This window comes from Pseudomonas sp. P7759, from assembly GCF_013386445.1.
Lineage (GTDB): Bacteria > Pseudomonadota > Gammaproteobacteria > Pseudomonadales > Pseudomonadaceae > Aquipseudomonas > Aquipseudomonas azotoformans_A.
In genome coordinates this window covers 244,646-300,078 of the sequence record NZ_JACART010000004.1, presented here as the reverse complement: position 1 = coordinate 300,078, position 55,433 = coordinate 244,646, and the positions used below count along the sequence as shown (strand labels likewise).

The 55,433-nt window shown below is 61.6% G+C and carries 55 protein-coding genes (2 of these 55 running past the window's edge); 32 read left to right on the top strand and 23 right to left on the bottom strand.

All coding sequences use genetic code 11. The annotated features are described in order from the left end of the window. The 3 genes from HX823_RS05420 to HX823_RS05410 all read left to right on the top strand — a co-directional run. Positions 1-521: the 3' portion of a fumarylacetoacetate hydrolase family protein gene (locus HX823_RS05420; RefSeq protein WP_038850681.1), read on the top strand. It extends 145 nt beyond the left edge of the window; only the last 521 of its 666 coding nucleotides appear in the window; the start codon falls outside the window, past its left edge; the stop codon is at positions 519-521. A 240-nt stretch (positions 522-761) separates the two neighbouring features. Next, positions 762-1,688, top strand: coding sequence for an SdiA-regulated domain-containing protein (locus HX823_RS05415; RefSeq protein WP_177074317.1), 927 nt, complete (start codon positions 762-764; stop codon positions 1,686-1,688). 120 nt (positions 1,689-1,808) lie between these two features. After that, entirely contained in the window at positions 1,809-2,717 is a 909-nt protein-coding gene (locus tag HX823_RS05410; RefSeq protein WP_177074316.1) for an SdiA-regulated domain-containing protein, read from the top strand. Here HX823_RS05410 and rpiA read toward each other — a convergent pair. Further along, entirely contained in the window at positions 2,704-3,378 is a 675-nt protein-coding gene (gene rpiA / locus HX823_RS05405) for a ribose-5-phosphate isomerase RpiA (protein ID WP_016979019.1), read from the bottom strand. The genes HX823_RS05410 and rpiA overlap by 14 nt on opposite strands. Before the next feature lie 138 nt (positions 3,379-3,516). Here rpiA and ilvA point away from each other — a divergent pair, with 138 nt between their 5' ends. The 3 genes from ilvA to HX823_RS05390 are packed head-to-tail and all read left to right on the top strand — an operon-like array spanning position 3,517 to position 5,954. Beyond that, positions 3,517-5,031 (top strand): threonine ammonia-lyase, biosynthetic, encoded by a 1,515-nt coding sequence (gene ilvA / locus HX823_RS05400; RefSeq protein WP_038850677.1) that lies wholly within the window; start codon positions 3,517-3,519, stop codon positions 5,029-5,031. Between the two features lie 41 nt (positions 5,032-5,072). After that, positions 5,073-5,486 (top strand): DUF2269 family protein, encoded by a 414-nt coding sequence (locus HX823_RS05395; RefSeq protein WP_028618349.1) that lies wholly within the window; start codon positions 5,073-5,075, stop codon positions 5,484-5,486. Then, positions 5,487-5,954: a DUF2269 domain-containing protein gene (locus HX823_RS05390; protein ID WP_177074315.1), complete on the top strand. Its 468-nt coding sequence runs from the start codon at positions 5,487-5,489 to the stop codon at positions 5,952-5,954. It abuts the gene before it with no gap. A gap of 144 nt (positions 5,955-6,098) precedes the next feature. Here the strand turns inward: HX823_RS05390 and HX823_RS05385 are convergent, their stop codons facing one another. Further along, entirely contained in the window at positions 6,099-6,755 is a 657-nt protein-coding gene (locus HX823_RS05385; RefSeq protein WP_177074314.1) for an HAD family phosphatase, read from the bottom strand. Positions 6,756-6,898: 143 nt separating this feature from the next. On the opposite strand from HX823_RS05385, the gene HX823_RS05380 reads away from it, so the two are divergent. After that, the gene (locus tag HX823_RS05380) at positions 6,899-7,378 is read left to right on the top strand and encodes an RNA pyrophosphohydrolase (RefSeq protein ID WP_003176750.1); all 480 of its coding nucleotides are present in this window, start codon (positions 6,899-6,901) and stop codon (positions 7,376-7,378) included. A 22-nt stretch (positions 7,379-7,400) separates the two neighbouring features. Beyond that, complete coding sequence (gene ptsP, locus HX823_RS05375; protein WP_177074313.1) at positions 7,401-9,680, top strand: phosphoenolpyruvate--protein phosphotransferase; 2,280 nt, start codon at positions 7,401-7,403, stop codon at positions 9,678-9,680. Between the two features lie 121 nt (positions 9,681-9,801). Here the strand turns inward: ptsP and HX823_RS05370 are convergent, their stop codons facing one another. After that, positions 9,802-10,548: an NRDE family protein gene (locus tag HX823_RS05370; protein WP_177074312.1), complete on the bottom strand. Its 747-nt coding sequence runs from the start codon at positions 10,546-10,548 to the stop codon at positions 9,802-9,804. A gap of 120 nt (positions 10,549-10,668) precedes the next feature. Here HX823_RS05370 and HX823_RS05365 point away from each other — a divergent pair, with 120 nt between their 5' ends. The 3 genes from HX823_RS05365 to HX823_RS05355 all read left to right on the top strand — a co-directional run bounded on the left by HX823_RS05365 (position 10,669) and on the right by HX823_RS05355 (position 13,230). After that, positions 10,669-11,451 (top strand): sulfite exporter TauE/SafE family protein, encoded by a 783-nt coding sequence (locus HX823_RS05365; protein ID WP_038850667.1) that lies wholly within the window; start codon positions 10,669-10,671, stop codon positions 11,449-11,451. A 78-nt stretch (positions 11,452-11,529) separates the two neighbouring features. Next, positions 11,530-12,342 carry a prolipoprotein diacylglyceryl transferase gene (lgt, locus tag HX823_RS05360; RefSeq protein WP_010207296.1) on the top strand — a complete coding sequence of 271 codons (813 nt, stop codon included), beginning with the start codon at positions 11,530-11,532 and terminating at the stop codon, positions 12,340-12,342. A gap of 54 nt (positions 12,343-12,396) precedes the next feature. Next, positions 12,397-13,230: a thymidylate synthase gene (locus HX823_RS05355; RefSeq protein WP_025999960.1), complete on the top strand. Its 834-nt coding sequence runs from the start codon at positions 12,397-12,399 to the stop codon at positions 13,228-13,230. Here the strand turns inward: HX823_RS05355 and cadR are convergent, their stop codons facing one another. Further along, positions 13,231-13,671: a Cd(II)/Pb(II)-responsive transcriptional regulator gene (gene cadR / locus HX823_RS05350; RefSeq protein WP_016979028.1), complete on the bottom strand. Its 441-nt coding sequence runs from the start codon at positions 13,669-13,671 to the stop codon at positions 13,231-13,233. Between the two features lie 85 nt (positions 13,672-13,756). On the opposite strand from cadR, the gene HX823_RS05345 reads away from it, so the two are divergent. The 7 genes from HX823_RS05345 (at position 13,757) to HX823_RS05315 (ending at position 22,630) form a co-directional block, all read left to right on the top strand. Then, a complete protein-coding gene (locus HX823_RS05345; protein ID WP_177074311.1) occupies positions 13,757-16,015 on the top strand; it encodes a heavy metal translocating P-type ATPase in 2,259 nt (752 codons plus the stop codon). 16 nt (positions 16,016-16,031) lie between these two features. Further along, positions 16,032-16,895 (top strand): LysR family transcriptional regulator, encoded by an 864-nt coding sequence (locus HX823_RS05340; RefSeq protein ID WP_016979030.1) that lies wholly within the window; start codon positions 16,032-16,034, stop codon positions 16,893-16,895. A gap of 104 nt (positions 16,896-16,999) precedes the next feature. After that, positions 17,000-18,064, top strand: coding sequence for a putative 2-aminoethylphosphonate ABC transporter ATP-binding protein (locus tag HX823_RS05335; RefSeq protein WP_033897017.1), 1,065 nt, complete (start codon positions 17,000-17,002; stop codon positions 18,062-18,064). A gap of 1 nt (position 18,065) precedes the next feature. Beyond that, positions 18,066-19,772, top strand: coding sequence for a putative 2-aminoethylphosphonate ABC transporter permease subunit (locus HX823_RS05330; RefSeq protein WP_177074310.1), 1,707 nt, complete (start codon positions 18,066-18,068; stop codon positions 19,770-19,772). A gap of 22 nt (positions 19,773-19,794) precedes the next feature. Beyond that, a complete protein-coding gene (locus HX823_RS05325) occupies positions 19,795-20,817 on the top strand; it encodes a putative 2-aminoethylphosphonate ABC transporter substrate-binding protein (protein ID WP_177074309.1) in 1,023 nt (340 codons plus the stop codon). A 125-nt stretch (positions 20,818-20,942) separates the two neighbouring features. Then, on the top strand, positions 20,943-22,076 hold the full coding sequence (locus HX823_RS05320) for a TIGR03364 family FAD-dependent oxidoreductase (protein WP_177074308.1): 1,134 nt from the start codon (positions 20,943-20,945) through the stop codon (positions 22,074-22,076). After that, positions 22,076-22,630, top strand: a complete 555-nt coding sequence (locus HX823_RS05315) for a phosphonate degradation HD-domain oxygenase (RefSeq protein ID WP_177074307.1) — start codon at positions 22,076-22,078, stop codon at positions 22,628-22,630. The genes HX823_RS05320 and HX823_RS05315 overlap by 1 nt, the downstream gene beginning before the upstream one ends. On the opposite strand, the gene HX823_RS05310 is transcribed toward HX823_RS05315, so the two are convergent. Beyond that, a complete protein-coding gene (locus tag HX823_RS05310; RefSeq protein ID WP_177052666.1) occupies positions 22,627-23,994 on the bottom strand; it encodes a DUF3482 domain-containing protein in 1,368 nt (455 codons plus the stop codon). The genes HX823_RS05315 and HX823_RS05310 overlap by 4 nt on opposite strands. Then, positions 23,987-25,357 (bottom strand): DUF2868 domain-containing protein, encoded by a 1,371-nt coding sequence (locus HX823_RS05305; protein WP_177074306.1) that lies wholly within the window; start codon positions 25,355-25,357, stop codon positions 23,987-23,989. The genes HX823_RS05310 and HX823_RS05305 overlap by 8 nt, the downstream gene beginning before the upstream one ends. A 69-nt stretch (positions 25,358-25,426) precedes the next feature. On the opposite strand from HX823_RS05305, the gene HX823_RS05300 reads away from it, so the two are divergent. Further along, complete coding sequence (locus HX823_RS05300; protein WP_038850651.1) at positions 25,427-25,939, top strand: dihydrofolate reductase; 513 nt, start codon at positions 25,427-25,429, stop codon at positions 25,937-25,939. A 154-nt stretch (positions 25,940-26,093) separates the two neighbouring features. On the opposite strand, the gene HX823_RS05295 is transcribed toward HX823_RS05300, so the two are convergent. Further along, entirely contained in the window at positions 26,094-27,485 is a 1,392-nt protein-coding gene (locus HX823_RS05295) for an L-cystine transporter (protein WP_177074305.1), read from the bottom strand. 240 nt (positions 27,486-27,725) lie between these two features. Between HX823_RS05295 and HX823_RS05290 the strand changes: the two genes are divergently transcribed. Next, complete coding sequence (locus HX823_RS05290; RefSeq protein WP_038850646.1) at positions 27,726-28,784, top strand: hypothetical protein; 1,059 nt, start codon at positions 27,726-27,728, stop codon at positions 28,782-28,784. Positions 28,785-28,970: 186 nt separating this feature from the next. On the opposite strand, the gene ilvD is transcribed toward HX823_RS05290, so the two are convergent. From ilvD to HX823_RS05275, 3 genes are all read right to left on the bottom strand, one after another. Then, a complete protein-coding gene (ilvD, locus tag HX823_RS05285; RefSeq protein WP_016976011.1) occupies positions 28,971-30,812 on the bottom strand; it encodes a dihydroxy-acid dehydratase in 1,842 nt (613 codons plus the stop codon). Between the two features lie 226 nt (positions 30,813-31,038). Beyond that, complete coding sequence (locus HX823_RS05280; protein WP_177074304.1) at positions 31,039-32,229, bottom strand: MFS transporter; 1,191 nt, start codon at positions 32,227-32,229, stop codon at positions 31,039-31,041. 125 nt (positions 32,230-32,354) lie between these two features. Next, on the bottom strand, positions 32,355-33,551 hold the full coding sequence (locus tag HX823_RS05275; protein WP_033897037.1) for a class I SAM-dependent rRNA methyltransferase: 1,197 nt from the start codon (positions 33,549-33,551) through the stop codon (positions 32,355-32,357). 187 nt (positions 33,552-33,738) lie between these two features. Here HX823_RS05275 and HX823_RS05270 point away from each other — a divergent pair, with 187 nt between their 5' ends. Together HX823_RS05270 and mutM are read left to right on the top strand one after the other, a co-directional pair. Continuing rightward, a complete protein-coding gene (locus HX823_RS05270; RefSeq protein ID WP_177002757.1) occupies positions 33,739-34,551 on the top strand; it encodes an HDOD domain-containing protein in 813 nt (270 codons plus the stop codon). 21 nt (positions 34,552-34,572) lie between these two features. Further along, entirely contained in the window at positions 34,573-35,385 is an 813-nt protein-coding gene (mutM, locus tag HX823_RS05265) for a bifunctional DNA-formamidopyrimidine glycosylase/DNA-(apurinic or apyrimidinic site) lyase (protein ID WP_177074303.1), read from the top strand. On the opposite strand, the gene HX823_RS05260 is transcribed toward mutM, so the two are convergent. From HX823_RS05260 to HX823_RS05240, 5 genes are all read right to left on the bottom strand, one after another. Next, entirely contained in the window at positions 35,382-35,633 is a 252-nt protein-coding gene (locus HX823_RS05260) for a YfhL family 4Fe-4S dicluster ferredoxin (protein ID WP_017139475.1), read from the bottom strand. The genes mutM and HX823_RS05260 overlap by 4 nt on opposite strands. 102 nt (positions 35,634-35,735) lie before the next feature. Further along, the gene (gene coaD, locus HX823_RS05255) at positions 35,736-36,215 is read right to left on the bottom strand and encodes a pantetheine-phosphate adenylyltransferase (protein WP_003176711.1); all 480 of its coding nucleotides are present in this window, start codon (positions 36,213-36,215) and stop codon (positions 35,736-35,738) included. Positions 36,216-36,318: 103 nt separating this feature from the next. Beyond that, a complete protein-coding gene (locus HX823_RS05250; protein ID WP_177074302.1) occupies positions 36,319-37,914 on the bottom strand; it encodes a GMC family oxidoreductase in 1,596 nt (531 codons plus the stop codon). A gap of 38 nt (positions 37,915-37,952) precedes the next feature. Beyond that, a complete protein-coding gene (locus HX823_RS05245; RefSeq protein ID WP_177074301.1) occupies positions 37,953-38,498 on the bottom strand; it encodes a twin-arginine translocation pathway signal protein in 546 nt (181 codons plus the stop codon). Positions 38,499-38,526: 28 nt separating this feature from the next. Continuing rightward, a complete protein-coding gene (locus HX823_RS05240) occupies positions 38,527-39,954 on the bottom strand; it encodes a coniferyl aldehyde dehydrogenase (protein WP_177074300.1) in 1,428 nt (475 codons plus the stop codon). Between the two features lie 144 nt (positions 39,955-40,098). Here HX823_RS05240 and HX823_RS05235 point away from each other — a divergent pair, with 144 nt between their 5' ends. Both HX823_RS05235 and HX823_RS05230 read left to right on the top strand, forming a co-directional pair. Next, entirely contained in the window at positions 40,099-40,770 is a 672-nt protein-coding gene (locus HX823_RS05235) for a TetR/AcrR family transcriptional regulator (RefSeq protein ID WP_010207263.1), read from the top strand. Positions 40,771-40,804: 34 nt separating this feature from the next. Next, a complete protein-coding gene (locus HX823_RS05230; RefSeq protein ID WP_177074299.1) occupies positions 40,805-41,659 on the top strand; it encodes a sulfurtransferase in 855 nt (284 codons plus the stop codon). On the opposite strand, the gene HX823_RS05225 is transcribed toward HX823_RS05230, so the two are convergent. The 4 genes from HX823_RS05225 to HX823_RS05210 all read right to left on the bottom strand — a co-directional run bounded on the left by HX823_RS05225 (position 41,646) and on the right by HX823_RS05210 (position 46,274). After that, positions 41,646-42,638 carry a hydrolase gene (locus tag HX823_RS05225; RefSeq protein WP_177074298.1) on the bottom strand — a complete coding sequence of 331 codons (993 nt, stop codon included), beginning with the start codon at positions 42,636-42,638 and terminating at the stop codon, positions 41,646-41,648. The two genes, HX823_RS05230 and HX823_RS05225, sit on opposite strands and share 14 nt — an antisense overlap. Before the next feature lie 180 nt (positions 42,639-42,818). After that, positions 42,819-43,436, bottom strand: coding sequence for a 16S rRNA (guanine(966)-N(2))-methyltransferase RsmD (gene rsmD / locus HX823_RS05220; protein WP_177074297.1), 618 nt, complete (start codon positions 43,434-43,436; stop codon positions 42,819-42,821). Then, positions 43,436-44,926: a pitrilysin family protein gene (locus HX823_RS05215; protein WP_038850625.1), complete on the bottom strand. Its 1,491-nt coding sequence runs from the start codon at positions 44,924-44,926 to the stop codon at positions 43,436-43,438. The genes rsmD and HX823_RS05215 overlap by 1 nt, the downstream gene beginning before the upstream one ends. After that, the gene (locus HX823_RS05210) at positions 44,919-46,274 is read right to left on the bottom strand and encodes a pitrilysin family protein (protein ID WP_177074296.1); all 1,356 of its coding nucleotides are present in this window, start codon (positions 46,272-46,274) and stop codon (positions 44,919-44,921) included. The genes HX823_RS05215 and HX823_RS05210 overlap by 8 nt, the downstream gene beginning before the upstream one ends. Positions 46,275-46,505: 231 nt before the next feature. On the opposite strand from HX823_RS05210, the gene ftsY reads away from it, so the two are divergent. From ftsY to rpoH, 4 genes are all read left to right on the top strand, one after another. Beyond that, the gene (gene ftsY / locus HX823_RS05205; RefSeq protein WP_177074295.1) at positions 46,506-47,846 is read left to right on the top strand and encodes a signal recognition particle-docking protein FtsY; all 1,341 of its coding nucleotides are present in this window, start codon (positions 46,506-46,508) and stop codon (positions 47,844-47,846) included. After that, positions 47,843-48,514 (top strand): cell division ATP-binding protein FtsE, encoded by a 672-nt coding sequence (ftsE, locus tag HX823_RS05200; protein ID WP_003234627.1) that lies wholly within the window; start codon positions 47,843-47,845, stop codon positions 48,512-48,514. The genes ftsY and ftsE overlap by 4 nt, the downstream gene beginning before the upstream one ends. After that, positions 48,511-49,536, top strand: a complete 1,026-nt coding sequence (ftsX, locus tag HX823_RS05195; protein WP_177074294.1) for a permease-like cell division protein FtsX — start codon at positions 48,511-48,513, stop codon at positions 49,534-49,536. The genes ftsE and ftsX overlap by 4 nt, the downstream gene beginning before the upstream one ends. 126 nt (positions 49,537-49,662) lie before the next feature. Continuing rightward, the gene (gene rpoH / locus HX823_RS05190) at positions 49,663-50,517 is read left to right on the top strand and encodes an RNA polymerase sigma factor RpoH (RefSeq protein ID WP_016972967.1); all 855 of its coding nucleotides are present in this window, start codon (positions 49,663-49,665) and stop codon (positions 50,515-50,517) included. A 125-nt stretch (positions 50,518-50,642) separates the two neighbouring features. On the opposite strand, the gene mtgA is transcribed toward rpoH, so the two are convergent. Next, positions 50,643-51,365, bottom strand: a complete 723-nt coding sequence (gene mtgA / locus HX823_RS05185) for a monofunctional biosynthetic peptidoglycan transglycosylase (RefSeq protein WP_177074293.1) — start codon at positions 51,363-51,365, stop codon at positions 50,643-50,645. 74 nt (positions 51,366-51,439) lie between these two features. Between mtgA and HX823_RS05180 the strand changes: the two genes are divergently transcribed. From HX823_RS05180 to trmB, 4 genes are all read left to right on the top strand, one after another. Beyond that, positions 51,440-51,817 (top strand): DUF423 domain-containing protein, encoded by a 378-nt coding sequence (locus tag HX823_RS05180; RefSeq protein WP_105697151.1) that lies wholly within the window; start codon positions 51,440-51,442, stop codon positions 51,815-51,817. A 71-nt stretch (positions 51,818-51,888) separates the two neighbouring features. After that, entirely contained in the window at positions 51,889-52,089 is a 201-nt protein-coding gene (gene thiS / locus HX823_RS05175) for a sulfur carrier protein ThiS (RefSeq protein ID WP_015886354.1), read from the top strand. Positions 52,090-52,141: 52 nt separating this feature from the next. After that, complete coding sequence (locus HX823_RS05170; RefSeq protein WP_016976029.1) at positions 52,142-52,936, top strand: thiazole synthase; 795 nt, start codon at positions 52,142-52,144, stop codon at positions 52,934-52,936. A gap of 9 nt (positions 52,937-52,945) precedes the next feature. After that, on the top strand, positions 52,946-53,671 hold the full coding sequence (gene trmB / locus HX823_RS05165) for a tRNA (guanosine(46)-N7)-methyltransferase TrmB (RefSeq protein WP_177074292.1): 726 nt from the start codon (positions 52,946-52,948) through the stop codon (positions 53,669-53,671). Positions 53,672-53,815: 144 nt separating this feature from the next. Here the strand turns inward: trmB and HX823_RS05160 are convergent, their stop codons facing one another. The 3 genes in view from HX823_RS05160 to rdgB are tightly spaced (at most 19 nt apart) and all read right to left on the bottom strand, a layout consistent with a single transcriptional unit that may run on beyond the window. Continuing rightward, the gene (locus HX823_RS05160; RefSeq protein WP_016972961.1) at positions 53,816-54,139 is read right to left on the bottom strand and encodes a DUF3392 domain-containing protein; all 324 of its coding nucleotides are present in this window, start codon (positions 54,137-54,139) and stop codon (positions 53,816-53,818) included. Positions 54,140-54,158: 19 nt separating this feature from the next. Continuing rightward, complete coding sequence (hemW, locus tag HX823_RS05155; protein WP_256349964.1) at positions 54,159-55,361, bottom strand: radical SAM family heme chaperone HemW; 1,203 nt, start codon at positions 55,359-55,361, stop codon at positions 54,159-54,161. Further along, positions 55,358-55,433, bottom strand: the 3' portion of a protein-coding gene (gene rdgB, locus HX823_RS05150) for an RdgB/HAM1 family non-canonical purine NTP pyrophosphatase (RefSeq protein ID WP_177074291.1). The gene runs 521 nt beyond the window's last position; 76 of the gene's 597 nt are visible here — the last part of the coding sequence; the start codon falls outside the window, past its right edge — the gene reads right to left on this strand; its stop codon occupies positions 55,358-55,360. Before rdgB ends, hemW begins: the two co-directional genes overlap by 4 nt.

Sequence of the window (55,433 nt, the reverse complement as noted above, 5' to 3'; positions counted from 1 at the left end):
GCAGCTGCGTGGTGCCATTGGAAGGTGGTTTCAGCATCCCAACCGAGCGCGGTTCGGTGCACTACGAGGCGGAAATCGCGGTATTGATCGGCAAGCCGTTGTCGACCAAGCCCAGCCGTGAAGAAGTGCTCGACGCCATTTCCGGCTTCGCCCCGGCCCTGGACCTGACGCTGCGCGACAAACAGGCTGAGCTGAAAGCCAAGGGCCTGCCGTGGGAAATCGCCAAGTCCTTCGATGGTGCGGCGGTGATCGCGCCGTTCGTGGTGGGCAGCACCTTCCCGGACGTGGCTGATATCGGCATCCGCCTGAGCATCAATGGCGAAGTGCGCCAGGATGGCAACAGCGCGCAGATGCTCAACCCGATCATCCCGATGATCCAGCACATGGCCGGCTGCTTCTCGCTGCAAGCGGGCGATGTGATCCTCACCGGCACCCCGGCTGGCGTGGGCCCGCTGAATGTGGGCGATGAGCTGGTGTTGGAACTGTCGGGCCAGAATCGCTTCGAAAGCAGCGTTCGCTGACGAAACGCAGTAAAAATGTGGGAGCGGGCTTGCTCGCGAATGCGGTGGATCAGTCGCCTAATACATTGACTGACACTCCGCCTTCGCGAGCAAGCCCGCTCCCACATTGGATTGCATGCATCCAGCTACCCGGCTTTTGCATTTTTTTCACACGCCATCCGGATAATCCCCAGCCTCTTGCGCGCAGGCCTGTCATTCCTGTGCTATCACCTAACGCTGACTTTCCGGAAAAAGCGCCCAATGGCCGTGTCCTTGCCCTCCGCTACACCCAAGCCGCGTTCTCGCTTTGCCTTGCGCTGGTATTCCTGGCTGTTGCTGGTGGGGGTGATCTCCTATGGCGTTGCCTGGGCCATGCACTGGGATGATCGCGGTGTGCTGTGGGTGCTGGAGCGTTTCGAAACGCCGGCCGAACGCCAGGAAAGCGTCTGGCTGCCGGACTACCAGGCGGTGATCGACGGTAAGCCTTTACCGGGCATGGAGAAGGACGAAGCTTCCGACGTCTCCTACAACCCTCAGACCAAAACCCTGTTTTCCGTGATGGGCAAGAACCCGTTCCTCGCTGAGTTGAGCCTGCAAGGCGACGTGCTGCGCAAGATGCCGCTCAACGGTTGGGATAACCCGGAAGGCGTGACGGTGATGGAAAACGGCTTGATCGCCGTGGTCGATGAGCGCCAGCACACACTGACCATCGTCAAGGTCGATGCCACCACCGTGGCGTTGAATAAGGCCGATTTCCCGAGTTATGACCTGGGCCCGTCCAAGGACCAGAACAAAGCCTTTGAAGCTATTACCTGGGACAAGCGCAACCAACAACTGGTGCTGGGCGAGGAGCGCCCGCCGGCGTTGTTCACCTGGAAAAGCGACGGCGGTGCGACCCTGTCTGGCGATAAGCAGAAGCTGGCCAGCAAGGAATTGGACATGCGTAACCTCTCGGCCCTGGCCGTCGACCCGCGCACCGGGCATTTGCTGGTGCTGTCGGCCGACTCGCACCTGCTGCTGGAGCTGGACGAGAAGGGCGAGCAAGTCAGCTTCATGACCCTGCTCGGTGGTTTCAATGGTCTCAAACACACCATTCCTCGAGCGGAAGGCGTGACCATGGACGAGAACGGCACGCTGTACATCGTCAGTGAACCCAACCTGTTCTATCGTTTTGAAAAACAGAAATAACGGACAGTTTACGTCGGATAGTTCTCTATCAGCGGCATTCGCCAGACACCGGGGCGCGTTTAAGTTTAAATTCAGACAGGCGTGATATTCATTCGCCACTTTTGAATTTGAGCCCCCCTGATGCGACGACTAGCCCGCCCCAAACCGATGCTCTTTATGCTTGCGCTGATCGTCCTGATCGGCGCCGGGGTCGTTGCGCAGCACTTTCGGCTGTTCGAGCGCGCCTGGTTCAACTGGCAAGTGTGGCGCCAGCCAGCGAATGAGCGCTCCATCGGCCTGGCGGATTATCAGGTCGCCGTGGAAGCCCGGGTGATCGAAGGGCTTAATGACGATGTGTCGGCCCTCACCTACGACCCTATCCGTAAAAGCCTGTTTACCGTCACCAATCAAAACGCCGAACTGATCGAGCTGTCCCTGGAGGGCAAGATCCTGCGGCGCATTCCTTTGGTCGGGTTTGGCGACGCCGAGGCCGTGGAGTACATCAGCGAGAACATCTACGTCATCAGCGATGAGCGTCAGCAGCGCTTGATCAAGGTGCATGTGGACGACGACACCCAATTCCTCGACGCCGCGGATGCGGAGCAGATGACCCTGGGCCTGCATGTTGGCGGCAACAAGGGCTTTGAGGGCCTGGCCTATGACTCGGTGGGCAAGCGCCTGTTCGTGGCCAAGGAGCGCGACCCGATGTTGATCTACGAGATCCACGGCTTCCCCCACTTCAAACCGGAAAAAACCTACTCGGTACACGTGGTCAACAACCCCAAGCGTGATGCCGGATTGTTTGTGCGTGACCTGTCGAGCCTGCAATACGACGAGCGCAGCGGCCATCTGCTGGCGCTGTCGGATGAATCGTTCCTGGTGCTGGAACTGGATATCGACGGTCGCCCGTTGAGCAGTCTGTCACTGCTGAACGGGCGCCATGGCCTGAAAAAGCGGCTGCCTCAGGCGGAAGGGATCGCGATGGACGATGACGGTAACCTCTACCTCACCAGCGAGCCGAACCTGTTTTACGTATTCAGGAAGCCTTGAGGGTTTTCACGCCTTCAGCGGTGCCCAGCAACAGCACATCCGCTGGGCGCGCTGCGAACAGGCCGTTGGTGACCACACCGACGATCGCGTTGATCTGAGTTTCCAGCTCAACCGGATTAGTGATCTGCATGTTGAACACGTCGAGGATGATGTTGCCGTTGTCGGTCAACACGCCTTCGCGGTACACCGGGTCGCCGCCCAGTTTCACCAGCTCGCGGGCCACGTGGCTGCGGGCCATCGGGATCACTTCCACCGGCAGCGGGAACGCGCCGAGTACCGGCACCAGCTTGCTGGCGTCGGCGATGCAGATAAAAGTCTTGGCCACAGCCGCGACGATTTTCTCGCGGGTCAGGGCTGCGCCGCCGCCTTTGATCAGGTTCAGGTGTTCGTCGCTTTCATCGGCGCCGTCGATGTAGAACTCCAGGTCGCTCACGGTGTTGAGCTCGTACACCGGGATGCCATGGCCTTTCAGGCGCGCGGCGGTGGCTTCGGAGCTGGCCACGGCGCCGTCGAACGCGCCTTTATGCTGGGCCAGTGCGTCGATGAAGCAGTTGGCAGTGGAGCCGGTGCCGACACCGACGATGCTCTTGTCGTCGAGTTTAGGAAGGATTAAATCGACAGCGGCCTGGGCCACTGCCTGTTTGAGTTGATCCTGGGTCATGCGGGCTCCGGAACGGGCGGGGAGTTAACGAGGGGCGCGAGTATAACCCAACAAAACCTCTGGATTCGTGTGGTCGCCCGGCCAAAAGCCGGGTTAGACTCCTTGGCCCTGCCAAACCGTGAAAGTAGATGCCCGCCAATGCTTGAACAGTACGTCAAAAAGATCCTCACCTCGCGCGTTTACGACGTTGCCGTAGAAACCCCGTTGCAGACCGCCCGCCAGCTCTCCGAGCGGCTGGGCAACCAGGTCTGGCTCAAGCGTGAAGACTTGCAGCCGGTGTTCTCGTTCAAGATTCGCGGCGCCTATAACAAGTTGACCCAGCTGACGGCTGAGGAGCGCGCACGCGGCGTGGTCACGGCGTCGGCGGGCAACCATGCCCAGGGCCTGGCCCTGGCGGCCAAGGTGCTGGGGGTCAAGGCCACTATCGTGATGCCCAAGACCACTCCCGAGATCAAGGTCGAAGGTGTGCGCTCGCGTGGCGGCAAAGTGGTGTTGCATGGTGATTCCTTCCCGGAAGCCCTGGCCTACTCGCTGAAACTGGTCGACGAAAAAGGCTACGTCTACATTCACCCCTACGATGATCCACACACCATTGCCGGGCAGGGCACCGTGGCGATGGAAATCCTGCGCCAGCACCCGGGGCCGCTGGACGCGATTTTCGTTCCGGTGGGCGGCGGCGGGCTGATTGCCGGGATTGCGGCGTACGTGAAGTACCTGCGTCCGGACATCAAGATCATCGGCGTCGAGCCGGACGACTCCAATTGCCTGCAAGCCGCGCTGGCGGCAGGCGAGCGCGTGGTGTTGCCGACTGTTGGTATCTTTGCCGATGGCGTGGCAGTGGCGCAGATCGGCCAGCACACGTTTGATATCTGCAAAGACTATGTCGACGAAGTGATCACCGTGAGCACCGATGAGATCTGTGCGGCGATCAAGGACATCTACGACGACACCCGTTCCATCACCGAGCCGGCAGGGGCATTGGGTGTGGCGGGGATCAAGAAGTACGTCGAGACCCGTGGCGTGACCGGGCAGACCCTGGTGGCCATCGACTCCGGCGCCAACGTCAACTTCGATCGCTTGCGCCATGTGGCCGAGCGCGCCGAGTTGGGTGAGGGCCGCGAAGCCATCATCGCCGTGACCATCCCCGAGAAACCCGGCAGCTTCAAGGCGTTTTGCGAGGCCGTGGGCAAGCGCCAGATCACCGAATTCAACTACCGCTTCCACTCCGGCAGCGAGGCGCACATCTTTGTCGGCGTGCAGACCCACCCGGAAAATGACCCGCGCAGCGCACTGATCGCCAGCCTGACAGGCCAGGGTTTCCCGGTGCTGGACCTGACCGAGAACGAACTGGCCAAGTTGCACATCCGCCATATGGTCGGCGGCCATGCGGCCCACGTCAGCAATGAAGTGGTGTTTCGCTTCGAATTCCCGGAGCGTCCGGGGGCCTTGTTCAACTTTCTTAACAAATTGGGCGGGCGCTGGAACATCTCGATGTTCCACTATCGCAACCACGGCGCAGCCGATGGCCGTGTGGTCGCCGGCCTGCAAGTACCGGCGGACGAGCGTCATCTGGTACCGGCGGCCCTGGAAGCCATTGGCTACCCGTACTGGGATGAAAGCGATAACCCGGCCTACAAACTGTTCCTCGGTTGAGCGACTACGCTGATTGGGGCGGCCTTTAAGGAAGACGAGACATGGAAACCCTGATCACCCTGAAAGTTATCCACATCGCGGCCACGGTATTGCTGCTGCTTAGCGGCCTGGGCCTGGCGATACTGGCCTGGCGCAAACGCAGCGCGGGTCCGGCGGTGACCGTGCAGCGCCCGTGGGCGTTCGTCTGGTTGTTGATGGGCGTGTGTGTGGTGAGCATGCCGTTTACCGGTTGGTGGCTGGTGCACCTGGTCGGCTGGCCGCTGGGGCAGACCTGGATTCTGGGTTCCAGCCTCCTCTATACCGTGGCGGCGCTGGCCTGGTTCTGGCTGGTGGCGCGCCTCAATCGCCTGCGCAAGGGCGAGGGCGGTAGCCTGAACTTCACGCTGGTGCTGGCGGTGGTCAGCCTGGTGGGGTTCGTCGCGATTGCCGGGTTGATGGGTGCCAAGCCCGTCTAGATGAGCGCTTACCTGCTGCTGAAAACCCTGCATATCCTGTCGTCGACCGTCCTGTTCGGGCTGGGCGCGGGCTCGGCTTACTACGCGATGCGCGCCTGGCGCACGGGCAATGTGGAAGTGATCGCCGCAACCTTCAAGCACCTGGTGTTCGCCGACTGGGCGTTTACCGCGACCACGGCGGTGTTCCAGCCACTGAGCGGGATCGGCTTGATGCACCTGGCAGGGTGGTCGTTGCAGCAGAGCTGGCTGCAGTGGACGTTCGGCTTGTATGTATTGGCGGGGATCTGCTGGCTGCCGGTGGTGTGGCTGCAGATTCGGGTGCACAGGATGGCGGAGCAGACACTGCGGGACGGCACGGCGATGCCGATCAAGGCCGCGACCTATATGCGCTGGTGGTTTGGCCTGGGGTGGCCGGCGTTTTTGGCGTTCATGGTGATTTTCTATCTGATGGTGGCCAAGCCGATGTAAGGCTTTTGTGGTGAGCGGGCTTGCCCCGCGCTGGGGCGCGAAGCGGCCCCAATGAGGACGCCGCATTTTTCCAGATAGAACCGACCAGCAGGTTTTGGGGCTGCTGCGCAGCCCGGCGCGGGGCAAGCCTGCTCACCACGGTCATCAGCTTCGCAGTGTGATCACCGGCCAGCCACGCTTCTCGGCTTCAGCCCGTAGATTCGGATCCGGATCCACCGCCACCGGATGAGTCACCTGCTCCAGCAGCGGCAGGTCATTCATCGAGTCACTGTAGAAGTAGCTGTCTTCCAGGCTGTACCCGGTCTCTTCCAGCCAACGGTTCAAGCGCGTCACCTTGCCCTCGCGAAAGCACGGCACGTCAGTGCTGCGCCCGGTGTAGCGGCCGTTTTCCATCTCGCATTCGGTGGCGATCAAGGTTTCCACGCCCAGGCGTGCGGCAATCGGCGCGGTGACGAAACGGTTGGTGGCGGTGATGATCACCAGCTTGTCACCGGCGGCGCGGTGCTTGGCCAGCAGTTCAACCGCCAGGGGCAGCATCAGCGGCTCGATGCAGTCGCGCATGAAATCATTGTGCCACTCGTCCAGCTGAGCCATCTCGGTACGGCCGAGGATTTCCAGGCTGAAGTTCAGGTAGGCGGCGTTGTCGAGCTTGCCGGCCAGGTAATCCTGGTAGAACTCGTCGTTGCGGGCCTTGTAGGCGATCGGGTCGAGAATCCCGCGTTCACAGAGGTAATCGCCCCAGGCGTGATCGCTGTCACCGCCGAGGAGGGTGTTGTCCAAGTCGAATAAAGCCAGGCGCATTGCAGTTACTCGCTGAAATGTCTGTAAAAAGGCGTCCAGAATACGGTCTTTTCACAAGAGTGCACATAAGGTAAGAAGCCTCGTTGCCGCTTCATCAACCTTTGTGGAACAATGCGGCGACATGCGTTTGCGAGGTTGTTGCCGTGATCGACCCCGATGGTTTCCGTCCTAATGTCGGGATTATTCTTACGAATGATGCCGGACAGGTGCTATGGGCTCGCCGAATCAACCAAGATGCCTGGCAGTTTCCTCAAGGCGGAATCAACCCCGACGAAACCCCTGAAGACGCCTTGTACCGTGAGTTGAATGAAGAAGTCGGCCTTGAGCGCGAAGATGTACAGATTCTGGCCTGTACCCGTGGCTGGTTGCGCTATCGTTTGCCGCAACGCCTGGTGCGTACCCACAGCCAACCGCTGTGCATCGGCCAGAAGCAGAAATGGTTTCTCCTGCGCCTGATCTCCAACGAGCAGCGGGTGCGGATGGATTTGACCGGTAAACCGGAGTTCGATGGTTGGCGCTGGGTCAGCTATTGGTACCCGTTGGGCCAGGTGGTGACATTCAAGCGCGAGGTTTATCGTCGCGCTCTCAAAGAGCTTGCCCCGCGCCTTTTAGCGCGCGACTGACGACGGAGTTCGACCCCGAGCCATGCTCAATACGCTGCGCAAGATCGTCCAGGAAGTTAACTCCGCCAAGGATCTCAAGGCGGCGTTGGGGATTATTGTGTTGCGCGTCAAGGAAGCCATGGGCAGCCAGGTCTGCTCGGTTTACCTGCTGGACCCCGAGACCAACCGTTTTGTGCTGATGGCCACCGAGGGCTTGAACAAGCGCTCGATCGGCAAGGTCAGCATGGCGCCCAATGAAGGTCTGGTGGGCCTGGTGGGGACGCGTGAAGAACCCCTGAACCTTGAAAACGCGGCCGATCACCCGCGTTATCGCTACTTTGCCGAAACCGGCGAAGAGCGTTACGCCTCGTTCCTCGGTGCACCGATCATTCACCACCGCCGTGTCGTCGGCGTGTTGGTCATTCAGCAAAAAGAACGCCGCCAGTTCGACGAAGGTGAAGAAGCCTTCCTCGTGACCATGAGCGCGCAGCTCGCAGGCGTAATCGCCCACGCCGAAGCCACCGGCTCGATTCGCGGCCTGGGGCGTGAAGGCAAGGGCATCCAGGAAGCCAAGTTCGTCGGCGTGCCAGGTTCGCCGGGCGCGGCTGTCGGTACGGCAGTGGTCATGTTGCCGCCGGCAGACCTGGATGTGGTGCCGGACAAGACCGTCAACGACATCGACGCTGAAATCAAACTGTTCAAGACCGCCCTCGAAGGCGTGCGCGCCGACATGCGCAACCTGTCGAACAAGCTGGCCACCCAGCTGCGCCCCGAAGAGCGTGCGCTGTTCGACGTGTACCAGATGATGCTCGACGACGCGTCGTTGGGTAACGAAGTCAAGACGGTGATCAAGACCGGCCAGTGGGCCCAGGGCGCACTGCGCCAGGTGGTCACCGATCACGTCAACCGTTTCGAAATGATGGATGACGACTACCTGCGTGAGCGGGCCTCGGATGTGCGCGACCTCGGTCGCCGTCTGCTGGCCAAGCTGCAGGAAGACCGCACCACCAACCTGGTTTACCCCGACAACACCATCCTGGTCAGTGAAGAGCTGACCGCCACCATGCTCGGCGAAGTGCCAGAGGGCAAGTTGGTGGGCCTGGTCTCGGTACTGGGTTCGGGCAACTCCCACGTTGCGATCCTGGCGCGTGCCATGGGCATCCCGACGGTGATGGGCCTGGTCGACCTGCCGTATGCCAAGGTCGACGGCATCGGCATGATCGTCGATGGCCATCGCGGTGAAGTGTTCACCAACCCCAGCGAAGTGTTGCGCAAGCAATACGCCGAGGTGGTTGAAGAAGAGAAGCAGCTGGCGCTGGGCCTCGATTCCTTGCGCGAACTGCCGTGTGTAACCACCGATGGTCACCGCGTGCCGTTGTTGGTCAATACCGGCCTGCTGGCCGACGTGGCCCGAGCGCAACAGCGCGGCGCCGAAGGGGTGGGGCTGTACCGCACCGAAGTGCCGTTCATGATCAACCAGCGTTTCCCGAGCGAGAAGGAGCAGCTGGCGATTTATCGCGAGCAACTGCAGGCCTTCCACCCGTTGCCGGTGACCATGCGCAGCCTGGACATCGGCGGCGACAAGTCACTGTCGTATTTCCCGATTAAAGAGGACAACCCGTTCCTCGGCTGGCGCGGAATTCGCGTCACCCTCGACCATCCCGAAATTTTCCTCGTACAGACCCGCGCCATGCTCAAGGCCAGCGAAGGTCTGAACAACCTGCGCATCCTGCTGCCGATGATTTCCGGCACTCATGAGCTTGAAGAGGCGCTGCACCTGATCCACCGCGCCTGGGGCGAAGTACGCGACGAAGGCGCCGACGTACCGATGCCGCCAATTGGCGTGATGATCGAAATCCCTGCAGCGGTGTACCAAGCCAAGGAACTGGCGCGGCAGGTGGACTTCCTGTCAGTGGGTTCCAACGACCTGACCCAATACCTGCTGGCCGTGGACCGTAACAACCCACGGGTGGCCGACCTCTACGACTACCTGCACCCGGCGGTGCTGCAAGCCCTGCAACACGTGGTGCGCGACGCCCATGCCGAAGGCAAGCCGGTGAGTATCTGCGGTGAAATGGCCGGCGACCCGGCGGCGGCAGTGCTGTTGATGGCGATGGGTTTTGACAGCCTGTCGATGAACGCCACCAACTTGCCAAAGGTGAAGTGGATGCTGCGCCAGGTTGAGTTGAGCATGGCCAAGGACTTGCTGGCGGAGTTGATGACCATCGACAACCCGCAAGTTATCCACAGCTCGTTGCAGTTGGCACTGAAGAATTTGGGGCTGACGCGGATGATCAACCCAGCGTCGGCGAAAACCTTGTAGCCGACAAAGATCAAAATGTGGGAGCGGGCTTGCTCGCGAATGCGGTGTATCAGTCACACATCCGGCGCCTGACACACAGTATTCGCGAGCAAGCCCGCTCCCACATTGGTTTTGTGGCGTGCTAGATATTGAGCTCGACCTCACCCAAGCGCCCACCATGCGGTCCAAAACTGCGCTCCACCATCCGCCGCGACCCGTCAGCATTCACAATCAACGCCGTACTTGCCCGCGTCCCATAACTTGGACTGGCAATAAACACGCTCGATAACAAACTCTCCGTCGCCAACCCCACCCCGGTGTCCGGCAGGTCTGCAAACGGCGCCGTCTGCGGATCGCTCAAAATCCCCAACAAGGCTTCCGGCTGCGGATCATCCAGCACCGCACTCAGCGCCGCCTTGGCCTTGAGCAGCTTGGGCCACGGCGTATCCAGCCCGGCGTTGGACAACCCATACACTCCGGCCTCCAATCGCGTCGGCTCAGTGTGGTTGGCGTTGTAATGCCACAGCTCATCGCGCGTGCCGATCAGCAGGTTAAACCCGGCATATTCAATCGAACGGCCGTTAACGTCGGCCAAATACTGCTCAATCGGCAGCGAGCCGCTGAGAAATCGCGCAACCAACTCACCACGGGATTTGCGGGCCGGTGGCTGGTGCGGGTCACGGATATTGGTCAGGGCGGCAAAGCGCCCATCGGCATTCACCCCCAGCCAGGTGCCGCCTGCCTCCTGATCACGGCCGGCGTAGACCTCGGGCGAATCCAGCCACTGGGCCAGCGGCAGGCTGGGGCGGGCGTAGAACTCATCGCGGTTGGCCGCGACGATCAGCGGCTGGGCGTGGCCCGGCCGCCAGGCGAAAACAATCAGGCACATCAGGCGATCCCTTTTGTGTTTTTAGCCACTCTACCCACTCGAGTCGAGGCGTTCCATCGTATCCAGTTGGGTCGCATGCCTTCCATCCGTTAACATGCCGGACTTGGTTCGGGGGCTCCCATGGAATTTCTGCTGTATTTGCTGCTCGGCGCCTGTGCGGGTGTACTCGCCGGGCTGTTTGGCGTGGGCGGCGGGATCATCATCGTGCCGGTGCTGGTGTTCAGCTTCACCTTGCAGGGCTTCGACCCGCAGGTGCTGACCCACCTGGCCGTGGGCACTTCGCTTGCGACCATCATCTTTACCTCGGTGAATGCCGTGCGTGAGCACCACCGACGGGGCGCGGTGCGTTGGCCGATCTTTGTGTGGATGACCGTGGGCATCCTGATCGGCGCGGGCTTTGGCGCATTGACCGCCGAGGCGATTTCCGGCCCGCACCTGCAAAAGATCATCGGTGTATTTGCCTTGCTGGTAGCCGTTCAACTGGCACTGGACGTCAAGCCCAAGGCCAGCCGAACGGTGCCGGGCAAGTTTGGCCTGACCGTCGCCGGTACGTTTATCGGCTGGGCTTCGGCGATTTTCGGGATTGGCGGCGGCTCGCTGACCGTGCCGTTTTTGACCTGGCGCAGCGTGCCGATGCAACAGGCGGTGGCCACTTCATCGGCCTGCGGCCTGCCGATTGCGCTGGCCAGTGCATTAAGTTTCATGATTCTGGGCTGGCATGACCCGCTGTTGCCCGCTCATAGTCTAGGGTTCGTGTATTTGCCGGCGCTGCTGGGCATTGCCCTGACCAGCATGGTGTTTGCCCGCTTCGGCGCACGCTTGGCGCATAAGCTGTCGCCGCGTTTGCTGAAACGGCTATTCGCCGGACTGCTGTTCTGTGTCGGCTTAAACTTTTTGCTTTAAAGAATTTGGATAATGCAGGCTTAATCGCGGCCCGGCATGGTCCCGGGCGCTATAACGAATGATTAACGAGGAGTCGCAATGCTGCCTTACCCGCAGATCGACCCGGTGGCCCTGGCCATCGGTCCGCTGAAAATCCACTGGTATGGGTTGATGTACCTGATCGGCATCGGCGGTGCCTGGTTCCTGGCTTCCCGCCGCCTGAACCGGTTCGACCCGACCTGGACCAAGGAGAAGCTCTCCGACCTGATTTTCTGGCTGTCGATGGGCGTGATTGTCGGCGGACGCCTGGGGTATGTGCTGTTCTACGACCTCTCCGCGTACATAGCCAACCCGACGCTGATATTTGAAGTGTGGAAGGGCGGCATGGCGTTCCACGGCGGCTTTATCGGCGTGATGATCGCCGCCTGGTGGTTCGGTCGCCGCAACGGCAAGTCGTTCTTCCAGCTGATGGACTTCGTCGCACCGATGGTGCCGATCGGCCTGGGCGCAGGGCGCATTGGTAACTTCATCAACGCCGAGTTGTGGGGCAAGCCGACCGACGTGCCGTGGGCCATGGTGTTCCCACCGTTCAGCGACCCGGCGCAACTGCCGCGCCACCCGTCGCAGCTTTATCAGTTCGCGTTGGAAGGCGTGGCGCTGTTCCTTATCCTGTACATCTTTTCGCGCAAGCCTCGCCCGACCATGGCGGTTTCCGGCATGTTCGCGCTGTTCTACGGGATCTTCCGCTTTATCGTCGAGTTCGTGCGCGTGCCGGATGCACAATTGGGCTACCTGGCGTTCGGTTGGGTGACCATGGGTCAGATCCTCAGCTTGCCGATGATCCTCGGTGGCCTGGGCTTGCTGTGGTGGGCGTACAATCGCCCGCAGCCGCTGAAGAACACCGCGCTTTAAATTCGAATGCCGAGGCGGTTGCGCAGCCTCGGCTTCAACGATACGGGTAAAAAAATGAAGCAATATCTCGAGCTACTGAACGACGTCGTGACCAATGGATTGACAAAGGGCGATCGCACCGGCACCGGCACCAAGGCCGTGTTTGCCCGTCAGTATCGGCATAACTTGGCCGACGGCTTCCCGCTGCTGACCACCAAGAAGCTTCACTTCAAAAGCATTGCCAACGAGCTGATCTGGATGTTGAGTGGCAACACTAACATCAAGTGGCTCAACGAGAACGGCGTGAAAATCTGGGACGAATGGGCCACCGAAGACGGCGACCTGGGCCCGGTGTACGGCGAACAGTGGACCGCCTGGCCGACCAAGGACGGCGGCACGATCAACCAGATCGACTACATGGTCCACACGCTGAAGACCAACCCCAACAGTCGGCGCATCCTGTTCCACGGCTGGAACGTCGAGTACCTGCCCGACGAGACCCAGAGCCCGCAGGAAAACGCGCGCAACGGCAAGCAAGCCCTGCCGCCGTGCCACCTGCTGTACCAGGCGTTTGTGCACGACGGTCACCTGTCGATGCAGTTGTACATCCGCAGCTCTGACGTGTTCCTCGGCCTGCCGTACAACACCGCCGCGCTGGCCTTGCTCACCCATATGCTGGCCCAGCAGTGCGACCTGATTCCTCACGAGATCATCGTCACCACCGGCGACACCCATGCCTACAGCAACCATATGGAACAGATCCGCACCCAGCTGGCGCGCACGCCGAAGAAGCTGCCGGAGCTGGTGATCAAGCGCAAACCGGCGTCGATCTACGATTACAAGTTCGAAGACTTCGAAATCGTCGGTTACGACGCCGACCCAAGCATCAAGGCCGACGTGGCGATCTGATCAATGCCCATGGCTGCGCCCTACATGTGAGGGCTCAGCCTCGCTGGCTGCCACACTCCCGCTGACTTCCAGCCGCTGCAAAATCCCACACTCCGGTCCGCCACCACAACGTTGGCGCAGGTCCAGCAATTGCTCCTGCAACGCCAACAGCCCATCGATCCGCGCTTTTACATGGTGGATATGCTCATCAATCAACGCATTCACGTTTTCGCACTGGTCCTGGGGGCTGTCGCGCAAGCCCAGCAGGCTGCGGATTTCTTCCAGGGTCATGTCCAGGCTGCGGCAGTTACGGATAAACACCAGTCGCTCGGTGTGCGCCTGGGTGTAGACGCGGTAATTGGCGTCGGTGCGCGCCGGGGGTGGCAGCAGGCCTTCCTTCTCGTAGTAACGGATGGTTTCCACCGGGCAGTCGGTCAGTTTGGCCAGTTCGCCGATCTTCATCGCAGCAATCTCCAAATGGGTGCTTGACCCTATAGTGGCTACAGGGTCTTTACTTGGCAACAGGCACCTTTACGGACGCGACAGAATGAGCGATTCCATCCACACCCCGCACAAACACGAGCATGATCACGACCACGATCATGGCCCGAAAAAACTCACGCCGGTGCATGACCACGGCCACGGCGGCTCCTGCTGTGCCGGAACGCCGGCCCCGGCGCTGGTGCAGCTGAGCGAGGCGCCTACCGCCGGCTCGCGGTTGAGCACCTTTCGCATCGAAGCCATGGACTGCCCCACCGAGCAGACGCTGATTCAGAACAAACTGGGCAAGCTGGCCGGCGTGCAGCAACTTGAGTTCAACCTGATCAACCGTATCCTCGGCGTCACTCACGACTTGCCGAGCACTGCGCCGATCATCGACGCCATCAAATCCCTGGGGATGCAGGCTGATCCCATCGAAGAAGGCACCCCTGCCGCTGAGCCGCCGGCCAAGAAGCACTGGTGGCCACTGGCGTTGTCCGGCGTGGGTGCGTTGGGGGCCGAAGTGCTGCACTTCAGCGGCGTCGCGCCCACCTGGGTGATCGCGCTGGTGGCGCTGGTGTCGATCCTCAGCGGCGGCCTCACCACGTACAAAAAGGGCTGGATTGCCCTGAAAAACCTCAACCTGAACATCAATGCCTTGATGAGCATTGCCGTGACCGGTGCGATCCTGATCGGGCAATGGCCGGAAGCCGCCATGGTGATGTTCCTGTTCACCGTGGCCGAGTTGATCGAAGCCAAGTCCCTGGACCGTGCGCGCAATGCCATCAGCGGCTTGATGCAGATGACGCCGGAGCAGGCCACGGTACAGCAGGCCGATGGTTCGTGGGCTGAACAGGAAGTCAAAAGCATTGAGTTGGGTGCAATCGTGCGGGTAAAACCCGGCGAGCGCATCGGCCTGGACGGTGAAGTCACCGCCGGCCAATCCACCATCGACCAGGCACCGATCACGGGTGAAAGCCTGCCGATTGAAAAGACCGTGGGCGATAAAGTTTTCGCCGGCACCATCAACCAGGCCGGCTCCCTGGAATACAAAGTCACCGCCGCGGCCAACAACTCCACCCTGGCGCGCATCATTCACGCGGTGGAACAGGCCCAAGGCGCCCGCGCGCCGACCCAGCGCTTTGTCGACAGCTTCTCGAAAATCTACACCCCGGCGGTGTTTCTGTTCGCCCTCGGCGTGGCCATTATTTCGCCGCTGTTCATGGCCGGCGCCTGGTTTGACTGGATCTACCGCGCCCTGGTGCTGTTGGTGGTGGCGTGCCCATGTGCGCTGGTGATTTCCACCCCGGTGACCATCGTCAGCGGCCTCGCGGCAGCGGCGCGCAAAGGCATCCTGATCAAGGGCGGCGTGTACCTGGAGGGTGGTTACAAACTCGACTACCTGGCCCTCGACAAGACCGGCACGATCACTCACGGCAAGCCGGTGCAAACCGACTACCTGGCGCTGTTCCCCAACGTCGCAGACAGCGCGCCGGCTTTGGCCGCCAGTCTGGCCGGGCGTTCCGATCACCCGGTGTCGCTGGCGATCGCCAACGCGGCTGTGGATAAAAACCTGCCCACCCATGTTGTGGATAACTTCGAGGCCCTGGCCGGTCGCGGCGTGCGTGGCGACATCAACGGCGAAACCTACCACCTGGGCAATCACCGCCTGGTGGAAGACCTGGGCCTGTGCTCGCCGGAGCTGGAAGAAAAACTTTTCGCCCTGGAAAAGCAGGGCAAGTCCGTGGTGCTGTTGCTCGACAAGTCCGGCCCATTGGCACTGTTCGCCGTGGCCGACACGGTCAAGGACAGCAGCCGCGAAGCCATCCAGCAACTGCACGAGCTGGGCATCAAGACCCTGATGCTCACCGGCGACAACACCCACACCGCCCAGGCGATTGCCGCCCAGGTGGGCATCGACCAGGCTCAGGGTGACCTGTTGCCGACCGACAAACTGCAAGCCATCGAGGCTCTCTACGGTCAAGGCCACCGCGTGGGCATGGTCGGTGATGGCATCAACGACGCCCCGGCGTTGGCCCGTGCCGAGATCGGTTTTGCCATGGCCGCAGCGGGCACCGACACTGCCATCGAGACCGCCGACGTGGCGCTGATGGACGATGATTTGCGCAAGATTCCGGCATTCATTCGTCTGTCGCGGCAAACGTCGAGTATCCTCAAGCAGAACATCGCCCTGGCGTTGGTGATCAAGGCGATCTTCCTGGCGGTCACCTTCCTGGGCTTGGCCACCATGTGGATGGCGGTGTTCGCCGACATGGGCGTGAGCCTGCTCGTGGTGTTCAATGGCCTGCGCCTGCTGCGCAAATAGACGATGAGAGGGTGGTGTGCTGAGTGCCGAGCTGAAGGCTTTTTTCATGGTCGCCCGCCTGGGCAGCATCACCCAGGCGGCGAAAAAACTCGGCCTGAGCCAGCCCACGGTCACTACCCAGATCCGTAACCTCGAAAGCCAGTACGGCGTCGAGCTGTTCTACCGCGGCGGTCGCCGCCTCACCGTCAGCGACGAGGGCGCGCGGCTGCTGCCGATGGTCAAGGCGCTGTTGCAGCAGGAAGCGGACATCGAGTTTTTCCTGCGCAACAATGGCCAGGTCCAGGGCGCATTGAGGATTGCCGCCACGGCGCCTTACTACATCCTCGACCTGGTCAAAGCCTTTCGCGAACGCCTGCCGCAAGTGGAAGTGTCGGTGGAAATCGGTAACTCCCAACAGGTGCTCGAAGCGCTGGATGATTATCGCGTCGACGTCGCCGCCTCCTCGCAACTGCTGGAAGACCCGCGCCTGATTCGTCGTGTGCTGGGCACCGACCCGCTGGTGCTGGCGGTGCATCGCAACCATCCCCTGGCCAAGCTGGATCACGTGCCGCTGAGCGCTTTGGCCGGGCACACCTTGCTGATGCGTGAAGCGGGCTCAACCACGCGACGCCTCACCGAAGAACTCCTGCAAAGCGCCAACGTGAGCTACGGCCCGTTGCTGGAAATCGGCAGCCGCGAGTCGATCCGTGAGGCGGTGTTGCGCAACATCGGCATCAGCATCATTGCGCGTCAGGAAGTGCCCCATGATCCGCAACTGCGGGTGCTGACCTTCGAGAATGCGCCGCAGATTCCGGAGTACCTCTACTGCCTGAAGGAACGCAAAGGCGCACGGTTGCCGGCGGCATTTCTGGGGTTGGCGCAGGAAATGTCGCCGCTTTAACCCAAATCCACCAATACCACTATCACCACGTTTTGCCTTTCTGCCACATGAGGGACGCATTGCCTGCCTAGCATGGGCTTCATCCGTTCGATGAGGTGCCTTGCATGAACACAGCCCTGACCCAACCCGGCGCGCCGATGAAAGTGCGCGGTATCCAGAAACGCTTCGGCGCTTTTACTGCGCTGGACAACGTCTCCCTGGACGTCGCCGCCGGCGAGCTGGTGTGCCTGCTGGGCCCGTCCGGTTGCGGCAAGACCACTTTGCTGCGCTGCATCGCTGGCCTGGAGCGCCAGGACAGCGGCGAACTTTACCTGGGCAGCCGTGATGTTTCCCTGCTGCCGCCCCAGGCACGGGACTACGGCATTCTGTTCCAGTCCTACGCGTTGTTCCCCAATCTGACTGTCGAAGCGAATATCGGCTACGGCCTTACCGGCAGCGGTCGCGATGAAGTGCGCAAGCGCGTCGGGCAGATGCTGGAATTGGTCGGCCTGGTCGGCAGCGAAAAGAAATACCCCGGCCAACTCTCCGGCGGCCAGCAGCAACGCGTCGCCCTGGCCCGTGCTTTGGCGCCTGCACCTTCGTTGTTGTTGCTGGATGAACCGATGTCGGCCCTCGACGCCCGCGTCCGTGAGCATCTGTGCACCGAGCTGCGCCAACTGCAACGCCGCCTGGGCATCACTACGCTGATGGTCACCCACAACCAGGATGAAGCCATGCTGATGGCCGACCGCATTGCCGTGATGAACAACGGCAAGGTCGAGCAATACGCCACGCCCCAGGAAATCTATGACCGCCCAGCGACGCCGTTTGTGGCGGAGTTTGTCGGCCAGGGCAACTGGCTGCCGTTCAGCCGCAACAGTGCCAGCCATGCCCAGGTCGGTGGGATGAACATGCGCCTGGCCGACGATGCCGGCGTGGCCAAGTCCGGCCGCTTGTTCTGTCGCCCGGAGGCGATCAGCGTCAACCCTCCAGTGCATGAAGAAAACCTGTTCCCGGCCAAGGTCCGCGAGATCACCTTCCTCGGCAACCGTTGCCGCATGAGTTTCGAGCTGGAGCAATTGCCCGGCCATGCGCTGCTGGCCGAGTTAGCCCCGGAAGCCATGCCGCGCCTGGGCGCCCAGGACATCTGGGTGGCTTTGCCGCCGCGCAGTCTGCAGGTGTTTGCCTGAGATGGCCGCTGTCATGACGCTGCCACGACCGGTGTCCCGCGCCGAAACCGGCGACAAAATTTTCGTCGTCGGCGGCAAACTGTTGTGGTTGTTGTTGCTGGGCCTCGCGGTATTGATGCCGTTGCTGGCGATCTTCTGGCGCGGTTTCAGCAGCGAGGCCGGGCAGGGCGGTGGTCTGGTGGCTGCACAAGAACTGATCACCAGCGCCAACTTCCATTGGTTGCTGGGCAATAGCCTGAAAGTTTCCCTCAGCGTGGCGGCTATCGTCGTACCGCTGGCCTACCTGTTTGCCTACGCCCTGCAACGCACGTTGATCCCCGGCAAGTCGATCTGGCGCGGCATGTCGTTACTGCCGTTGATGGCGCCGTCGATGTTGCCGGGCATTGCACTGGTCTACCTGTTCGGTAACCAGGGCATGTTGCGCGGGTTGCTCTCGGACAATATCTACGGCTTCTGGGGCATTGTGCTGGGTGAGGTGATCTACACCTTCCCACATGCCTTGATGATTTTGCTGTCGGCGCTGTCCCTGGCGGATGCGCGCCTGTTCGATGCGGCCTCCAGCATGGGCGCCAGCCCGGCGCGGGCGTTTCGCAGCATTACCTGGCCGGCCACGCGTCAGGCGGTGTTCGCTGCGTTCTGCCTGGTATTCACCCTGACCATCACCGATTTTGGCGTGCCCGTGGTGGTCGGAGGCGATTATCAGGTGCTGGCGCTGGAAGCCTACAAGGCAGTGGTCGGCCAGCAACAGTTCGGCCGCGGCGCATTGATCGGCATGGTGTTGCTGCTGCCGGCGCTGTTCAGCTTTGGCGTCGACGCGTGGCTGCGCCGCCGTCATGGCGATTCCATGAGTGGCCGTGCCCAAGTGTTCCAGCCGGCGCCATCGCGCATGAGAGACGGCTGCTACCTGGCCATCGTGCTGCTGATCTGCGCCGTGTTACTGCTGGTGTTCGGTATGGCGGTGTATTCGTCGCTGGTGAAGTTCTGGCCGTACAACCTGTCGTTGTCGCTCAGCCATTACCAGTTCGAAGACACTGCTGGCGGCGGCTGGCTGGCCTATCGCAACAGCCTGACCATGGCGCTGTGCACCGCATTGATCGGCAGCGTGTTGATCTTCACCGGCGCGTACCTGATGGAAAAGACCAAGGGCCAGAAGGGGCTGAACCTGGCCCTGCGCATGCTCAGCTTTGTGCCGATGGCCGTTCCGGGCTTGGTGCTGGGCTTGGGCTACGTGTTCTTTTTCAACCTCAACGGCAACCCGCTGCATGTGTTCTACGGCACCATGACGTTGCTGGTGGTGTGCACCATTGCTCACTATCTGACCACCGCGCAGATGACCGCCACCACAGCGCTGCGCCAACTGGACGCCGAGTTCGAAGCTGCCGCCATGTCCCTCAAGGCGCCGCTGTACCGCCATTACCTGAAAGTCACGGTGCCGATCTGCCTGCCGGCATTGCTGGACATCGTGCGCTACCTGTTTGTGTCGGCGATGACCACTGTGTCCGCCGCGATCTTCCTCTACAGCCCCGACACCATCCTCGCCGCCGTCGCCGTGTTGAACATGGACGACGCCGGCAATGTGGGCGGCGCGGCGGCCATGTCGACCTTGATCCTGTTCACTTCGGCCGGCGTCTCGCTGTTGCTGGCGTGGGCCTCACGTGGCGCGTTGCGCCGCTCCCAAGCCTGGCGCCAGAGCGCACCCGGCCACTAAATATCCCTGAAGGAGGTGCTCCATGTTCAAGCCCCTGGCGCTGGTCGCTGCCGTACTGACTGCATTCAGCCTGAATGCCTTCGCCAAGACCGAGTTGACCGTGTACACGGCCCTCGAAGCCGAGCAGTTGAAGACCTACAAAAAGGCCTTTGAACAGGCCAACCCCGACATTGAGATCAAGTGGGTGCGCGATTCCACCGGCATCATCACCGCCAAGCTGCTGGCCGAGAAAGACCGCCCGCAAGCCGACGCCGTCTGGGGCCTGGCCGCGTCCAGCCTGGCGATCCTCGACCAGCAGGGCATGCTGGACAACTACGCGCCGAAGGACCTGGACAAGATCGGCAAGAACTACCGCGACGCTGCCAACCCGTCGGCCTGGGTCGGCATGGATGTGTGGGCCGCAACGATTTGCTTCAACACCGTCGAAGCCGAAAAACAGGGCCTGACCAAGCCGGTGAGCTGGCAGGACCTGACCAAGCCTGAGTACAAGGGCAAGATCGTCATGCCCAACCCGGCCTCGTCCGGCACTGGTTTCCTGGACGTCAGTGCCTGGCTGCAGACCTACGGCGAGAAGCAGGGCTGGCAGTACATGGACGACCTGCACCAGAACATCGGCCAGTACGTTCACTCCGGCTCCAAGCCGTGCAAGCTGGCGGCTTCGGGTGAGTTCCCGATCGGCATTTCCTTCGAATACCCGGCCGTGCAGTTGAAACGCCAGGGCGCGCCGCTGGACATCATCCTGCCGAAAGAAGGCTTGGGTTGGGACATCGAAGCCACTGCGGTGATGAAAGGCACGAGCCACGCCGACGCTGCGAAAAAACTCGCGGATTTCTCCGCCAGCCCGGCTGCCATGAACCTGTACAAGGACAACTTCGCCGTCCTCGCCCAGCCTGGCATTGCCAAGCCGCAGACCGAATTGCCGGCCGACTATGAACAGCGCCTGATCAAGAATGATTTTGCCTGGGCTTCGAAAAACCGCGACAGCATTCTCACCGAGTGGCGCAAGCGCTATGACGGCAAGTCGGAAAAGGTAGCGGGTCAATAAGGTTTTCGTTAGGGCTGATGGCCTCTTCGCAGGCAAGCCAGCTCCCACATTTGAAGGTGTTCGCAATTCAAAATGTGGGAGCTGGCTTGCCTGCGACGGCGGCTTCGAATACAGGACATCATTTCATGACACACCACAGCGATCTGCTGATCGTGGGCGCCGGCATTCTCGGCCTGTCCCACGCCTTCGCCGCCGCCAAGCGCGGCCTCAAGGTCAAGGTGTTCGAGCGCAGTGCCACGCCACTGGGCGCCTCGGTACGCAACTTCGGCCAGGCCCTGGTCACCGGCCAACCGCCGGGGCCGATGCTGGAGCTGGCGCGGGAAAGCCGCGAAATCTGGGGCCATTGGGCGCAGGTCGCCGGGCTGCAACTCAAGCGCAACGGTGCATACCTGTTCGCCCGTACCGAAGCGGAAGAACACTTGCTGGAAGCCTTCTGTGAGGGGCGGGCAAAAGAGCACGGCTACAACGTCGAACTGCTGCAAGGCGCGGCGATGAAGGACTTGTATGGCGGCCAGTTCCGCCATCACCGCGCTGCGCTGCATGGCAAGGACGACCAGCAACTGTATTCCCGTGAAGCGGTCCCGGCGCTGATCAACTACCTGGCGCAAGAACTTAAGGTGGAGTTCTATTTCTCCACCTTGGTGCGCGACGTCGAACCGGGCCAGTTGCACAGCACGGCGGGAAGCTTTCGCGGTGAGCAGATCGTCGTGTGCTCCGGCCATGACTACCAGACCTTGTTGGCCGACGCCATGGCTGAACTCAACCCGAGCATCTGCCGCCTGCAAATGCTGCGCGTGCGGCCAGCGGTCAACCTGAACCTGCAACACGCGTTGCTCACCGGCTTGAGCTGCGTGCATTACGGCGCTTTCGCCGACCTGCCCGAGGCGGCGCCGGTGCAGGCACAGATCTTGCGCGATGCACCGCACCTGCACGAACACGGCATTCACCTGCTGATCAGCCCCACGCCCCACGGCGAACTGATCATCGGTGATTCCCATGACTACGGCAGTGACGCATCGCCCTTCAACGCCGAGCAGGTGGATGACTGGATGATCGAACTGGCGGAGCAGACCCTGGGCTGCAAGATCCAGGTGGTGGAGCGTTGGCAGGGTGTGTACGGCTCGAGGGGGCCGGGACCGTTTTCGTTCCTGCGCGCGGCGCCGGGAGTGAGCGCGGCCTTGATGCACACCGGCGTCGGCATGAGCGTGGGGCCGGCGATGGCCGAGCGCAATATCAGTACCTTGTGGGGAGCGGCGTGATGAACCCGGAACAGACCATCGCCGACGTCTTCGGCTTGTATGAACAGCACGGCACCGCGGATTACATCGGCGAGCCGGTGTCGCAGATCGAGCACATGTCCCAAGCTGCGCAACTCGCCATGGCCGAAGGCTTTGATGATGAGGTGGTGTTGGCGGCGTTTTTCCACGACATCGGGCATCTCTGCGGCCAAGGCGGGGAAAACATGGGCGGTTATGGCGTGGTCAGCCATGAACGGCTGGGCGCGGATTATCTGCGTCGCGCAGGGTTCAGCGAGCGCATGGCCAAGTTGGTGGAATATCACGTGCAGGCCAAGCGCTACCTGACCTTCAGCCAGCCGGACTACTACGCGCGCCTGAGCGAAGCCAGCCGCCGCACCCTGGCCTATCAGGGCGGTGTGATGAGCGCCGAGGAGGCCCAGGCGTTTGAACAGGACCCGTTGTACACGGTGAGTTTGCGCATGCGCCATTGGGATGAGCAGGCTAAGGAGATGCACGTGCCGGTGCTTGACCTAGATGTGCTCAAGGCCAAGGCCCGGCAGATGTTGGCAGCTTAGGTTTCGTCCAGGCGTTGGGCCAGGGCTTCGACCTGCTCTTGGCGTTCGGCCTGGCTCAGCTTGGCGTGCGGATTAAGGGACGACCATTGCGGGTGCGCGCGAGCCTTGTGCAGGGCATCCGGCAACTTGCCTTCGCGCCAGGTCTTGTCCTGGGGCGTGTCGACCTTGATGCTGTGCATCGCCGCATGGCCGCGCAGGTTCAGGGCCTTGAGCAACTGGCGCTGACGCAGGGCGAGCAGGCGCAACACACTGTCGTCGACGGTCAGCTCGCGTTGGCCTTTGATTTTGCCCAGCAACCGGCTGCCATAGCTGCGCGCGGTTTGCAGCGCGCCACCGGCAATTGCACCGGCCAGGGCGGCGGCGCCCAGCGTTAATCCACCGACCAACAAATCCACGCCCGCACCGGCCGCCGCCCCAGCGGCGATCCCGCCGCCGACGCGCACGCCCAGTTGCTTGAGGGTTTCCGGGTTGAACAGGTCATCGCCCCAGCGCCCGTCGAGCAGGGGCAAGTCGCTGGCGGCGGCGTCCTGCGGTCGGAAGCCGAACAGCTTGAGCAGGGCTTCCACGCATTTCTGTTCACGTTGGCGCACGGCTTTGCGCAGGTCGCCGATGGCTTGTTGTTCATCTTCGGTGACCACACTGCGGCGACAGGCGGCGCAGTCGATCAGCAATTCTGCGATCAGTCGCGCGGCACTTTGCTGGCGGGCCTGGCGCTGGGCCTCCTGATCAAGAATCAAGCGTTCCAACTGTGGCCGTGCGCTTTCCAGCAGCAGGGCGAGGCTTTCATACAGCCGACGTTCACCGTCTTCCGGGGGGGCCACGCTGTCGAACCGCACCAGCGCATGCAGGCCCAGGCGAGCCAGGGCTTCGCGCCAGTCCGGCTCGCGATGGTCGCTGCTGCTGACGAAATTAAGCACCGGCAGCAACGGCTTGCCGCAACTGGCCAGCACTTGGAGTTCGTCGCGGTACTTGGCCAGCACCGGTTCGCGGGCGTCGATCACATACAGGCCGGCGTCGGAGGCCAGCAGTTGGCGCAGCACCTTGGCTTCCTGTTCGAAACGCTGGCGGGCTTCACTGCCATCGAGGAAGCGCGCCAGGCGGGCAGGGCCGTCGAGGCGTTCGCCGGGGCGATCCAGTCGCTCCAGATAATCGAGCAGGGCGATGGCATCTTCCAGTCCGGGTGTGTCGTACAACTCCAGCAAGGCTTCGCCGTCCACCGACAAGCGCGCGCCTTCGACATGCCGGGTGGTGCTGGGGCGATGGGAGACTTCGCCGAAGCCTACGTCTCGGGTCAGCGTGCGCAGCAACGAGGTCTTGCCGACATTGGTGTGGCCGACCACGGCGAGTTTCAGCGGCTTAGTCATGACCCGTCTCCAGCCAGTTCAACGGCGCGCAATCGGCGAACGGCAGCTCAAGTTGCTGCAACGCGGCGTGCCAGTCGCCCAGGCGTTCGGCGTCCAGCGCCTGGCCGGGCGGGGCTTGCAGCAACCAGACGCGGGTGTCGGTGGCGCTGCGCGCGAGTTCGCCGATGAGTGCGAGGCTCCCACGATCCGGCGAGCGGCGTGGGTCGCAGGCGATGGCCAGGCGGGCGGGTGGGAAGCGCGTGAGTTGTTCCAGCAGCTTGTGGCGTGATTCGCGGCTGTCGAGGATGCCGGCGTTCTTCACGCTGGCGGGCAGCTTGGGCGGCCAGGGATGTTGGTCGTCCAGTTCGATGGCGACCAGCAGGGCGCCGTCGCTTTCCAATTCACTGACGCCGCCACTGATGGCGTGCAGTTGCTCGGGGGCAGCATCGTTGACCCCAAGGCGCTCGCTGCTCGGCATCAGGCGTTCGCGTAATTGGCTATAGCCGGGCAGGTTGAGGTCCAGGCGCAGGGCGGCGCGCCCGCGTTTCCAGCGCCACAGGCACAGTAAAGCGAGGATCAGGCGGGGCAGCAGGCCATAGACCAGCAGCACACCGACCAACCAGGCGGCCCAGGCTTGGCGTGCGCTTTCGATATTCAGGGCGGAGTCGCCGCTGGCGCGGATCATCTCGACGGTCGGCACGTTGAAGCCCAGCAACGCGGGCAGGGTGCCGAGGGCCTGGGTGACAGCGACGAAAGTGTCGGCACCGAGAATGGTGGTTTCCCACACGAAGCCATAGCGGCGGGTGGCGAGTAGCGTCAGAAGAATCACCAAGGCGCTGAGCAATGCCAGCAACCACAGGCTGTTGACCAACACGCCCACGGCCCAGCGATTGAGTTTTTGCCGTTGCAGCAACAGTAAAAGTGCTGGCGCCAACTGTGCAGCCTTGGCATCACGGGCGAGCTTTTCGCTGAGCCACAACCACAGTCGCCCCAGGCTGGCGCTGTGTTCACCGGCAAACAGCAGGCCCAGGGCCCAACTGATCAACAGGATGAGATTCAAGCCGAGCAAGCTGCCGAGCGCCCAGAACACGTTGACTGGCGTCAGGCCGTTGCCCAGTGCCGCAAACGCCAGCCCGGCGCCGCTGATGACCGCGACAATTGCCAGCAACACCAACGCCAGACGTGCACCTTGCAGCCAGCGGGTGAGGGCATTCGTGAGCCCATCGCGTTCGGCCAGGTGCAAGGCGCGCTGCTGGATGCGTGTCGGCAGATCGCCGCCGGACGTGCGCGCCAGGCGGTTGGCCTCCAGGTCTTCCAGGGGGCCTGCGTGTTCTTCGCGCAGGCGCACGGTTTCTGTCAGCCAGAGTGTGTGCAGAGGAGTCACGCGCTGTCCTGTTGTGTTTGTGAGCCTGGAGCATAACCCCTGGCTCGGGGCTCTGGTATTCTCGTCGGCATGAAAAAAACTCTCCCTTTAAGCCTGATCGCAGCCCTCGGTGAAAACCGTGTGATCGGCGTCGACAACAGCATGCCCTGGCATTTGCCGGGGGATTTCAAATATTTCAAGGCCACCACGCTTGGCAAGCCGATCATCATGGGGCGCAAGACCTGGGATTCCCTCGGTCGACCGTTGCCGGGGCGCTTGAACCTGGTGGTTAGCCGTCAGACCGATCTGGCGCTGGAAGGTGCGGAAGTTTTTCCGTCACTGGAGGCTGCTGTAGAACGCGCCGAGGCGTGGGCACTGGAGCAGGGCGCGGACGAGCTGATGCTGATCGGCGGTGCGCAGTTGTATGCGCAGGGGTTGGAGCAGGCGGATCGCCTGTATTTGACGCGGGTGGCGTTGAGTCCGGAGGGGGATGCTTGGTTTCCGGAGTTTGATGCTGGCCAGTGGAAGCTGGTGTCGAACCGGGAGAACTCGGCGGAAGGCGACAAACCAGCTTACAACTTCGAAGTCTGGGAAAAAGCCTAACCCTTGTAGTGAGCGGGCTTGCCCCGCGCTGGGTGGCGAAGCCACCCCAAATAAGACCGCCGCGTTGTGTCAGGTAGACTGCGACATCCGGTTTTGGGGCGGCTTCGCCACCCAACGCGGGGCAAGCCCGCTCACCACAGTTATTGGTTTGGCTTCAGGCCTGCGCTAACTCCGCATGCTCATCCGCATTCAACAGCGCTTTATCCGTCTGCCCCATGACCTGGCTGGTAATCGCCCCCGCCGTCATCGAACCATTCACGTTCAGCGCCGTACGACCCATGTCGATCAGCGGCTCTACGGAAATCAGCAGCGCCACCAGTGACACTGGCAAGCCCATCGCAGGCAGTACTATCAGCGCGGCGAAGGTTGCACCGCCGCCCACGCCGGCAACGCCTGCCGAACTCAAGGTCACAATCGCCACCAGGGTCGCGATCCACAACGGGTCCAGCGGGTTGATGCCCACGGTCGGCGCCACCATCACCGCCAACATGGCAGGGTAGAGGCCCGCGCAACCGTTTTGGCCAATCGTCGCGCCGAACGAGGCAGCGAAACCGGCGATGGACTGCGGGATGCCCAGGCGACGGGTCTGCGCTTCAATGCTCAGCGGGATCGCCGCCGCGCTGGAGCGACTGGTGAAGGCAAACGTCAGCACCGGCCACACTTTGCGGAAGAAACGCAGCGGGTTGATCCCGGCCACGGACAGCAGCAGGCCGTGCACCACGAACATCACGCCCAGCGCCAGGTACGACACCACCACAAAACTGCCGAGCTTGATGATGTCTTGCAGGTTGGAACCGGCCACCACCTTGGTCATCAGCGCCAGTACACCGTAGGGCGTGAGCTTCATCACCAGGCGCACCAGGCGCATCACCCAGGCTTGCAGGGTGTCGATGGCGTTAAGGACTTTCTGGCCTTTTTCCACGTCATCCTTGAGCAATTGCAGCGCGGCAACCCCCAGGAAGGCAGCGAAAATCACCACGCTGATGATCGAGGTCGGCTTGGCCCGTGCCAGGTCGGCAAACGGGTTGGCTGGCACGAACGACAGCAGCAGCTGCGGGATATTCAGGTCGGCGACCTTGCCCGCGTAATCACTCTGGATCACTTGCAGGCGCGCCATTTCCTGGGTGCCGGCCACCAGGCCCTCGGCGGTGAGGCCGAACAGGTTGGTCAGGCCGATACCGATCAGCGCCGCAATCGCCGTGGTGAACAGCAGCGTGCCGATGGTCAGGAAGCTGATCTTGCCCAGGGACGAGGCATTGTGCAGGCGTGCCACGGCGCTGAGGATCGAGGCAAATACCAGCGGGATCACGATCATTTGCAGCAGTTGCACATAGCCGTTGCCGACCAGGTCGAACCAGCCGATGGAGGCCTTGAGTACCGGATTGCCATCGCCGTAGATCGTGTGCAGAACGGTGCCGAACACCACGCCAAGTACGAGGGCAAATAGCACCTTCTTGGCGAGGCTCCAGTTAGTACGACGGGTTTGTGCCAGGCCCAGCAACAGGGCCACGAACACCAGTAGGTTGAGAATCAGGGGCAGATTCATTGAAGCTCCGTTGAGAAGGCAGCCAATCGCGTGAGCCTGCGATTGCGAACCGGAAAGCCTAACAGCTTGAAATATATTGATTTAATACCGATATGGAATGGCGACTGTCGTTTTTGGAATAAGTGTTTGACGCTCAGGCACATGCCGTTGGCGCGATCACGACGCAAGCGGTCGCGCTCGGGCGATAACTGTCACAGGGATTTGTTAGCGTCGATGTCTTTCACTCAGGGAGAAACGTTTATGAAGCTCGCTTCGAGATTGTTTGCCGCCGCGCTGTGCCTTGGCCTTGCCGGCCAAACCATGGCCGCCACCGAGTTGAAACACTGGCCAGCCCCGGCCGCCAAGCAACTGAACGAAATGATCGCCGCCAACGCCAACAAGGGTAACTTCGCGGTGTTCGACATGGATAACACTAGCTACCGCTACGACCTCGAAGAATCCCTGCTGCCCTACATGGAAAACAAAGGCCTGATCACCCGCGACAGCCTTGATCCATCCCTCAAGCTTATGCCGTTCAAAGACACCGCCGACCATAAGGAAAGTCTGTTCAGTTACTACTATCGCCTCTGCGAAGTGGACGACATGGTGTGCTACCCGTGGGTCGCCCAGGTGTTTTCGGGGTTCACTCTCAAAGAACTCAAAGTGCAGGTCGATGAGTTGATGGCCTCCGGCAAGCCCGTGCCCGTCAGCTATTTTGAAGGCGATGTGGTGAAGAAGTCCGAGGTGCAACCGCCGAAAGTCTTCACCGGCCAGGCCGAGCTGTACAACAAGCTGATGGAAAACGGCATCGAGGTGTATGTGATGACCGCCGCCTCGGAAGAACTGGTGCGCATGGTCGCCGCCGATCCGAAGTACGGCTACAACGTCAAACCCGAGAACGTCATCGGCGTGACCACCCTGCTCAAGGACCGCAAGACCGGCGAACTGACCACCGCGCGCAAACAGATCAGCGCTGGCAACTATGACGAGAAGGCCAATCTCGGCCTGGAACTCACCCCGTACCTGTGGACCCCGGCGACCTGGATGGCCGGTAAACACGCGGCGATCCTCACCTACATCGACGAGTGGAAAAAACCAGTACTGGTGGGTGGCGACACGCCGACCAGCGATGGCTACATGCTGTTCCACGATGTGGACGTGGCCAAGGGCGGCATCCACCTGTGGATCAACCGCAAGGACAAATACATGACCCAACTGAACGGCATGATCGCCAAGCACGCGGCGGCGCAGGCCAAGGAAGGGTTGCCGGTGACGGCGGACAAGAACTGGGTGATCGTCAAGCCAGACGAGATCCAGTAAGCGTCTTAGGTCGAAGTGCGATCAGTGTGGGAGCTAGCTTGCCTGCGATGGCGGTGGGTCCGCCAGCAAATAGTTGGCTGATACACCGCCATCGCAGGCAAGCCACACATTTGATCTCCAGTGGATTGGAGATTCGGCCAGAAAAAAAATGCCCCGCACTTGGCGGGGCATTTTCATGGGCGCAGCTTACAGACCGTCAAGCATCGCCTTGTTGCGCACAGCACCCTTGTCGGCACTGGTGGCCAGCAGGGCGTAAGCCTTCAACGCGGTCGTCACTTTGCGCGGACGCTTCTCCACTGGCTTCCAGCCTTTCTTGTCCTGCTCGACCCGGCGTGCCGCCAGTTCTTCATCGCTGATCAACAGGTTGATCGAGCGGTTCGGAATGTCGATCAGCACCTTGTCGCCATCCTGCACCAGACCAATCGCGCCACCGGCTGCGGCTTCTGGCGAAGCGTGGCCGATGGACAGGCCCGACGTACCGCCGGAGAAACGGCCGTCGGTCAGCAGGGCGCAGGCTTTGCCCAGGCCTTTGGATTTCAGGTAGGACGTCGGGTACAACATCTCCTGCATACCTGGACCGCCTTTCGGGCCTTCGTAGCGGATGATCACGATGTCGCCTTCCTTCACTTCGTCGGCGAGGATGCCGCGAACCGAGCTGTCCTGGCTTTCGTAGATCTTGGCGCGACCTTCGAAGACGTGGATGGACTCATCCACACCGGCGGTTTTCACCACGCAGCCGTCGAGGGCGATGTTGCCGTACAGCACGGCCAGGCCGCCTTCTTGGGAGTAGGCGTGCTCGACACTGCGGATGCAGCCGTTTTCACGGTCGTCGTCCAGGGTGTCCCAACGGGTCGACTGGCTGAACGCGGTTTGCGTCGGGATACCCGCCGGGCCAGCCTTGAAGAAGGTGTGCACGGCTTCGTCGTCCGTCTGGGTGATGTCCCACTTGGCGATGCCTTCGGCAATGGACTTGCTGTGCACGGTCGGCAGGTCGGTGTGCAACAGGCCGCCACGGGCCAGCGAACCCAGGATCGAGAAGATCCCGCCGGCGCGGTGCACGTCTTCCATGTGGTACTTCTGGATGTTCGGCGCGACTTTGCACAGCTGCGGCACGTGGCGGGACAGACGGTCGATGTCGCGCAGGTCGAAATCGATCTCGGCTTCCTGGGCGGCGGCCAGCAAGTGCAGGATGGTATTGGTGGAACCGCCCATGGCGATGTCCAGGGTCATGGCGTTTTCAAACGCCTTGAAGTTGGCGATGTTGCGCGGCAACACCGACTCATCGTTGTCGTGGTAGTAGCGCTTGCACAGCTCGACGATGGTACGGCCGGCCTGCAGGAACAGTTGTTCACGGTCGCTGTGGGTGGCGAGGGTGGAACCGTTGCCCGGCAAGGCCAGGCCCAGGGCTTCCACCAGGCAGTTCATCGAGTTGGCGGTGAACATGCCGGAGCACGAACCGCAGGTTGGGCAGGCGCTGCGCTCGTATTCCGCGACCTTCTCGTCAGAAGCGCTGGAATCGGCTGCGATGACCATGGCGTCGACCAGGTCCAGGCCGTGGGAGGCGAGCTTGGTCTTGCCGGCTTCCATCGGGCCGCCGGACACGAAGATCACCGGGATGTTCAGGCGCAGGGACGCCATCAGCATGCCAGGCGTGATCTTGTCGCAGTTGGAGATGCAGACGATGGCGTCGGCGCAGTGGGCGTTGACCATGTATTCCACGGAGTCGGCGATGATCTCGCGGCTCGGTAGGGAATACAGCATGCCGTCATGGCCCATGGCGATGCCGTCATCCACGGCAATGGTGTTGAATTCCTTGGCGACACCGCCAGCGCGTTCGATCTCGCGGGCGACCAGTTGGCCCAGGTCCTTGAGGTGGACGTGGCCCGGTACGAACTGGGTAAACGAGTTGGCAATCGCGATGATCGGCTTCTTGAAGTCGTCATCTTTCATCCCCGTGGCACGCCACAGTGCGCGCGCGCCGGCCATGTTGCGGCCGTGGGTGGATGTTTTCGAGCGGTAATCTGGCATGGAGCACTCCGGGCGGCTAATCGGTATCAAAGGGGAGTGAGCTTCTATTGACGTCAGGAACACCCGAAAAATGGCCGTGTGTCCGGAAGTTGCCGCAAACGTTACGGGATCGCCGTGCGCATTGGCCTTGAGCTCATAAACCCGCCGGGGGATGACTGGCGATGAATAAGGCCGATTCTACACCGCTGGCGCCTGGAGGGAATGGCCGAAACCGTGAAGATAGCGGCTACGGGACGTGCGGGTGGCGCCGTGCCCATGCGTTCAAGACCAGGGCGACGATGCTCAGGATCAGAAAGCACAGACCCAGCGCCGTGCTCAGGTAGTGGGTAAAGGTACTGATGAAGGCACTGATAAGGCCACCGGCAATGAACAGCACCGCTGCAACGGCTGATGCCGCCGTACCTGCATTGTCTGGAAACAAGCTCATGGCCTTGGAGTTGGAAATAGGTCGGGTGATGGTGGTGCCTGCGGTGCAGAGCAGCATGGGCACCAGCACGGTCGGGATTGATACGCCGAACTGATAGGCCAGGAACAACATGACCCCGCCCGAGATCGCGATCAGCACCAGCCCGATGGCCATCTGGGTCGCAGCCGGTAGCCGTTTGTGCAGGAAACCTGCACAGATTCCGCCCATTACGTAAGCGGCGCCGTAGAGGAGCAAGGTCAGGGAGTACTCATGGGGCGACAACTGCAACTGGTCCATGAAAATCAGCGGGGACACCACGATGAACGAGAAATGGCAGGCGAACGTAATGGCCGAGATCGTGGCATAGCTGGCGAAGTGGCGGTTGGCGAAGACCTTGGCGTAGGCCTTGAGCAGGCTCTGGTGGCTCGGTGCTGCTTGAGGCAAGCCGCCGTGGAGCAGCCGATGCGCCATGATCAAGGTTGCGGCACACAGCGCGATAAACACATAGAAGCTGGCTTGCCATCCCCAGTGCAGTTGCAGCCACGCACCCAGCAGCGGGGAAATCGATATGAAGATGCCTCCGGCCGTGACCATTGCGATCCGCAACCGCTCCTGTTCTCTGCCGAAGAACAGGTCTTGCACCAGTGCTTGGGACAATATGAAACCGCCGCAGCCCATGGCCTGGATAACACGGAAGAACAGAAATTGCGGTGTGTTGCTGGCCGCCAGGCACCCGGCCGCGCCAATGATTGCAACGGCCATGCTGGCCAATAGCAGCTTCTTGCGGCCGATCCTGTCGGACAGCGGGCCGATCAACAGCATGGAGCAGGAAAAACCGATGGCGAACAGGCTGACTGAGCGGGCGATCTGGGTGGTCGAGGTGGAGAAGTGTTCCGCCAGGGCGGGAAAGGAAGGCAGCACGACGTCAAGCGGGAAGACGCCCAGCAGGGTCATGGTCATCAGCCAGAAAACAATGAAGGGTTTTTCAGCGTGCGTGATTGCCGTCGACATGGGCGGGCCTCGATTCCGTGAGGCGCTCGAGGATCAAGTTTATGTAAGGGAAAGTCAAAGACTGGAGCGGTACGAACTTTCATAAAAGCCTGTAGGAGCCCTAAGGTGCCTACAGGCCAACGGCATCAGCTATTCGGCAGCAACCGGCACGTAATGCTCTTGATGTAACGCGTCTCGTCGATCGCGGGGTGAACTGGATGATCGGGACCCTGGCCACCGCGCTCCAGCATCTGGATATTGCGGTCGAGGTGACGGGCGCTGGTCAGCAGGATGTTTTGCAGGCTGTCTTCCGGCAAGTGCATGGAGCACGATGCGCTGACCAGGATGCCGTCCTTGCTGAGCAGGCGCATGGCTTGCTCGTTCAGGCGGCGGTAGGCGCCTTCGCCGTTCTTCATGTCTTTTTTGCGCTTGATGAAGGCCGGTGGGTCGGCGACGATCACGTCGAAGCGTTCTTCGCTGGCTTTCAGTTCTTTCAAGGCTTCGAACACGTCGCCTTCGATGCAGGTCATCTTCTCGGCAAAGCCGTTCAGCGCGGCGTTGCGCTCCACGCCGTCGAGGGCGAAGGCGGAGGCGTCGACGCAGAACACTTCACTGGCGCCGAAGGCCGCAGCTTGCACGCCCCAGCCGCCGATGTAGCTGTACAGGTCGAGTACGCGCTTGCCTTTGGCATACGGGGCCAGGCGTGCGCGGTTCATGCGGTGGTCGTAGAACCAGCCGGTCTTCTGGCCCTGGATCACCGGGGCTTCGAATTTCACGCCGTTCTCTTCCAGCGCAACCCACTCCGGCACCAGGCCGAACACGGTTTCGACGTAGCGGTTGAGGCCTTCTGCGTCGCGCGCGGCGGAGTCGTTCTTGAACAGAATGCCGCTCGGCTTGAGCACTTGGGTCAGCGCGGCGATCACGTCTTCTTTATGGGCTTCCATGGTCGCCGAGGCGATCTGCACCACGAGGATGTCGCCGAAACGGTCGACCACCAGGCCTGGCAACAGGTCGGAATCGCCGTAGACCAGGCGGTAGAACGGCTTGTCGAACAGGCGATCACGCAGGGACAGGGCGACGTTCAGGCGGTGCACCAGCAGCGACTTGTCCAACGGCAGCTTGATGTCGCGCGACAGCAGGCGGGCGCAGATCAGGTTGTTCGGGCTCATGGCCACGATGCCCAGGGTCTTGCCGCCGGCCGCTTCCAGGATAGCCTGGTCGCCTGCCTGGAAGCCGTGGAGTGGGGTGGCGGCCACGTCGATTTCGTTGCTGTAGACCCACAGGTGGCCGTTGCGCAAACGACGATCGGCGTTGGCTTTGAGACGCAGGCTTGGCAGGGACATGACGTCGCTCCGGAAAAAAGAGCGGGAGTATACCTTGTTGTGTAGGAAATGGCCGGGTAGCCGGATGTGCGGGAAGGTGTCAGCACGCGGCGGATAAGGGTTAGAATCCCCGCCTAGCCCAGAGTGTGTACTTATGTCCCAAGAGCTTTCCGCCGAACAGATCCAGCAGGCCCTGCAAGGCATCAGCGTGCCGCCTCAACCGCAAATCATGGTGGATTTGCAGATGGAGCAGTACATGCCCGATCCGGACCTGGAAGTGATCGCACGGTTGATCGCCCAAGACCCGGGTCTTTCCGGCGCATTGCTGAAGATCGTCAACTCGTCGTATTTCGGCCTGAGCAACAAGATCGCCTCGATCCAGCGCGCGGTGAACCTGCTGGGCAGCCGTTCGATCATCAACCTGATCAACGCGCTGTCGATCAAGGGCGAAATGAGCGACGACACCATCGTCACCCTCAACCGCTTCTGGGACACCGCCCAGGATGTGGCGATGACCTGCCTGACCCTGGCCAAGCGTACCGGCGCCCAGGCGGTGGACGAAGCCTATGCCTTGGGCCTGTTCCACGATTGCGGCGTGCCGCTGATGCTCAAGCGCTTCCCCAACTACATGTCGGTGCTGGAGCAGGCTTATGCCAATGCCGGCCCCGACTGCCGCGTGGTCGACACCGAGAACAACGCGTTCAACACCAACCACGCCGTGGTCGGTTACTACACCGCCAAGTCCTGGCGCCTGCCGGAACATGTGACCGACGCCATCGCCAACCACCACAACGCCTTGGCGGTGTTCAGCGATGAGTCGTCGCGCAATTCGCAGCTGAAAAACCTGCTGGCGATCCTGAAGATGGCCGAGCACATCTGCTCGTCCTATCGCGTGCTGGGCAACCAGGCGGTGGACCATGAGTGGAATGCCATCGGCCATCTGGTGCTGGACTACGTGGGCCTGTCGGACTACGACTTCGAAAGCATGAAGTTGTCGATCCGCGAGCTGGGCGCCCACTGACCCTTTCTTCAAGAGGTACACATGCCCGAGTTACCCGAAGTCGAAACCACCCGACGCGGCATCGCGCCACACCTGGAAGGCCAGCGGGTCAGCCGCGTAGTCGTGCGTGAACGGCGCCTGCGCTGGCCGATCCCGGAAGACCTCGATGTGCGCCTGTCCGGGCAGCGCATCGTGCTGGTGGAGCGGCGGGCCAAGTACCTGCTGATCAATGCCGAAGTGGGCACTTTGATCAGCCACTTGGGTATGTCAGGCAACCTGCGCCTGGTGGAAGTCGGCATGCCGGCGGCCAAGCATGAGCATGTGGACATCGAGTTGGAGTCGGGGCTGGCGCTGCGTTACACCGACCCCCGGCGTTTCGGCGCGATGCTCTGGAGCCAGGACGCACACAACCATGAGTTATTGATCCGCCTGGGGCCGGAGCCGCTGACGGATCTGTTTGATGGCGAGCGGTTGTTCCAACTGTCCCGTGGCCGTTCGATGGCGGTGAAGCCGTTCATCATGGACAACGCGGTGGTGGTGGGCGTGGGCAATATCTACGCGACCGAAGCACTGTTTGCGGCGGGGATCGACCCGCGTCGCGAGGCGGGCGGCATTTCGCGGGCGCGTTACTTGAAGCTGGCAATCGAGATCAAGCGCATCCTAGCCGCCGCCATTGAGCGCGGCGGCACCACGCTGCGCGACTTTATCGGCGGCGACGGGCAGCCGGGGTATTTCCAGCAGGAACTGTTTGTCTATGGCCGGGGCGGCGAGGCGTGCAAGGTCTGCGGGAGCGAATTGCGCAATGTGGTGCTGGGGCAACGCGCGAGCGTGTTTTGCCCCAAATGTCAGTCTTAGGCTTTACCGGTAATCAATCGGTACTTGGCCATCAACTGCTCTTCCGTCTCCGGATGAGCCTCATCCAGCGGGATGCAATCCACCGGGCATACTTGCTGGCATTGAGGCTCGTCGTAGTGGCCGACACACTGGGTGCACAGGTTGGGGTCGATCACGTAGATTTCTTCGCCCTGGGAAATCGCGGCGTTCGGGCACTCGGGTTCGCAGACGTCGCAGTTGATGCAATCGTCGGTGATGATCAGGGACATGGAAACTCCTGCCAGGGCCGTCAGCCAAGGCATCTGAAAACTAATGCGCGCAATTGTGCCGCATTGGCGCCCGCAGTGCGAGCAGGCGCCGATTGAACGGTGTTACTTCTTGAAGCGCAGCGTCAGCGCATCTGCTACAGCCGGATGCACGAACTTGGTGATATCCCCGCCCAAAGCGGCGATTTCTCGGACCAACGTCGAGGAAATGAACGAATAACGTTCCGACGGCGTGAGGAACAGACTTTCCACGTCCGGCGCCAGTTGGCGGTTCATGTTGGCCAGCTGGAATTCATATTCGAAATCCGACACTGCACGCAGGCCGCGCAGGAACACATTGGCGTTCTGCTCTTTGGCGAAATGCGCCAGCAGCGTGGAAAAGCCCACCACTTCCACGTTGGGCAGGTGTTTGGTGACCTCACGCGCCAGCTCCACGCGCTGTTCCAGGGGAAACAGCGGGTTTTTCTTGGGGCTGGCTGCGACCGCGATGATCACATGGTCGAACAAGCGTGAGGCACGTTCGACCAGATCGCCATGGCCTTTGGTAATCGGGTCGAAGGTTCCTGGGTACAACACTCGGTTCATCGCGTCGTCCTGGCGGAGTCCGTTGGGGAACCGGATGGTATCGCAGCCATCCCGGTCGGCCAAGTCGACTTATGTAGATACATACCGCTAATCGCGCGTTTTTTCATGCCGTTTTCAGACGTTCGGCCAATGCTGTCGCCAATTGGGCGGTCAAACCGTACACCGATAATTGTGGATTGGCCCCAATGCTGGTGGGGAATAATGACCCGTCGTGGATCGACAGGTTGCGCAACTGATGGTGGCGACCAAGGCTGTCGGCTACTGCATTTTTCGGGTCTTCGCCCATGGCACAACCGCCCATCACATGGGCACTGCCCAGGCAGGTGCGGTGCAGTTCCAGGTTGAGTTCCTCGATCATCGTGCGCGCTTCGCCCAAGGTTTTCACGTAGCGCGCATCGTGATGCAGCGGCTTGACCGACTTGGCGCCCGCGGCGAACTGGATCTCGGCCATGCTGTGGAACGCACGGCGCAAGCCATCCCAGGCGTAGTCCGACACTTGATAGTCGAGTACCGGCGTACCATCACCGCGCAACTCCACGCTGCCGCCGGGGCTGTCGGGGTGGAAACCATCGCGCAGCAGCGCCAGCATCGCGTGGGTATTGGGCAATTGGCTCATGTCCAGGGCGTTCTGGGTGCCATAACCACCGAGCAACGTACTGGCCAGCGCAGGATGTAAGGGCGGTGCCTCCAGCTTGTAAGACATTTTGCCAGTGGTGCCATCCTGCCACTGGAAATGGTCGGAATAGATTGACTGCGGCGCGCCGTAGAACGGGTTGATTACCTCGTCGAACAATCCGGCGGAAAAATTCACCAGGTGCAGGAAGGTGCGTTTGCCAAGGCGCTTGTGCGGGTCGGGCGCATCCGAACGCATCAACAACGCCGGGCTGTTGATGCCGCCGCCGGAGAGCACGTAGTGCTTGGCCTTCACGGTGATTTTGCGGCCAGTCGGCGTCACGCACAGGTTATCCATCGCCACGCATTCCAGGCTGCTGATCGTGTCGCCGCTGTAGATCAGGCGTTCGGCGCGGGCCAGGTAGAGCAGTTCGCCGCCCTTTTCCAGGGTGGACGGAATCGTGGTCACCAACATCGACTGCTTGGCATTGACCGGGCAGCCCATGCCGCAATACCCCAGGTTGAAGCAGCCGCGTACATTGCGCGGGATCACGTGCCAGCTGTAGCCGAGCTTCTCGCAGCCTTTGCGGATCACATCGTTGTTGGGGTTGGGCGGCAGGGCCCAGGGCGCGATGCCCAGGCGCTGCTCCATTTTTTCGAACCACGGTGCCATTTCGGCGCTGCTATGACCCTTCACCGCATATTCGCTGGCCCAGTGGCTGAGCGTGGCGTCCGGGGTACGGAAGCTCGACGTCCAGTTGATCAGCGTCGTGCCGCCCACTGCACGGCCCTGCAGGATGGTGATCGCGCCATCCTTGCTCATGCGGCCGATGCCCTCCTGATACAGGCTGGTGTAGGCCTCGTCTTCCAGCAACTTGAAATCGCTGCTGGTCTTGAGCGGACCCTCTTCGATCAGCAGCACCTTGTAGCCGGCGGCGCTGAGGATTTCGGCGGTGGTACCGCCACCGGCACCGCTGCCGATGATCGCCACATCGGCTTCCAGCGTCAGGTCGTTGTCGAGGGCGGCGCCATTGTGGGTTTTCCAGCCACGGGCCATGCCGTCGCGGAAGGGATCGGGTACGGGCATCAGGGTCGTCTCTAGTTTTTATTGTGGGGGGAGGCGATTCAAATTTTCGGCGGGCCGGGGTAACCGCAATGGGCCCAGGACGCCGGCTGGAAGTACCAGGCCATGATCACCAGCTTGAGCAGCGAGCCCTGGCCCATGCGTAGCAGGTTGAGGTAGCTGTTTTCCCAGCGGTGCAGGAAGTTGCGGATCTGCTCGCTGCTGGCGTTTTCCCAACTGCCCCAGATCCCGGTCAGCGGGCCACGGGTGACAGCCATGCCCAACACGTCGAACAGTTGCTGGGTGAGCTTGAACATCTCCGGCGACAGCCGCTGCAGGCTGAAATCGAGCTTCTTGAGGGTGTCTTCAACACCGCTGGCAACTGCCTGAGCACTGGCCACACCTTCCAGCAACACCGGGATCACGGCGCGCAGGAATGGCAGATCACTGCTACGCAACATCACGAAACCGCTGGCCGGCGTGCTACTGGAGCAACCGCTGAGGCTGGCGCCCAGCCCGGCGGTGGCCAGGAAGGCGCTGGCGCACAGGCCGATTTTCAGGACGCCGCGCCGCGACAGCGCGGGTGTTTCAGTCAGGCTAGGGTTCATTGTTATTGTTATCCCGTGGGTGGCGGTTTCAGCGGACGAACAGCTTCTGGATCAACTTCTGGATCGATTTGCCGTAGGGCGGATAGATCAACTTCGCCGCGTTCAGGCGCTGTTTCACCAGCACGCCTTTGGCTTTGCTGAAGGTGAGGAAGCCTTCGTGGCCGTGGTAATGGCCCATGCCCGAAGGGCCGATGCCGCCGAACGGCATATCGTCCTGGGCCACATGCAGCAGGGTGTCGTTCAGGCACACCCCGCCGGAATGGGTTTCGTGGAGCACACGGTCCTGCTCGCCCTTGTTGTAGCCGAAGTAATACAGGGCCAGTGGGCGAGGGCGTTGGTTGATGTAGGCAAAGGCCTGGTCGATGCCGCGGTAGGGCACGATCGGCAGCACCGGGCCGAAGATTTCGTCCTGCATCACGGTCATCTCATCGCTGACGTTCAGCAACAGGCTGTGGGCCATGCGCCGCGCCTGGCCGTGGTCGTACAACGGAATCAAGGTGGCGCCTTTGTCGGTGGCGTCCTTGACGTAGGCGTTGAGCCGGGCCAGTTGTCGTTCGTTGATGATCGCCGTGTAGTCCGGGTTGTCGACCAGGGTCGGATAAAACCCGCGAACGGCCTGGGTGTAGGCTTCGACAAAACCCTCGACGCGATCTTCCGGCACCAGCACGTAGTCCGGTGCCACACAGGTTTGCCCGGCGTTCAGCGCTTTACCGAAGGCGATGCGCTCGGCCGCGTCCTTGAGCGGCACATCGGCGGACACGATGGCGGGCGACTTGCCACCCAATTCCAGGGTGACCGGCGTGAGGTGTTCGGCGGCTGCACGCATCACATGCTTGCCAATGCTGGTGGCGCCGGTAAACAGCAGGTGATCGAAGGGCAGCTTGGAGAAGGCCATGCCGACTTCTGCCTCACCCAGCACCACGCACACCAGGTCCTCGGGGAAGATCTTCGCCAGCAGTGCCTTGAGCAACTCGCCGGTGGCGGGGGTGGACTCGCTGAGCTTGAGCATCACCCGATTGCCCGCCGCCAATGCGCCGACCAGCGGTCCGATGGCCAGGTACAACGGGTAGTTCCAGGGCACGATCACGCCCACCACGCCCAGGGGTTGATAGATGACTTTGGCTGACGCGGGCTGGAAGGCAATGCCTACGGCGCGACGGGAAGGTTTCATCCAACCCTTGAGGTGTTTGCTGGCGTAGTGAATGCCGTGCAGGCTGGGCATCAGCTCGGCGAACAGGGTTTCGTCCGCACTGCGGTGGCTGAAGTCCTGGCTGATCGCGTTGATCAGCGCCTGGCGCTCGTCGCTGAGCAGGCCGCGCAGGGCCTTGAGCCATTGCTGGCGTTGCGCGGCCGGCGGCATCGGGTTGGCGGCGTAGGCGCGGCGCTGGGTGTCGAACCGGTCTTGGAGCTGGTCCAGCACCTGGGAATCTTGCAGATAGGCAACGTTGGCAGACATGGCGGCGTTCCCGATTGTTATAGGTCTGCCTGGATTTTTAGAGTCATTGCTCTAAATTGTCAAATATCATTACGCAGATGCGGATTTATCCCTGCAAGATTAGGCCGTAAGATGCTCCATCACGTGTACAGAAGCTGATCCCCTATGGCACCACGAGTAAAGACCAGCGAGCGCATTGTGCAAACCAGCCTGGAGCTTTTTAACCAGCAGGGCGAACGCAGTGTGAGCACCAACCACATCGCCGCCCATATGGAAATTTCGCCGGGCAACCTGTACTACCACTTCCCCAACAAGCAGGCGATCATCGCCGTGCTGTTTCGCGAATATGAAGCGCTGGTGGACAGTTTCCTGCGCCCGCCCCAAGGCCGTGCCGTCACCGTCGAAGACAAACGTTTCTACCTGCAGGCCGTGCTGGCCGGCATGTGGCGCTACCGTTTCCTGCACCGCGACCTCGAACATCTGCTGGAAAGCGACCCCGAACTGGCGACCGGCTATCGGCGCTTTTCCCAGCGCTGCCTGACCCAGGGCGGGGCTATTTACCAAGGGTTTGTCGATGCCGGCATCCTCAATATGGACCCGGTGCAAACCGAAGCCCTGACCCTCAACGCCTGGATCATCCTCACCTCCTGGGTGCGTTTCTTGTGCACCACCAATGAAAACTCTGCCCATTTGAGCGCCGAGGCGATCAAGCGTGGGGTGTATCAGGTGCTGGTGCTGGAGGCCGGGTTTGTCACCCCTCAAGCCAAAGACGCCGTGGATGCATTGTTCAAAGAGTTTTACGTGCCGTTGAATCAGGCATTGGAAGAAGTGAAGTAGGACCTTTCCCGAATCTGTTCACTAGGAGTCCGTCATGCCGCTTGCCCAACTGATCAGCCCCCAGCAACTGGCCGAGCGCCAGAAGGCCGGCGGGGTGGTGATCCTGGATTGCCGTTTTGCCCTGGAAGACCCGGACTACGGGCGTTGCAGCTATGCCGAGGGGCATATCGAAGGCGCGCAATACGCCGACCTGGAGCGACACCTCAGTGGCCCGGTGACCAAGGGCGTCACGGGACGTCACCCATTGCCGGCGGCGGACACCTTGGGCCAGCAATTGCGGGCGTGGGGCATCAACGCAGATACCGAAATCGTGCTGTACGACGACGGCCCCGGCGCCTATGCCGCCCGCGCCTGGTGGCTGCTGGCCTGGCTGGGCAAGCGCGATGGCGTGTTTATCCTGGATGGCGGCCTCAAGGCCTGGCACGCCGCAGGTTTCCCGCTGAGCCTGGACGCGCCGCTGGTGGAGCCTGGGACGTTCGCTGGTACGCCGGACAGCCACTTGTTGCTGGACGCCGAACACCTGCAAAAACGCTTGGGCCAGCCGGGACTGACGCTGATCGATGCCCGTGCTCAACCACGCTTTCGCGGCGAAGTGGAGCCGATTGACCCGATTGCCGGGCACATCCCGGGCGCGCAATGTGCGGCCTTCAACGAAAACCTTGGCGCGGACGGCCGCTTCCTGCCGGCTGAACAGCTCAAGCAGCGCTTCGCCGCCCAACTGCAAGGCCGCTCGCCGGATGAGTTGGTGGCGTATTGCGGTTCGGGCGTGACGGCGTGCCACAACCTGTTCGCCCTGAGCTTGGCGGGTTACCCGTTGGGCAAGTTGTATGCGGGGTCATGGAGCGAGTGGATTACTGATCCGACGCGGGCAATCGCTACCGGCGACTGAGCAACCAGGCGGGAATACGGCGCTCCAGGTAATAACCGGGGCGCTTGAGGGTGCCATCGACAAACCCCACATGCCCACCCTTGGCCAGCAGCTCAAACTCCGTGCACGCCGATAATTCACTCGCCTCGGGCAGGCTATGGGCGAACACAAACGGGTCATCGGCGGCCTGGATGATCAGGGTGGGCGTGCGGATATCGCCCAGGTAATAGCGGCTCGACGCACGGCGGTAATAGTCCTCGGCACTCAGAAACCCGTGGAGCGGCGCAGTCACCCGCCCATCGAAATCCCAGAACGTACGCATCTTTTCCAGTGAGCCCAAGGCTTCCAGGGTTTTGAGCCCATCTGCCTGGCCGTCCTGCAGAAAACGACGCTGCTTGACGCGGATATACGCCAGCATTTCACGCATGAAGTGCTTCTGATAAACCCGCGAAAAGCCCAGTCCGATGCGGTCTGCACATTGGTCCAGGCGAAACGGCACCGAAACCGCCGCCGCACCTTCCAACCCCGATGCCGCGCCGGTTTCGCCCAGGTGCTTGAGCAACACATTGCCGCCCAGCGAATAACCCACGGCATACAGCGGCGCCAACGGCCGCTTGGTGCGCAGATGGGCAATCGCTGCCGCGAGGTCTTCGCTGGCACCGGAGTGATAGCTGCGCGCCAACAGATTCGGTTCGCCCGAACAGCCACGCCAGTTCAACGCGGCGCTGGCCCAGCCTTGCGCAGCCAGGGCTTTTTGCAGGCCGGCCACGTAAGGCGAGTTGGATGAACCGGTCAGCCCGTGCAGCACCAGCACCAACGGCGCTTGCGCGTCGTGGGGGCCATGCCAGTCGAGGTCGAGGAAGTCGCCGTCTTCCAGCCACAGGCGCTCGCGTTGGCGGTCGATGTGGGTGGTGGGACGCCACAGCGGCCCCCACAGTGTTTGCAGGTGGGGGTTGCCGAGGCCGAAGGCGGGGGTGAACAGGTGGGTAGAAGGCTTCATGAAACTCTCAGCAGCAAGCACATTTAACTGTGGCGAGGGAGCTTGCTCCCGCTGGGCTGCGCAGCAGCCCTATCAAGAGCGCCGCGTTTGTTCAGTCAGAGCACGGTTGCAGGTTTTGGGGCTGCTTTGCAGCCCAGCGGGAGCAAGCTCCCTCGCCACAACAAACCCGCTCACCACAGTTTAAGCGGCGCTTTCGACCAGCCGATGCCACAACGCGTAATACACCCGTCCGGACTTCTGCTCCCTGTGCAGGCGCCAGCTTGCCGGCAGGCCCAGGGTCGAAGGCGCGGTCTCGCTTTCAGTGTAGATCCATGCATCCGGCGCCAGCCACTCGCGCTCTTCCAGCAGCGTGCACACGGTCGGCAGCAGGTTCTGGTTGAACGGCGGGTCGAGGAACACCACGTCGAACGGGCTGGCTGGCTGGGTTTCCAGGTACCGCAGCGCGTCGGCGGTTTGCACCTGGCCATTGGTACAGCGCAGGGTGCCCAGGTGTTCCTTGAGACTGGAGACTGCGATATTGCTCGCATCCAGCGCCTGAGCCTGGGCGGCGCCACGGGACAACGACTCCAGGAACAACGCGCCACTGCCGGCAAACGGGTCCAGCACCTTGGCGCCCGCGATGTACGGCGCGAGCCAGTTGAACAGGGTTTCACGCACGCGGTCCGGCGTCGGGCGCAGGCCGACCACGTCAGGGAAGCTCAGCTTGCGGCTGCGCCATTCGCCGCCAATGATGCGCAGCTGGCCCACACCGTTATGCACGTTGTGGACAGGTTTTTTCGGGCGAGATGAACTGGCCATTAATGCTCCGGAACCCCGAGCGGCTGCTCGGCGGGTTTGTCAGTGGGGGGCGGTAGTGGCTTTTGCGCAATCGTCGGGCCGGCGGTCACGATGACCATCTTGTCGGCGCTCAAGTGTTTGTTCATGGCAGCCTTGACCTGCTCTACGGTCAGGGCCTGGGATTGTTTCATGAAATCTTCCAGATAGGTCAGCGGCAGGTTGTAGAAACCCATCGCGCCCAACTGCCCGGCGATATCGGCGTTGCTCGCGGTCGACAGCGGGAAGCTGCCAGCCAGCTCGCGCTTGGCGTCATCCAGTTCCTTTTGCGTCGGGCCGTTGTCGAGGTAGTCCTTCACCACGTCTTCCACCAGGCGCAGGGTGCCGCCGCTCATTTCGGCGCGGGTCTGCAGCTGGATCATGAACGGGCCGCGCACCTGCATCGGTGAAAAGCCGGAGTACACGCCATAGGTGAGGCCGCGTTTTTCACGCACTTCGCTCATCAGGCGGGTGCCGAAACCACCGCCGCCAAGGATCTGGTTACCCAGGGACAAAGCCGCATAGTCCGGGTCGGCGCGGTCGATGCCCAGTTGGGCGAACAGCAGGTGCGTCTGCTTGGACGGGAATTCGATGCGGTTCAAACCCGGCTTGGGTTCGGTCGGCTGGGCGATTTTCGGCAAGGCCGGGCCTTTAGGCAGCGAGGCGGAAATCTTGCCGGTCATGGCTTCGGCTTCGGCGCGGGTCAGGTCACCCACCACCGCGATCACCGCGTTGCCGGCCGCATAGGCCTTGGCATGGAACCCCTGCAACTGCGCCAGGGTAATCTTCGGAACGCTCTCCGGCGTGCCTTCGCTCGGGTGTGCGTAAGGGTGATCGCCGTACAGGCGCTTGAACAGCTCCAGACTCGCCAGCTTGCCGGGGTTCTGCTTCTGGTACTCGAAGCCGGCGAGGATCTGGTTCTTGATCCGCGCCAGGGAGTCGGCGGGGAAGGTCGGCTTGCCGATCACCTGGTCAAACAGGCTCAGGGCGGCGTCGCGTTTATCGCTGTCGCTGAGGCTGCGCAGGGACACCAGCGCCATGTCGCGGTACGCGCCATTGCCAAAGTCCGCGCCCAGGCCCTCGAAGTCACGGGCGATCTGGCTTACATCCTTGCCCGGCACGCCTTCGTTGAGCATGGCGTTGGTCATCAGCGCCAGGCCCGGCACGTTGCCGTCCTGGCTGCTGCCGGCGGCGAACAGGATGCGCACATCGAACATCGGCAGTTCATGGGCTTCGACGAACAGCACCTTGGCGCCTTCGGCGGTGGTCCAGGTTTGTACGTCGAGCTTGCGGTTGGTCGGTGCCTTGTCGTCCAGCTCTGCCAGGGATTGCAGTTTGTTGCTCGACTGGGCTTTTTCCAGCGCCGGGCTGGCGACGGAGTCGCTCGGACGCAGGAAATACACGGCGCTGGCGGCGATCAGGGTGACAACGATCAGGCCGGGGAAAATCAGGCGGCTGCTTTTGCGATCACTCATGAGCGGTCTCCAGAGGCAAGACATGGGCGACGCTGAGACGTTCGCGGGTGAAATAGGTTCGCGCGGCTTTCTGGATATCCTCCGGGGTCACGCTTTGCAGGTCGGCAAGCTCGGTGTCCATCAGTTTCCAGGACAGGCCAACGGTCTCCAGGGAGCCAATGGCCGTGGCCTGGCTGGTGATGGAATCACGCTGGTAGACCAGGCCGGCAATCACCTGGGCGCGGATGCGTTCCAGCTCTTCGGCGGTCGGCGGCTTTGCCTTCAGCTCTTCCAGCAGACGCCACAGGCCGGCTTCGGCTTGGGCGACGGTCTTTTTCTTCTGCTGATTGGGCGTGGCGGTCATCATGAACAGGGTGTCGCCACGGGTGTAGGCGTCGTAGTTGGTGGAGGCGGCGGACACCAGCTCTTCACCGCGCTCCAACTGTTCGGAGATCCGTGCACTGTAGCCGCCGTCCAGCAACGCCGAGATCAGGCGCAAGGCCTGCACCGAGCGTTTGTCTTCGGCGGTGGCCAGGGCAGGCACGTTGAAGCCCAGGATCACGCTTGGCAGTTGGGTCTGCACCTTCATGGTCAGCAGACGCTCGCCAGGCTCGGCGAGTTCCATCGGGATCTTGGCCGGTGGCACGTCACGCTTGGGAATCGGGCCAAAGTAGCGCTGGGCCAGGTTTTTCACCTCGTCCGGGGTGACGTCGCCGACCACCACCAACGTGGCATTGTTCGGCACGTACCAGGATTGGTACCAGTGACGCAGCTCTTCGACCTTCATGCGGTCCAGGTCGGCCATCCAGCCTATGGTCGGCGTGTGATAGCCGCTGGCCGGGAAAGCCATGGCCTTGAAGCGCTCGTAGGCCTTGGACATCGGGTTATCGTCGGTGCGCAGGCGGCGCTCCTCCTTGATGACCTCGATTTCGCGGCTGAACTCGTCGGCCGGCAGGCGCAGGCTGGCCATGCGGTCGGCTTCCAGTTCGAAGGCGACGCCCAGGCGATCACGGGCCAGTACTTGGTAGTAGGCGGTGTAATCGTCGCTGGTGAAGGCGTTCTCTTCGGCGCCCAGGTCGCGCAGGATCAGCGAGGCTTCGCCGGGGCCGACTTTGGCGCTGCCCTTGAACATCATGTGTTCCAGGGCGTGGGACAAACCGGTCTGGCCCGGGGTTTCGTAGCTCGAACCAACCTTGTACCAAACCTGGGAAACCACCACTGGCGCGCGATGATCTTCGCGTACGACCACCTTCAGGCCGTTGTCCAGGGTGAATTCATGGGTGGGTTGTGGGTCGGCAGCCAAGGCTGAAAGAGGCAGACAAACTGTGCTGAACAGCAGGCCTGCGGCGCGGCGGGCTAGAGCATTCATTCGTTTTTAAACCTGTTGGGCTGCCCGCTTGGTCTTAGCGTCGGCGGGCGAGGAGGTGCTAGGATACTGATCCGACTGAGTGACGGCCACTGCGGCTGTCTTGTTGAGGCCCTATTTTGGCCTTCAAAATGTTGCGCATGAACGAGCTGGCTAAAAAACAGTCTGTTACGCATCGAATTTTATTTACCGACGCGCCTACTGGCGCGTCGCTACCTTGAGATAGCCGTCTCCATGTTTGGTTCCAACGACGACAAGAAGACCCCAGCTGCGGCTGGCGAGAAAAAAGGCCTGTTCGGATGGCTGCGCAAAAAGCCGCAGGAAACCGTCGACGAACAGCCGCCGGTTCAGCCTGAACCCATCCCTGAGCCTATAGTAGAAGCCGAGCCGGTCGCGCAAGCGCCGGAGCCGGTGGTGTTGCCGATGGCCGAGCCGGTGTTGCAGCCGGTGGTCGAAGCTGAGCCTGAGCCAGAACCAGAACCAGAGCACAAGCCCTGGCCAGAACTGCCGGTGGCCGAAGAGCCCGTGGCCCTGGTCGAAGATGTGCAGGCTGAGCACGTGACTCCGCCGATTCCGGCTGTGGTCGAGGTCGCTGCGCCTGCGGTGATCGAGCCAGAACCCGTGGCAGCTGCCGTCGAAACCAGCAAGACCGGCTTCTTTGCCCGCCTCAAGCAGGGCCTGAGCAAGACCAGCGCCAGCATCGGCGAAGGCATGGCCAGCCTGTTTCTCGGCAAAAAAGTCATCGATGACGAACTGTTGGAAGACATCGAAACCCGTCTGCTCACCGCCGACGTGGGCGTCGAAGCCACCGCCGTGATTATCCAGAGCCTCACGCAGAAGGTCGCGCGCAAGCAACTGACGGACGCCGATGCGCTGTACAAATCCCTGCAGGCCGAGCTGGCCGCCATGCTCAAGCCTGTTGAGGCACCGCTGGTGATCACTCCGAACAAGCCGTTCGTGATCCTGGTAGTGGGCGTCAACGGTGCTGGCAAGACCACCACTATTGGCAAGCTGGCCAAGAAGCTGCAATCCGAAGGCAAGAAAGTCATGCTGGCCGCCGGCGATACCTTCCGCGCCGCAGCGGTTGAACAGCTGCAGGTGTGGGGCGAGCGCAACAAGATCCCGGTGATCGCCCAGCACACTGGCGCGGATTCCGCCTCGGTGATCTTCGACGCCGTGCAAGCCGCCAAGGCCCGCAACATCGACGTGTTGATCGCCGATACCGCCGGTCGCCTGCACACCAAAGACAACCTGATGGAAGAGCTGAAGAAAGTCCGTCGTGTGATCGGCAAGCTTGATGCAGACGCGCCGCACGAGGTTCTGTTGGTGCTGGATGCCGGCACTGGCCAGAACGCCATCAGCCAGGCCAAACAATTCAACCAGACGGTGCAGCTGACCGGCCTGGCATTGACTAAGCTCGACGGCACGGCCAAGGGCGGCGTGATTTTTGCCCTGGCCAAACAGTTCGGGTTGCCGATTCGTTATATCGGCGTCGGTGAAGGCATCGACGACCTGCGCACCTTTGAAGCCGAACCCTTTGTACAGGCACTGTTTGCCGAGCGGGAGCGTTCATGATTCGATTCGAACAGGTCGGTAAACGCTATGCCAACGGGCATGTGGGCTTGCATGAGCTGAGCTTTCGAGTGCGTCGCGGCGAGTTTCTGTTTGTAACCGGGCACTCCGGTGCCGGCAAAAGTACCTTGTTGCGCCTGCTGCTGGCCATGGAACGCCCGACTACCGGCAAGTTGCTGCTGGCGGGCCAGGACCTGGCCACCATCAGCAATGCGCAGATTCCGTTCCTGCGCCGCCAGATCGGCGTAGTTTTCCAGAACCACCAGTTGCTGTTCGACCGCACCGTGTTCAATAACGTGGCGTTGCCGTTGCAGATCCTCGGGCTGTCCAAGGCCGAGATCGTCAAGCGCGTGGATTCGGCCCTGGAGCGCGTGGCGCTGTCGGACAAGACCGATCTCTACCCCGGCGACCTGTCCACCGGCCAGCAACAGCGCGTCGGCATTGCCCGCGCCATCGTCCATCGGCCGGCTCTGCTGCTGGCGGACGAACCCACCGGTAACCTCGACCCGCGCCTGGCGGCCGAGATCATGGGGGTGTTCGAAGACATTAACCGGCTGGGCACCAGCGTGCTGATCGCCAGTCACGACCTGGCGCTGATCGCGCGTATGCGCCATCGCATGCTGACCCTGCAGCGCGGCCGCCTGATCGGTGACGGGGAGGCCGGCGTATGAGTGCGACACGCAGCCCTAAAGTCTCCGAGCGCGTGGCGCCGAAACCGGCCGACCCGCAACCGCAGAAGAAAAAACACGATCATGATGACGACGGCCCGGACTTCAGCACCTTGCTGCGCGCCTGGATCGAAAGCCATCGCGCCAGTCTGGTCGACAGCCTGCGCCGCCTGGGCAAGCAGCCGATCGGCAGCTTTTTCACCTGCCTGGTGATGGCAGTCGCCCTCAGCCTGCCGATGGGTTTGTCGCTGCTGCTCAATAATGTGGAGCGCCTCGGCGGTTCCTGGCAGCGTGCGGCGCAGATCTCGCTGTACTTGAACATCGACGCCAGCGCCAAAGATGGCGAAGCGTTGCGCGACGACATCAAGAACATCCCAGGTGTGGCGGATGCCGAGTACATCAGCCGCGACCAGGCCCTTGAAGAGTTCCAGCAACAATCCGGCCTGGGCGAGGCGCTTAAAGAGCTGCCACAGAACCCGTTGCCGGGCGTGGTGCTGGTGACGCCCAATGAAGTGGACAAGCCGGCGCTGGAAGCCCTGCGACAAAAACTCGCAGAGATGCCCAAGGTGCAACAGGCGCAACTTGATCTAGTCTGGGTAGAGCGCCTGGCGGCGATCCTCAAGCTGGGCGACCGCTTTGTATTCGGCCTGACGGTGCTGTTGGTGTCTGCATTACTTTTGGTGATAGGTAATACCATTCGTCTTCATATTGAAAACCGTCGCACTGAGATAGAAGTGATTAAACTGGTCGGCGGCACGGACAGCTATGTGCGTCGTCCTTTTCTGTACATGGGCGCGCTTTATGGTTTCGGTGCCGGGATTTTGTCCTGGGGCGTGCTGGCGTTCGGCCTGGACTGGCTGAACGACGCGGTGGTCGGGCTGGCCGGACTCTACGGCAGTGATTTTGCGCTGGCGGGTGTGCCGGTAGCCGATGGTCTGAGTCTCTTGCTTGGCGCGGTATTGTTGGGGTATATCGGTGCTTGGATTGCGGTCGCTCGTCATTTACGCGAGTTGGCACCGAAGTAGTTAATGTCAGATTAATGTGGTTTCGTTTGTATTGACCGTATTGGTGGTTTAGGGAACTTGTCCTACGGTTCCCGGTCAATTTTCGCAGTGCTTCACTGCACGAGTTATGTAAGTCGGAGGTTTTGTATGACCACTTCTTTGCAACCTGCATATGCCTTGGTCCCGGGTGCGAACCTGGAAGCCTATGTGCACACGGTCAACAGCATTCCATTGCTGACGCCCGAGCAGGAGCGTGAACTGGCCGAGAGTCTCTACTATGAGCAGGATTTGGGGGCGGCTCGGCAGATGGTGCTCGCCCACCTGCGTTTTGTCGTACATATCGCCCGTAGCTATAGCGGCTACGGCCTGGCCCAGGCTGACCTGATCCAGGAAGGCAACGTTGGCCTGATGAAGGCTGTGAAACGCTTCAACCCGGAAATGGGTGTACGTCTGGTGTCGTTTGCCGTGCACTGGATCAAGGCGGAAATCCACGAGTTCATCCTGCGCAACTGGCGCATCGTGAAAGTGGCGACCACCAAGGCCCAGCGCAAGTTGTTCTTCAACCTGCGCAGCCAGAAGAAACGCCTGGCGTGGCTGAACAACGAGGAAGTCCACCGCGTGGCCGAAAGCCTCGGCGTGGAGCCCCGTGAAGTGCGCGAGATGGAAAGCCGCCTGACCGGCCATGACATGGCCTTCGACCCGGCCGCTGAAGCGGACGACGACAGCGCCTTCCAATCGCCGGCCAACTACCTGGAAGACCACCGGTACGACCCGGCGCGTCAACTGGAGGATGCGGACTGGAGTGACAACTCCAACCACAACCTGCACGAAGCGCTGGAAGTGCTCGACGACCGCAGCCGTGACATCCTCTACCAGCGCTGGCTGGCGGAAGACAAAGCTACGCTGCACGACTTGGCGCAGAAGTACAACGTGTCGGCCGAGCGGATTCGTCAGCTTGAGAAAAGCGCGATGAACAAGCTGAAGTTGTCGATCGCCGCCTAATACGCGACGCGGTCTAAATGTGGGAGCGGGCTTGCTCGCGAAAGCTGAGTGTCAGTCACTGGAGATATTGACTGATCCACCGCTTTCGCGAGCAAGCTCGCTCCCACATTTGTTTCTGTGTTGTGTCAGTCGGACCAGGGGGCCTTGCGCGAGGTATTCAACTCCACCAAATAGCCATCCCCACCCAACTGACTCATCTGCTGCCGAATCCACGCTGCGCGCCGCGCCACATACGCCGTCGGATGACTGGCACTCCACACCCGAGGGTTAGGCAACACTGCCGCCAGATAGCTGGCCTGCTGCCGCGAAAGCCCCTTGGCACTCACGCCGAAGTGATGCCGCGCCGCTGCTTCCGCGCCAAACACCCCCTCATCCCACTCAACACTGTTGAGATACACCTCAAGAATCCGCTGTTTGGGCCACAACACCTCGATCAACCCGGTAAACCAGGCTTCCAGGCCTTTGCGCAAATAACTGCGGCCGGTCCACAGGAACAGGTTTTTCGACACCTGCTGGCTCAACGTACTGGCGCCACGAATCGAGCCGCCGCGCTCGTTGTGCAGGATCGCCGCCTGGATCGCACCGAAGTCAAAGCCCCAATGCTGCGGGAAGCGCTGGTCTTCGCCGGCCATCACCGCCACTTTGAGGTCGTCGGAGATCTCATCCCACGGCACCCAGGTGCGCTGCAGGTCAATGGGTTCGCCGTCGAACCAGGATTCAACCTTGCGTTCCACCATCAGCGCGGTGAACGGCGGCGGGACGACACGAAACAGCAACACCAGCAGCACACTGCCGATGGCAAACCATTTCACGACGTTGAGAAAGCGTTTGAAGAGGAGACGCAGCATAGAGATGGCTTGGCCGAACCCGTTGAGCGGGCCATTATACAGACCCGGCCCTTTGAGTCTGACTGGAGTTCCTCATGTTGCGTGGCTTTCTGATGTTGGCTGCCTTTTTTGGCTTTACCGGTGTCGCCCTCGGCGCGTTTGCTGCCCATGGCCTGAAAAACCGCTTGAGCGCCGAGTACCTGGCGATCTTCCATACCGGCGTGACCTACCAACTGGTGCATACCCTGGCGTTGTTCGGTGTGGCGTTGCTGGCGGCGCATATTCCTGGCCGTTTGGTCAGCTGGGCGGGCATCTCGTTTACCGTCGGCATCCTGTTGTTCTCCGGCAGCCTGTATGTGCTGACGCTGACAGGTTTCAGCAAGCTAGGCATCATCACGCCGTTTGGTGGGCTGGCGTTCCTTTTAGGTTGGTTTTTCCTCGGTCTGGCGGCATGGCGCCTGCAGGCCGCCTGACCAAGGGGCTTGGGCCGGCAACGTCAATCGGGCTAGAATGCGGGCCCCTTAAAACGATGGCGGCCCGTGGCATGCGCATTCAGTTGAACGGCGAATCCTTTGAACTGCCCGACGGTGAAACCGTTGCGGCCCTGCTGACGCGCCTGGACCTGACCGGGCGTCGCGTCGCAGTGGAACTCAACCTGGATATCGTCCCGCGTAGCCTGCACGCCGAAACTGCGCTCACCGAAGGTGACCAGGTCGAAGTGGTCCACGCCATCGGCGGCGGCTAGTCGCGCAGCTTCCTGAATTCTGCAGAACCTCACCCCATTTCGAGGATTTCCCATGAGCATCGTTCGTAGCGACAAGCCCTTCGTCCTGGCCGGTCGTACCTTCCAGTCCCGTCTGCTGGTCGGCACCGGCAAGTACCGCGACATGGAAGAAACCCGCCTGGCCATCGAAGCCTCGGGCGCCGAGATTGTCACCTTCGCCGTGCGCCGCACCAACCTGGGCCAGATCGAAGGCGAGCCGAACCTGCTCGAAGTGCTGTCGCCAGATCGCTACACCTTCCTGCCGAACACCGCCGGTTGCTATGACGCCATCGAAGCCGTGCGCACCTGCCGCCTGGCGCGTGAGCTGCTCGACGGCCATAACCTGGTGAAGCTGGAAGTGCTGGCCGACCAGAAAACCCTGTTCCCCAACGTGATCGAAACCCTCAAGGCCGCTGAAACGCTGGTCAAGGAAGGCTTTGACGTGATGGTCTACACCAGCGATGACCCGATCATCGCGCGCCAACTGGCAGAAATCGGCTGCATCGCCGTCATGCCACTGGCCGGCCTGATCGGTTCCGGCCTGGGTATCTGCAATCCGTACAACCTGCAGATCATCCTGGAAGAAGCCAAGATCCCGGTGCTGGTGGATGCCGGCGTGGGCACCGCCTCCGACGCGACCATCGCCATGGAGCTGGGCTGCGACGCGGTGCTGATGAACTCGGCCATCGCCCATGCCCAGCAGCCGATCATGATGGCGCAAGCCATGAACCACGCCATCGTCGCGGGCCGCCTGGCCTACCTCGCCGGCCGTATGCCGAAAAAACTCTACGCCAGCGCCTCCTCGCCGCTGGATGGTCTGATCAAGTAAGAGCCATTGATGACTGAATCAAACGAAACGCCGAACACCGTAGAAGAAGGCGACGAGTCCAAGCACCGCCGCATCAAGAGTTTTGTGATGCGCGCCGGTCGCATGACCGAAGGCCAGCAAAAGGGCCTGGAGCAAGGTACGCCGCTGTTCGTGTTGCCGCTGGCCGATGCGCCGGTGGATTACGACCAGGTGTTCGGCCGTTCGGCCCCGCGTTCCCTGGAAATCGGCTTCGGCATGGGCCATTCCCTGCTGGAAATGGCCGCCGCCGCGCCGGACCAGGACTTTATCGGCGTGGAAGTGCACCGCCCAGGTGTAGGCGCGCTGCTCAATGGCGTGCTGACCCAAGGGCTGACCAACCTGCGCGTGTATGACTGCGACGCGATCGAAGTGCTCAACCGCTGCATCGCCGACAACAGCCTCGACCGCCTGATGTTGTTCTTCCCGGACCCATGGCACAAATCCCGTCACCACAAGCGCCGCATCGTCCAGGCCTCCTTCGCGGAGCTGGTACGTAGCAAGCTGAAAGTGGGCGGCATCCTGCACATGGCCACCGACTGGGAACCGTATGCGGAATACATGCTGGAAGTGATGAACGTCGCCCCCGGCTACCGCAACATCGCCGAAGATGGCAAATGCGTGCCACGCCCGGCTGAGCGTCCGATCACCAAGTTTGAACGCCGTGGTGAGCGGTTGGGGCATGGGGTGTGGGATTTGAAGTTAGAGAAGGTTGACTGACAAACCGTTGATTTGGAATGCGGTCAAAAATGTGGGAGCGGGCTTGCTCGCGAAAGCGGAGTGTCAGTCACCGGAAATGTTGACTGATGCACCGCATTCGCGAGCAAGCCCGCTCCCACATTTGTATCTGCGTTGGCGTGGGAGTCAGCGGCGGTCTGCCACAACGCCAATCAACACCAGCACCACCACCAACACCGGCGCCAGGCTGTAGTTATTGAACTGGCTCAACCCCCGCACAATCCACGGCGTGGCGTAGATCAACGCGGCGCCGCTGCCGATCATGCACACCAGCGCCATCAACGGTACGCGCAACGCGCCGGCGATGCTGCCCAAGCGCGCTTCCACCCAGCCTTTGATATCCGCGCCGAACAGCACCAGCAGGCAGCCGACGAGGGCCAGGGAGATTTCCGACAGGTTGCTACGGCTCCAGCGGGATACGGTGGCGAGCAGGTCGAGTACCAAATCCATTCGATTTCCTTAAGAGCGATCAGCTCAAAAACTTTTGCAACAGGTCATTGAGAAAGAGTTGCCCACGGTCGGTCGCCGCCAGGCGTGACGGTTCGACCTGCATTAAGCCACTTTGTTCGGCCTCGCGACGGCCTTCATCGAGGCTCGCCAGATCGAGGCCGGTGCGCTCGGCGTAGAGCCTGGCCTCGACGCCCTCGGTGAGGCGCAACGCGTTCATCAGGAACTCGAATGGCAGTTCTTCATTGGTCAGTTCCTTCGCGCCGGCCTGAAAGCTTTTGGCCGGGTTGAGGTAGTCCTTTGGTGCTCGGGTCTTCCAGGTGCGCACGATGCGCCCGTCGGGGTGGCTGAGCTTGCCGTGGGCACCGGCGCCGATGCCGATGAAGTCGCCGAAGCTCCAGTAGTTCAGGTTGTGCCGCGCCGGGCGACCCGGTTGCGCGTAGGCCGACACTTCATATTGCGCGTAACCGTGTTCGGCAAGCAGCGCCTGGCCGGCTTCCTGAATGTCCCACAGCGTGTCGTCTTCTGGCAGCGTGGGCGGCTGGTTCCAGAATACGGTGTTGGGTTCCAGGGTCAGCTGGTACCAGGACAAGTGCGTCGGCTTCAGCGCGATGGCCTGGCGCAGGTCGCTCAGGGCGTCGTCCAGGGACTGATCGGGCAAACCGTGCATCAAGTCCAGGTTGAAGTTATCAAACCCGGCCAGGCGCGCCATGCCCGCTGCGCGCACGGCTTCATCGCCATTATGGATACGCCCCAACGCTTCAAGCTTTTCCTGCTGGAAACTCTGGATGCCGATGGACAGCCGGTTGATCCCCAGCTTGCGGTACGCCACGAACTTCTCTTGTTCGAAGGTGCCGGGGTTGGCTTCCAAAGTGATCTCGATATCACTGGCAAACGGGATGCGCGCTTCCACACCCTTGAGCAGGCGGCCCAATGCGGCGGCGCTGAACAGGCTTGGCGTACCGCCGCCAAAGAAGATCGAACTCAGCTCGCGACCGTACACAGCGTGCAGATCCTGGTCGAGATCGGCCAGCAAGGCGTCCACATACTCCTCTTCCGGCAGCACCTTGCTGGCGGTGTGGGAGTTGAAGTCGCAATAGGGGCATTTGCGCACGCACCACGGGATGTGGATATACAGCGCCAGGGGCGGCAGTACCGGCAAGGCCGCCCGAGGTGTTTGCGCGCCGCCGTGGATCAGCGGCTGCGCAGAGGTGTTCTGGGTCATTTCAGGCTCAGGCGTTGGCGCAGCAAATCCATTGCGCGAGCACGGTGGCTGATCTGGTTTTTGTCGGTCGGG

Excerpts from the sequence above, each read along its gene's own strand:
- HX823_RS05415 (WP_177074317.1), top strand. The coding sequence starts at position 762 with ATGGCCGTGTCCTTGCCCTCCGCTACACCCAAGCCGCGTTCTCGCTTT.
- HX823_RS05410 (WP_177074316.1), top strand. The coding sequence starts at position 1,809 with ATGCGACGACTAGCCCGCCCCAAACCGATGCTCTTTATGCTTGCGCTG.
- rpiA (WP_016979019.1), bottom strand. The coding sequence starts at position 3,378 with ATGACCCAGGATCAACTCAAACAGGCAGTGGCCCAGGCCGCTGTCGAT.
- ilvA (WP_038850677.1), top strand. The coding sequence starts at position 3,517 with ATGCTTGAACAGTACGTCAAAAAGATCCTCACCTCGCGCGTTTACGAC.
- HX823_RS05395 (WP_028618349.1), top strand. The coding sequence starts at position 5,073 with ATGGAAACCCTGATCACCCTGAAAGTTATCCACATCGCGGCCACGGTA.
- HX823_RS05390 (WP_177074315.1), top strand. The coding sequence starts at position 5,487 with ATGAGCGCTTACCTGCTGCTGAAAACCCTGCATATCCTGTCGTCGACC.
- HX823_RS05385 (WP_177074314.1), bottom strand. The coding sequence starts at position 6,755 with ATGCGCCTGGCTTTATTCGACTTGGACAACACCCTCCTCGGCGGTGAC.
- ptsP (WP_177074313.1), top strand. The coding sequence starts at position 7,401 with ATGCTCAATACGCTGCGCAAGATCGTCCAGGAAGTTAACTCCGCCAAG.
- HX823_RS05370 (WP_177074312.1), bottom strand. The coding sequence starts at position 10,548 with ATGTGCCTGATTGTTTTCGCCTGGCGGCCGGGCCACGCCCAGCCGCTG.
- HX823_RS05365 (WP_038850667.1), top strand. The coding sequence starts at position 10,669 with ATGGAATTTCTGCTGTATTTGCTGCTCGGCGCCTGTGCGGGTGTACTC.
- lgt (WP_010207296.1), top strand. The coding sequence starts at position 11,530 with ATGCTGCCTTACCCGCAGATCGACCCGGTGGCCCTGGCCATCGGTCCG.
- HX823_RS05355 (WP_025999960.1), top strand. The coding sequence starts at position 12,397 with ATGAAGCAATATCTCGAGCTACTGAACGACGTCGTGACCAATGGATTG.
- cadR (WP_016979028.1), bottom strand. The coding sequence starts at position 13,671 with ATGAAGATCGGCGAACTGGCCAAACTGACCGACTGCCCGGTGGAAACC.
- HX823_RS05345 (WP_177074311.1), top strand. The coding sequence starts at position 13,757 with ATGAGCGATTCCATCCACACCCCGCACAAACACGAGCATGATCACGAC.
- HX823_RS05335 (WP_033897017.1), top strand. The coding sequence starts at position 17,000 with ATGAACACAGCCCTGACCCAACCCGGCGCGCCGATGAAAGTGCGCGGT.
- HX823_RS05330 (WP_177074310.1), top strand. The coding sequence starts at position 18,066 with ATGGCCGCTGTCATGACGCTGCCACGACCGGTGTCCCGCGCCGAAACC.
- HX823_RS05325 (WP_177074309.1), top strand. The coding sequence starts at position 19,795 with ATGTTCAAGCCCCTGGCGCTGGTCGCTGCCGTACTGACTGCATTCAGC.
- HX823_RS05320 (WP_177074308.1), top strand. The coding sequence starts at position 20,943 with ATGACACACCACAGCGATCTGCTGATCGTGGGCGCCGGCATTCTCGGC.
- HX823_RS05315 (WP_177074307.1), top strand. The coding sequence starts at position 22,076 with ATGAACCCGGAACAGACCATCGCCGACGTCTTCGGCTTGTATGAACAG.
- HX823_RS05310 (WP_177052666.1), bottom strand. The coding sequence starts at position 23,994 with ATGACTAAGCCGCTGAAACTCGCCGTGGTCGGCCACACCAATGTCGGC.
- HX823_RS05300 (WP_038850651.1), top strand. The coding sequence starts at position 25,427 with ATGAAAAAAACTCTCCCTTTAAGCCTGATCGCAGCCCTCGGTGAAAAC.
- HX823_RS05295 (WP_177074305.1), bottom strand. The coding sequence starts at position 27,485 with ATGAATCTGCCCCTGATTCTCAACCTACTGGTGTTCGTGGCCCTGTTG.
- HX823_RS05290 (WP_038850646.1), top strand. The coding sequence starts at position 27,726 with ATGAAGCTCGCTTCGAGATTGTTTGCCGCCGCGCTGTGCCTTGGCCTT.
- ilvD (WP_016976011.1), bottom strand. The coding sequence starts at position 30,812 with ATGCCAGATTACCGCTCGAAAACATCCACCCACGGCCGCAACATGGCC.
- HX823_RS05280 (WP_177074304.1), bottom strand. The coding sequence starts at position 32,229 with ATGTCGACGGCAATCACGCACGCTGAAAAACCCTTCATTGTTTTCTGG.
- HX823_RS05275 (WP_033897037.1), bottom strand. The coding sequence starts at position 33,551 with ATGTCCCTGCCAAGCCTGCGTCTCAAAGCCAACGCCGATCGTCGTTTG.
- mutM (WP_177074303.1), top strand. The coding sequence starts at position 34,573 with ATGCCCGAGTTACCCGAAGTCGAAACCACCCGACGCGGCATCGCGCCA.
- HX823_RS05260 (WP_017139475.1), bottom strand. The coding sequence starts at position 35,633 with ATGTCCCTGATCATCACCGACGATTGCATCAACTGCGACGTCTGCGAA.
- coaD (WP_003176711.1), bottom strand. The coding sequence starts at position 36,215 with ATGAACCGAGTGTTGTACCCAGGAACCTTCGACCCGATTACCAAAGGC.
- HX823_RS05250 (WP_177074302.1), bottom strand. The coding sequence starts at position 37,914 with ATGCCCGTACCCGATCCCTTCCGCGACGGCATGGCCCGTGGCTGGAAA.
- HX823_RS05245 (WP_177074301.1), bottom strand. The coding sequence starts at position 38,498 with ATGAACCCTAGCCTGACTGAAACACCCGCGCTGTCGCGGCGCGGCGTC.
- HX823_RS05240 (WP_177074300.1), bottom strand. The coding sequence starts at position 39,954 with ATGTCTGCCAACGTTGCCTATCTGCAAGATTCCCAGGTGCTGGACCAG.
- HX823_RS05235 (WP_010207263.1), top strand. The coding sequence starts at position 40,099 with ATGGCACCACGAGTAAAGACCAGCGAGCGCATTGTGCAAACCAGCCTG.
- HX823_RS05230 (WP_177074299.1), top strand. The coding sequence starts at position 40,805 with ATGCCGCTTGCCCAACTGATCAGCCCCCAGCAACTGGCCGAGCGCCAG.
- HX823_RS05225 (WP_177074298.1), bottom strand. The coding sequence starts at position 42,638 with ATGAAGCCTTCTACCCACCTGTTCACCCCCGCCTTCGGCCTCGGCAAC.
- rsmD (WP_177074297.1), bottom strand. The coding sequence starts at position 43,436 with ATGGCCAGTTCATCTCGCCCGAAAAAACCTGTCCACAACGTGCATAAC.
- HX823_RS05215 (WP_038850625.1), bottom strand. The coding sequence starts at position 44,926 with ATGAGTGATCGCAAAAGCAGCCGCCTGATTTTCCCCGGCCTGATCGTT.
- HX823_RS05210 (WP_177074296.1), bottom strand. The coding sequence starts at position 46,274 with ATGAATGCTCTAGCCCGCCGCGCCGCAGGCCTGCTGTTCAGCACAGTT.
- ftsY (WP_177074295.1), top strand. The coding sequence starts at position 46,506 with ATGTTTGGTTCCAACGACGACAAGAAGACCCCAGCTGCGGCTGGCGAG.
- ftsE (WP_003234627.1), top strand. The coding sequence starts at position 47,843 with ATGATTCGATTCGAACAGGTCGGTAAACGCTATGCCAACGGGCATGTG.
- ftsX (WP_177074294.1), top strand. The coding sequence starts at position 48,511 with ATGAGTGCGACACGCAGCCCTAAAGTCTCCGAGCGCGTGGCGCCGAAA.
- rpoH (WP_016972967.1), top strand. The coding sequence starts at position 49,663 with ATGACCACTTCTTTGCAACCTGCATATGCCTTGGTCCCGGGTGCGAAC.
- mtgA (WP_177074293.1), bottom strand. The coding sequence starts at position 51,365 with ATGCTGCGTCTCCTCTTCAAACGCTTTCTCAACGTCGTGAAATGGTTT.
- HX823_RS05180 (WP_105697151.1), top strand. The coding sequence starts at position 51,440 with ATGTTGCGTGGCTTTCTGATGTTGGCTGCCTTTTTTGGCTTTACCGGT.
- thiS (WP_015886354.1), top strand. The coding sequence starts at position 51,889 with ATGCGCATTCAGTTGAACGGCGAATCCTTTGAACTGCCCGACGGTGAA.
- HX823_RS05170 (WP_016976029.1), top strand. The coding sequence starts at position 52,142 with ATGAGCATCGTTCGTAGCGACAAGCCCTTCGTCCTGGCCGGTCGTACC.
- trmB (WP_177074292.1), top strand. The coding sequence starts at position 52,946 with ATGACTGAATCAAACGAAACGCCGAACACCGTAGAAGAAGGCGACGAG.
- HX823_RS05160 (WP_016972961.1), bottom strand. The coding sequence starts at position 54,139 with ATGGATTTGGTACTCGACCTGCTCGCCACCGTATCCCGCTGGAGCCGT.
- hemW (WP_256349964.1), bottom strand. The coding sequence starts at position 55,361 with ATGACCCAGAACACCTCTGCGCAGCCGCTGATCCACGGCGGCGCGCAA.